The organism is Micromonospora musae (genome assembly GCF_003626635.1).
Lineage (GTDB): Bacteria > Actinomycetota > Actinomycetes > Mycobacteriales > Micromonosporaceae > Micromonospora > Micromonospora musae.
Genome location: NZ_RAZT01000005.1, coordinates 1 through 57671, shown reverse-complemented (window position 1 = coordinate 57671; position 57671 = coordinate 1). Strand labels below are relative to the sequence as shown.

Below are 57671 nucleotides of genomic sequence, written 5' to 3'. Positions count from 1 at the left end.
TGCGCTCCGGGCCGGCGCCCCCGAAGTACGGGTCGGCGACCCGCTCGCCGGGGCGTCCGAGGTGGACGCCGACGGGGGTGGCGTGGAAGGTGTGCCCGACCCCCATCCGCTCGGCCACCGCCCGCATCGCCCGGTCCGCCCCGGTCTCCACCGGGTACGTGGCGACGCCCAGCATCCGCTTCGCCTGGTCGTAGTGGCGGGCCAGCTCGTCGCGCCAGTCGGTGATGTCCCGCCACTGCGGATCGGCGTAGAAGGCGGGCAGTGGCTCGTAGAGGGTGTTCGCGTAGACCAGGGAACCGCCGCCCACGCCGGCGCCGGAGAGCACCAGCAACCCGCCGCCGGCTCGCCGGTCGGCGGCCCGCAGCAGCGTGATCCGCTGGATGCCGTAGCAGCCGAGCCGCGGCGCCCATAGGAAGCGCCGTACCCGCCACGAGGTGCGGGGGAACTCGTCGTCGGCGAAGCGCCGCCCGGCCTCCAGGACGCCGACGGAGTAACCCTTCTCGGTCAGCCGCAGCGCGGTGACGCTGCCGCCGAAGCCGGACCCGATGACGACCACGTCGTACCGCATCCCCGCATCATTACCCGCCGGTAGCTGTCGCGCCAGGGCCACGATTCGCGCGATCATGCTCTCCACCCGCCGCACCGGCGTCCCGGCCGCAACCCCAGACCCCCGTCGGCGCGTTGTTCGAGTACGGGTGGAAGGAGGCCCAGATGAGCCTCGGTGCAGGCGCGGGCCGTCGTAGCCGAACGCTGATCGTGCTGCTGCTCGCCGCAGTCGTGCTGGTGACGGTGGGCGGCGTCGTGGTCAGCCGCCTCGTTGGCGGGTCGGGCCCCGAGCGGGGCGCCGCGCCGGCGAGCCCGTCGGCCACGAACCCGCCGACCGCCAGCCCCAGCCCGCCGCCACCCCCGCCGGGCGCCGACATCACCGGCCCGCTCAACCTCCTGCTGGTCGGGGTGGACACCCGGGTCAGCGTCCCCGGCTGGGAGCCGCACGCCGACTCGGTGCTCGTCCTGCACGTGCCGCGCGGGCTGGGCCGGGCGTACCTCTTCTCACTCCCCCGCGACCTGGTGGTCGACATCCCCGCGTTCCCGAAGGCGGGTTACCGCGGTGGTCGGACCAAGCTGACCCACGCGATGAGCTACGGCAGCCGGGTGCCCGGCCGCCCGAAGCAGCCGAGCGCCGCCCAGGGGTACGAGCTACTGCGCAGCACCGTGAGCGGCTACACCGGACTGCGCATCGACGCCGGTGCGGTGGTCACCTTCGCCGGCTTCGACCGGCTGGTGGACAGCCTCGGCGGGGTGGACCTCCACATCGACCAGCGGGTCGTCTCCCGGCACCGGCAACCCGACGGCCGGCACCGGGAGAGCGCGCCCGGCGGCTACACCGGCCCGCAGATGGTGTACGAGAAGGGCAACCGCCACCTGACCGGATGGCAGGCGCTGGACTACGCCCGGCAGCGCTACATCCCCGGCGGCGACTACAGCCGGCAGCGCCACCAGCAGCAGCTGATCCGGGCGCTCGTCGGCAAGATCCTCGACCAGGGGCTCGCCCGGGACCCGGACCGGGTGCAGCAGGTGGTCGACGCGCTCGGCGACACGTTGATCTACGTCGGCGGGCGTCGGCTGATCGACGTCGCGTACGCCCTGGGCGGCCTACCTGCCGACCGGTTCGTGCTGGTCGGCCTGCCCGGCAGGTCGGTCGGTTCGGGCAGCGGCTACCGGGGCGAGCAGCTCACTCCGGTCGGCCGCCGTTTCCTCACCGAGCTCCGCGCCGGTCGCGCCGACGCCTACCTGACCAAGAACCCCACCCTCCGCGTCAAAACCTGACCGTCCGGCGGCGCAGGGGATCGCCGCCGTCAGAGGGGTTTGGGTTCGGCGGGGCGTTCGGTGCCGTAGAGCCAGGCGTCGAAGAGCTTGTCCAACTGCTTGCCGGAGACCCGTTCGGCCAGCGCCACGAACTCGTCGGTGCCGCCGTTGCCGTTGCGCTGCTCCGCCGACCAGGTCTTCAACAGCTTGAAGAACGCGTCGTCGCCGACGGCCACCCGCAGCGCGTGCACGGTCATCCCGCCCCGCTGGTAGACCGAGTTGCCGAACAGGTTCTCCACCCCCGGCTTGCCCGGAGGCGTACGCCAGACCTGGTCCGACGAACCGTGGAAGCGGGAGGCGAACGACTCCTCGGCCTTCCGGCCGCCGCGGTGCTCGGTCCAGAGCCACTCGGCGTACGTGGCGAGCCCCTCGTTGAGCCAAATGTCCTGCCAACGGGTCAGCGACACGCTGTCGCCGTACCACTGGTGGGCCAACTCGTGCGCGACGACCTCGGTGTTCACCCCCTGCCGGAAGAAGTCGACCGCGTAGACCGGCCGGGACTGGGTCTCCAACGCGTACCGGATCCGCGGGTCGGAGATCACCACCCCGCCGTACGCCTCGAAGGGGTACGGGCCGAAAACCGTCTCCAGGTAGTCGGCCACCCTCACGGTCTCGGCGATCGAGTCGTCCGCGGCACCCTCCGGCACGTCGGTCTGGACCGCGCTGTAGATCGGCCGCCCCTTGTGCTTCCCGGTGGTCACCCGGAGGTCGCCGATCACCACGAAGCTCAGGTAACTGGCCATCGGCGCACGCTCGGCCCACTTCCAGGTGGTCCAACCGGCGCGACTGGCCTTCCCGCCCGGCACTCCGTTGCTGACCGCCGTCAGCCCGTCCGGCACGGTGATCTCGAAGTCGTAGGTGGCCTTGTCGGACGGGTGGTCGTTGACCGGGAACCAACTGCTCGCCGACTCCGGCTGGCCGAGCGCGATCGCGCCGTCCGTCGTGTGGATGAAGCCGCCACCGCCCAGCAGCTCGTTCTCCAGCGGCTCCGGCTTTCCGTCGTACCGGATCTCCGCGACGAAGCCGTTCCCTGTGATCAGCCCCTTGGCCGGGGTCACCGTCAGCTCGTCGCCCTTGCGGGTGTACCTGGCCGGCTCGTCGTCCACGGTCACCGAACGCACGGTCAGCCCGGCCAGGTCGAGGTTGAACGCGGAGAGGTCGCTGGTCGCCGAGGCGTGCACCGTGGTGGTGCCGGTGAGCTTGTCCTTCGCCGGGTCGTACCGGACCTTGACCGTGTACCGGCTGACGTCGTAGCCCCCGTTGCCGTAGCCGGGGAAGTAGGGGTCGCCCGCGCCCGCGGCACCCGGCTTGAACTGCCGCTGCGCCGCCTGGGACGGGGTGCCGGCCGGCTCGGCCGCGTCCGGCGTCGAACCGCACCCGGTCAGCAACGCCCCGACCAGCAGCAGACCGACCTTCGCCCGCAGAGACCGCCGTGGCTGCCTCATCGCCTCGTCCTCCCGATTGCCGGCGGGCATCCCGCCCATCCGCCGGCGAGCCGCCGCCGCAAGACCCGTACCGTCCGCGCTCTCGCCCGGTCCGTTCGCGGCAGCCTACCGAGGATCGATCCCGTCGTCGCCACTCGGCCGGGCGCGGGCCGGCGGCCGGGGCTACGGCAGGGCCGGCGCGTTACCGCCGACCAGCCAGGCGTCCATCAGCGACCGCAGCTGCCGGCCGGAGACCCGCTCGGCGAGGGCGACCAGGTCGGCTGTCGTGCCGTTGCGGTCACGTCGCTCGGTCGTCCACTCTCGCAGGACGCGGAAGAACGCGTCGTCGCCGACGGTGCGACGCAGCGCGTGCACGGCCAGCGCACCGCGCTTGTAGACGGCGGTGCCGAACATCGCCTCCCGGCCCGGGTTCACCGAGGGCTGCGACCAGTCGGTGGCGGCGTACTGGGCCTCGAACGAACGTTGCACGCTCCGGCCGCCGTCGTGCTCCTGCCAGAGCCACTCGGCGTACGTGGCGAAGCCCTCGTTCAGCCAGATGTCGCTCCACCGGCTCAACGAGACACTGTTGCCGAACCACTGGTGGGCCAGCTCGTGCGCCACCACCGTCGGGTTCGGGCGGCCGTCGGCGAAGAAGCCCGGGCCGTACACCGGCCGGGACTGGGTCTCCAGCGCGTACCCGATCCGCTCGTCGGCGATCGCCACCCCGCCGTACGACTCGAACGGGTACGGACCGAAGTAGCCGGCCAGGAAGTCGGCGATCTCGCCGGTGCGGGCCAGCGAGGCGGCGGCCGGACCGTTCGTCGGCTCGCCCGACGGAACGGCAGTGACGATCGGCCGGCCGCCGTGGGTGCCGGTGGTCACCCGGTAGTCGCCGACCACCAACGTGGTCAGGTAACTCGCCATCGGCGACCGTTCGCTCCACCGCCACGTGGTCCAGCCGTCGTCGCTGCGCTTCGGGCCGGGCACCCCGTTGCTCAGCGCGGCGAGCCCCTCCGGAACGGTCACCGCGATGTCGTAGGTGGCCTTGTCCGAGGGGTGGTCGTTGACCGGGAACCAGGTCGCCGCCGAGTCGGGCTGGCCGAGCGCTATCGCGCCGTCGCCGGTGTGCAGGAAACCACCGGAGCCGAGCGCGGTGTCGGTGACCGTGCTGGGCACCCCGGCGTACGCCACCTCGACGGTGAACCGGGTGTCGCGCGGAACCCGCCGGGCGGGCTCCACCACCAGCTCGTTCCCGCTCCGTCGGTGCTTCGCCGTGGCGCCGTCGACGATCACCTGGTCGACCTCCAGGCCGGTGAGGTCCAGGTTGAACCGGGACAGCCCCTGGGTGGCGGTCGCGGTCAGCACCGCCCGCCCGGTGAGCCGGTCGGTCGCCGGCTCGTACCGCACGTCGAGGGCGTAGTGCGCCACGTCGTACCCGCCGTTGCCGTGCCCGGGAACGTACGGGTCGCCGAGGTCCGCGCTGCCCGGCCGGAACCCGCCGTCCTCATCGGACCGGGTGCAGCCGCCCGCCGCGAGCGCCACCGCCAGCGCGGCGGCGAGCAGGATCCGGGGCCAGCTACGTCGCACCGGCCGAGCCTAACGGCGCGGCCGGTGCGACACGAAGCATTCGCGCAGGTCAGCGGTCGAGAACCAGGCCGACCTTCTGGAACTCCTTGAGATCGCGGTAGCCGCACTTGGCCATCGCCCGGCGCAGCCCGCCGAAGAGGTTGAGCTGGCCGTCCGGCTCGTCGGCCGGGCCGAAGAGGACCTGCTCCAGCGAGCCGATCGGCGCGCTGGCCGCCTCGAACGCCCCGCGCGGCAGCGACGGGTGGCTGGCGGCCGAGTGCCACCAGGCGCCACCGGCCGGCGCCTCCTCGCTGCGGGAGAGCGGCTCGCCGAGCATCACCGCGTCCGCGCCGCAGCCGAGCGCCTTGGCGATGTCGCCGGGGGTCTGGATGTCCCCGTCGGCGATCAGGTGCACGTAACGGCCACCGGTCTCGTCCAGGTAGTCCCGGCGGGCCGCCGCCGCGTCGGCGATCGCGGTGGCCATCGGCACCCGGATGCCGAGCACCGACTCGGTGGTCGACCAGTCGTCCCCGCCGATGCCGACGATGACGCCGGCCGCGCCGGTACGCATCAGGTGCAGCGCCGTCTTGTAGTCGGTGCAGCCGCCCACGATCACCGGCAGGTCGAGGTCCGCGATGAACTCCTTCAGGTTCAGCGGCTCGTCGGTGGTCGAGACGTGCTCGGCGGAGACGATCGTGCCCTGGATGACCAGGATGTCCACCCCGGCGTCCAGGATCACCGGGGCGAGCGCCAAGGTGTGCTGCGGGGAGACCCGCACCGCCACCGTGCCGCCCCCGGCGCGCAGCTCCCGTACGCGCTCGGCGATCAGGTCCGGCCGGATCGGCTCGGCGTACACCTCCTGGAGACGCTTGGTCGCCCGCGCGTCCTCGTCCAGCCCGGCCAGCTCCTCGAGCACCTTCGTCGGGTTCTCGTAGCGGGTCCAGAGCCCCTCGACGTTGAGCACGCCGAGCCCGCCGAGTTCGCCGAGGCGGACGGCGGAGGTGGGGCTCATCGTGGCGTCGGAGGGGTGCCCGACGCACGGGATGCCGAACTGGTACGCGTCGAGCTGCCAGGCGGTGGAGACGTCGTCGACGTCCCTGGTCCGACGGCTCGGGACGATGGCGATGTCGTCCAGGTGGTAGCCGCGTTGCGCGGTCTTGCCCAACCCGATCTCGACCACGTCACGCATGGCTCACTCCAGTTGTTGTCGGGGGTGGTGGGGGTCAGCGGGTGTGGTAGTTGGGCGCCTCGGTGGTCATCTGGATGTCGTGCGGGTGGCTCTCCTTGAGCCCGGCCGCGGTGATCCGGATCAGCTGGCCGCGCGCGTGGAGCTGGGGGATGGTCTCCGCGCCGGCGTAGCCCATCGCCAGCCGCAGGCCGCCGACCAGCTGGTGGGCGACCCGGGAGAGCGGCCCGCGGTAGGGCACCTGACCCTCGACGCCCTCCGGGACCAGCTTCTCGTCGCTGGTCACGTCCTGCTGGAAGTAGCGGTCCTTGGAGTACGACTTGGCCTGCCCCCGGGACTGCATCGCGCCGAGCGAGCCCATCCCCCGGTACGCCTTGAACTGCTTGCCGTTGACGAAGATCAGCTCACCGGGGCTCTCCTCGCAGCCGGCCAGCAGGCTGCCGAGCATCACCGTGTCGGCACCGGCCACCAGCGCCTTCGCGATGTCGCCGGAGTACTGGATGCCGCCGTCGCCGATCACCGGCACGCCCGCCGGGCGGGCGGCCCGGGCGGCTTCCATGATCGCGGTGATCTGTGGGACGCCCACGCCCGCGACGATCCGGGTGGTGCAGATCGCACCCGGGCCGACGCCGACCTTGACACCGTCCGCGCCGGCCTCGACCAGGGCCCGGGCGCCGGCGTACGTGGCGATGTTGCCGCCCACGATGTCGATCGTCACGTCCTTCTTGAGCCGGCGGACCATGTCCAGCACGGCCCGCTGGTGGCCGTGCGCCGTGTCCACGATCAGCACGTCCACGCCCGCGTCGACGAGGGCCCGGGCCCGCTTGTAGGAGTCCTCACCGACACCGATGGCGGCGGCCACCCGCAGCCGGCCCGCGTCGTCCTTCGTTGCGTCCGGGTACTGCTCGCTCTTGGTGAAGTCCTTGACGGTGATGAGCCCGCGCAGCCGGCCGGAGCCGTCCACGATCGGCAGCTTCTCCACCTTGTGCTGGCGCAGCAGGGCCAGCGCCTCGTCCTTGCTCACGCCGACCGGCGCGGTGATCAGCGGGGCCTGGGTCATGATCTCGCGAACCGGCGTGCCGGGGTCGGAGACGAACCGCATGTCGCGGTTCGTCACGATGCCGACGAGCTGACCGTCTCCGTCGACGACCGGCACCCCGGAGATCCGGTAGCGGCCGCAGAGCGCGTCGACGTCACGCAGGGTGTCGTCCGGGCTGGCGGTGACCGGATTGGTGATCATTCCGGACTCGGAGCGCTTGACCAGGTCCACCTGGAGCGCCTGGTCCTCCACCGAGAGGTTGCGGTGCAGCACGCCGATGCCGCCCTGCCGGGCCATCGCGATCGCCATGCGCGCCTCGGTCACCGTGTCCATCGCGCTGGAGAGCAGCGGCACGGAGAGCGTGACGTTGCGGGTCAACCGGGTGACGGTGTTCACCCGGCTCGGCACCACGTCCGACTCGCCGGGCTGGAGCAGTACGTCGTCGAAGGTGAGGCCGAGGGGTACCACCCGGGCCGAGCCGGCGGGCAGCTCTGGCAGGTGGCCGCCCAGCTCGCCGTGATCGGCGCCGGCCGGAAGATCGGTGCTGGGCGAAATTTCCACGATTGCTCCCCTGAGCTGGTCGAACGGGCTTCAGCGAGGTGGCGCGGCGAGCACCGGAGGAGCGCCGCACGCGGCGCGTCGCTCCATCGTACCCATCCGGCTGAGCTGGCCCTCGTCGCGCCGGGCCGGTGCGCGCAGGTGCGGGGGCGGGCGTCGTCGCGGCGTTGGGTCTACGGTGAGGAGGTGCACGACGAGCCCATCGACCCGTTCAACGGCGACCCGGCCGATCCGGCAGCCGGCCTGCACGACCCGGGCGACGACGCACCGCTGGACGCACTGACCGACGTCGAGCGGCAGGACGTGCTGGAGGATCTCGCCGACCTCGAGATCTACCAGGCTCTGCTGGCCCCGGTGGGCGTGCGCGGCCTGGTGATCGAGTGCGAGGACTGCCGCGAGCCGCACTACTTCGACTGGGACCTGCTCCGGGGTAACCTGCGCCACCTGCTCAGCTCGGGCCGTCCCCGCGTGCACGAGCCGGCCTACGACCCCGACCCGGACCACTACGTGACCTGGGAGTACGCCCGGGGCTACGCCGACGGCGTGCACGACACGCTGACCGGCGGCAACGACGAGGAGCCCGGGCGCGAGGGGAACGGACGCGAGGAGCCCGACCTCCGCTGAAGGCCGACCGGCGTCAGGAGCCCGGCCCCCGCCGAAGCGCCGACGCCGGTGCTGGTCGTGCTGGGGTCCGACGCGGTTTCCTTGATGTCGGGGTGTCCCGGCCGTGTAATGGCCCGACTTCAAGGAACCCGAGTCGATCACGAGCGCGGCTGGGGTCAACGTGTCGCGACGTCCGATTCGGGTGCGGGGCAGGCCGGGCCTGGTCGGCCTGTCTGGGGTAGTTTGGGCGGTTCGAGATGTAAGCGGTGGCCTCGGGCCGCAATCGTGGCCGGGCCGCCGGCGTGGAACATCCCGACGGCCGAGGTAGTAGACCGCCGGCCCGGTAGATGAACCGCCCCCGCGCGGCCTGTGCTTCGCGTGGCATCGGGCCCGCCGCACGAGCGCGAACCCGGTTGCGCCACCTCCGCGGCAGCGGATCCCCCTCGGGCACGCTTTAGAGCTGAATCATCTGCGACATCGGCCGACCACTGCCGTTTCCACCGATACCAGCCGCCACCGCCACCGCCGCCATGCCACTGCCACTGCCACTGCCACTGCCACTGCCACTGCCACTGCCACCGGCGATTTCAGCAGCCACTGCCGCCATCGGCTATCCCTTGACGAACCCAAAGGCGACCCCAGCGGCCACCTTCGCCCACCGGCGACAACAGCATCACGGCCGCCACCGGCGACACCAGCGGCCCGCTACCACCGGCGATATCAGCGGCCGGGCGCGCCGTCGGCGATCCCGTTGAACAAGCTCACCGATCGTTCCCACCCCGCGATTGCGGCGGCGCGGGGGCCGTGCAGCCTTTCGGGAAGCGGGGCCCCGTTTGGCAGATCAGCAGCCGCGTCCGCCGGCGACTCCTTTGCGACATCAGCTCTAAAGCGTCGCCGCAAGGGTTTGCTTTGGGCCCCAGGGTCACCAACCAGGCGCAGCGCGCACCGCCAGCCCCGCAAGGTTCAGAGCATCGGCCCCAGCGCGGCACGGACCACCAGTCAGGCGCAGCGCGCACCGCCAGCCCGGCGCTGCTCGAACCACCAGCCCAGCGCCGCGCACGCCGCCAATGCGGCGGGGCTCAGGCCACCAGTCCGGCGCGGAAGCCGGCGGCCACGGCGTGGGCCCGGTCCCGGGCGCCCAACTTACGGAAGAGCCGACGCGCGTGCGTCTTGACGGTGTCCTCCGAGACGAACAGCTCCCGCCCGATCTCGGCGTTGCTCTTGCCCTCCGCCATGCCGAGCAGCACCTGGAGCTCGCGCTCGGTCAGCCCGACGGACGCACGCGCGGCGCGGGCGTTCGGCGTTGGTCGCTGCCCGTCCTTGGGCGTGCCCTCGGGCTCACCGCCGTTGCCCTCCGGCCCGTCGTCGCCGCGTTGCACCGGCACCACGGAGGGCCCACCGTTCGGCCCCTCCGCCGGCCCCGCCGACCAGCCAGCGGCCGGATCGCCGCCGGGACGACCGGCGGGCGCGGAGCGGCTCGTCCCGCCGACCGCCGCGGTGTCCCGCGCGGGGTCGTTGACCCGGTGACGGGCCGCCCGGCCGGGCGCGGAGAGCAGCAGCAGCGCCTTGGCGACCGCGCTCGTGAGGTCGTGGTCGGCGCCCTGGATGAGGCCCCGGGCTCCGGCGCTGATGGTCGCGGCGGCGGCCTCGGACTCCTCGGCGCCGAAGAGCAGCACGGCGGCCTGCGGCGCGCGGGCCAGCACCCGGCGGACGAAGCCGGCGCTGTCGGGGCGGGTGAGCGCCGTGTCGGCGAGCACCACGTCGGGTTGCCGTTCGGCGAGCCGCAGCATCACCTCGGGATCGGAGACGGCGGTACGAACGACCGCGGACAGTCCGAGGCGGGCTGCCGCGGAGGTCAGGTGTTGCGCCGCAAGTGGTGTCCGGACGCAGACAAGAACCGTACGCACTGTGGGGTCTCCTCTCCGCCAACGAGCAGACCATGAGCGGGTCGGTCCGGGAGGGGGTTCCCGGCAATCCTTCGAACTTTTCCGACAGAAGGGGCATATGCGGCAAACCGTTAAAGGTTTTGGATCACACACGTGTGAGTTCTGAGGCGTTCGGGTACGGGAGTGCCAGGCCGGGATCGGTGCGCCTGTGCGGACCGCCGCCCGGAGGCCGGCCACGAAGATTCTCGCGGTGCCGCGAGGGAGGAGGGGTGCTGATGTCGAACGTACGTAGACTGCCCGGACCCATCGTCGATCTCTGGGACTGGCAGCGGCTCGGCTCCTGCCGGGGACGCGACAGTGCCCAGTTCTTCCACCCGGACGGCGAACGGGGCTCGTCCCGACTGCGCCGGGAATCCGGGGCGAAGGCGGTCTGCCGCGCCTGCCCGGTACGGGCGGAGTGCGCCGCGCACGCGCTGGCGGTGCGCGAGCCGTACGGCGTCTGGGGCGGTTTCAGCGAATCCGAGCGGCTGCGGCTGCTCGCCACCGGCTGGGAGGACCTGGCCGACCGCCGGCACACCCGGGTCGATGTCGCCCGGCTGGAAGCCCGCCTGGGCCGCCCGCACAAGTCGGCCGAGAGCATCGCCCCCGCGCCCGGCGGCGCCGTGCCCACCCAACGCAAGGTCGCCTGACCTCTCACCCCCGGCCCCACATCGAACGTCGGCGCCGCGTCCCTACCCGGGGCGCGGCGCCGTCGTTCGCGTCGATCAGGCGGCGGGGCGGACGGTGACCCGGACGGTGTGCCAGCCGGTGGCGCCGTCCGGGACGACGTCCTGCCGGCGGTCGGTCTGCGTCCGACCGGTGGCGTCGGTGGCCCGCACCTGGAGCCGGTGCTCCCCCGGCGTGGCCGCCCACCGCCACGACCACTGCACCCAGGTGTCCACGGAGACCGCCGGAGCCAGCTCCGCCTCCTGCCAGGGGCCGTCGTCGACGCGTACCTCGACCCGACGGATGCCGCGGTGCTGCGCCCAGGCCACCCCGGCCACCGTCACCGGCCCGGCGGTCAGCCGATTGCGCGGGCGCGGCGTGTCGATCCGCGACTGGGTCTTGATCGGCCCCTCCGGCGACCAGCCCCGCGGCACCCAGTACGCGTCGAAGTCCGAGAAGCTGGTCAACTCCAGCTCGGTCACCCACTTGCAGGCCGACACGTAGCCGTAGAGGCCCGGCACGACCATCCGGACGGGGAAGCCGTGCTCCACGGGCAGCGGCTCGCCGTTCATCCCCACCGCCAGCAACGCGTCCCGCCCGTCGCGCAGCAGCGCCGTCGGGGTGCCGCAGGTCCAACCGTCGACCGACCGCCCGACGACCTGGTCGGCGCCCTCCTCCGGCTCGACCTCGTCGAGCAGCTCCCGGATCGGCACGCCGAGCCACCGGGCGTTGCCGATCAGGTCGCCGCCGACCTCGTTGGAGACACAGGCGAGGGTGACGTACCGCTCCACCAGCGGCCGGGCGAGCAGGTCGGCGAAGCTCAGCGTGATCGGATTGCGGACCCGACCGTGGATGCGTAGCTGCCAGGTCTCCGGGTCGACCTGGGGCACCACCAGCGCGGTGTCGATCCGGTAGAAACCGAAGTTCGAGCTGACGTACGGGGCGAGCTGGGTCAGGGACAGGTCGGCTCCGGCGGGCACCGCGGGGGCGGGGGACGCCGGGGCGGGGAGCACGACGGCCTCCCGGGCCGCCGACACCCCACGCCGGCCGGCCAGCCACCGCCCGCCGAACCCGGCCACCGCCGCCGCGCCGAGCAGCGCACCGGTGCCGGTCAGGAACCGCCGCCGGGACTCCGGATCGGTCCGCTCCAGCGGCGCGTCCGCGGCCACGGTCCGCTCCCGCGTCGCGGGCGCCGCCGCCACGGGATCGGCGCTCCGCGCCGCCGCGGGTCCGGGCGGCGGAAGCTGGTCGCCGGGCGGGCTCCACGGCCAGGGATTCAGCTCCAGCGGGCCGGCGATGAACGCCCAGAGCACCAGCGCCCCGAAACCGCCGCCGACCAGCGACGGCAGCGCGTCGACGAGCTCCGCGCCGGGCCGGGTCAGGGCGGCGGCCACCCCGAGCGCCCCGAAGGCGGCGACCCCCGCGAGGCCGACCGCGAGGCGGCGTACGGCGAGCACGCCGAGCAGCGCGGCGAAGCCGGCCAGCAGCACGGCCGTGCCGATGAGCAGGGCGAGCTTGTCGTGCCGGCCGAAGACGTCGATGGCGAACTGCTTGAGCGGCTCCGGAACCGTGTCGACGACCACTGCGCCCACCGCGACCAGCGGCGCGGAGCGGGGGCCGGTCAACACGGCGACCACTTCGGCGACGCCGATCGCCACGGCGGCGGAGGTGATCCCGGCGAGCGCGGCGAACCGGCGGGTGGTGGTGCTCATCGGCCCAGTGTTTCCGATCGACCGGGCCGGCCGGTAGTGACGTCAGCGTTCGGTAACCACCGCCACGAACGCGTCGGGGCACACCGTCGGCTGACGGTGTGCCCCGACCGGGCGTACGACGTGGGTCAGAAGCCCGGGCCGTGCTGGTGGCCGTGGCCGTGCGAGTGGCCGTGGCCGCCGGCGGCAGCCGGCTCCGGCTCGGCCGGCTTCTCCACCACGAGGCTCTCCGTGGTGAGCAGCAGGCCGGCGATGGAAGCGGCGTTGGCGACCGCGTTGCGGGTCACCTTCACCGGGTCCAGGATGCCGGACTTGCCCAGGTCGACGTACTCGCCGGTGGCGGCGTTCAGGCCGTTGCCCCACTCGGCCGCGGCGACCTTCTGCACCACCACGTAGCCGTCGTGACCGGCGTTCTCGGCGATCCAGCGCAGCGGCTCGACGAGCGCCTTGCGGACGATCGAGACGCCGACCTTCTCGTCACCGGTGAGGCCGAGGTCGTCGGCGAGCGCCGGCAGGATCTGCGCCAGGGCGGCGCCACCGCCGGGCACCGTACCCTCCTCGACCGCGGCCTTGGTCGCGGCGATGGCGTCCTCGATGCGGTGCTTGCGCTCCTTCATCTCGACCTCGGTCGCGCCGCCGGCCTTGATGACGGCGATGCCGCCGGAGAGCTTCGCCAGTCGCTCGGCGAGCTTCTCCCGGTCCCACTCGGAGTCCGAGGCCTCGATCTCCTTGCGGATCTGGGCCACCCGGTCCGCGACGTCGGCGGACTGGCCGCCGCCGTCGACGATCGTGGTGTTGTCCTTGTCGACCACGACGCGCCGGGCGGAGCCCAGCACCTCCAGGCCGACCTGGTCGAGCTTGTAGCCCAGTTCCGGGGCGACCAACTCGGCACCGGTCAGGATCGCCATGTCCTGCAGCATCGCCTTGCGGCGGTCACCGAAGCCGGGGGCCTTCACCGCGCAGACCTTCAGGGTCTTGCGGATGGAGTTGACCACCAGCGTCGAGAGCGCCTGGCCCTCGACGTCCTCGGCGATGATCAGCAGCGGCTTGCTGTTCTGGAGGACCTTCTCCAGCAGCGGCAGCAGCTCCTCGATCGCCGAGATCTTCTGCGTGGTGATGAGGATGTAGGCGTCCTCGAGGACCGCCTCCTGCGACTCCGCGTCGGTGACGAAGTGCGGCGAGACGAAACCCTTGTCGAACTGCAGACCCTCGGTCACTTCCAGCTCGGTGGCGAGGGTGGAGCCCTCCTCGACGGTGATGACACCGTCGCGGCCGACCTTCTCCATCGCCCCGGCGATCATGTCGCCGATCGTGGCGTCCTGCGCGGAGACCGTCGCGACGTGCGCGATCGCCTCCTTGCCGGCCACCTCCACGGCCCGGTCCAGCAGCGCCTCGGAGACCTTGGCGCTCGCCGCGTCGATGCCGCGCTTCAGGCCGGTCGGGTTGGCCCCGGCCGCCACGTTGCGCAGGCCCTCGCGAACCATCGCCTGGGCCAGCACGGTCGCGGTGGTGGTCCCGTCGCCGGCGACGTCGTTGGTCTTGGTCGCCACCTCCTTGACCAGCTGCGCGCCGAGGTTCTCGTACGGGTTGGTGAGCTCGATCTCCTTGGCGATGGTCACACCATCGTTGGTGATCGTGGGCGCACCAAACTTCTTGTCCAGGACGACGTTGCGCCCGCGCGGGCCGAGGGTGACCTTCACCGCGTCCGCGAGGGCGTTGACACCGTGCTCGAGCAGGTGTCGGGCGTCGTCCGAGAAGCTCAGGATCTTCGCCATCAATGTCCCTTCAAGCGGCGCTGCCCCGGCCCGGCGAACCGGACCGGGGCAACGACACTGATCGGTTGCTTACTTCTCGATGACCGCGAGGACGTCGCGGGCGGAGAGCACCAGGTACTCCTCGCCGGCGTACTTGACCTCGGTGCCGCCGTACTTCGAGTAGAGGACGGTGTCGCCGACCTTGACGTCGATCGGGACGCGGTTGCCCTTGTCGTCGATCCGGCCCGGGCCGACAGCGAGGACAGTGCCCTCCTGCGGCTTCTCCTTGGCGGTGTCGGGGATCACGATGCCCGACGCCGTGGTGGTCTCAGCCTCGTTCGCCTGGACCACGATCCGGTCCTCGAGCGGCTTGATCGCAACCTTGGTCGCGGTAGTCACGGGCATACCCTCCTGGGGTACTGGTTCCTGTGCTGGTCGACTGGGCCGACCAGCGTCAATCTGCCACATGCCACCGGGCGGGGCCGTCGTCGCGGGTGCCGGTCCGCCTGGCGTTCAGCGCTCGGGTCGGATCGACCCGGGAGCTGGCACCCTCAGGTTGAGAGTGCTAATCGCAGGTTATTCCGTGGCTAGCACTCCGTCAAGGAGAGTGCCAACCCACCGGGCGGCGCGTCGAGGTCGACCACCACAATGACCGGGTGGATCTCGATCAGCTGGCCGCCCTGCGTACCGCCGAGGGAGTCGCCGCGCTCGACGCGGCGGCCCGGGTGAGCGCCGGCGACCCGCTGGCCGCCGCATCCGCCCTCCGCGCGGCCGGGGTGCCCGCCGGGCTCGCCGCGGCGGCGCTGACCCAGGTCGAGCTGCGCCGCCGGGCGACGGCCAAGTTCGGGGCGGCGGCCGCCGGGATGTTCCTCACCCGCGCCGGCCTCGAACAGGCGACCCGGGGCGTGGTGGCCGCGCGGCGCGCGGCGCGGCTGCGGGCCGCCGGGGTACGCACGCTGGCCGACCTCGGTTGCGGGCTGGGCGCGGACGCGCTCGCTGCCGCCCGAGCCGGCATCCGGGTGTACGGGGTGGAGGCCGACCCGCTGACCGCCGCGATGGCCGCCGCCAACGCCGAGGCGGCCGGCGTGGCCGACCTCTTCACGGTGGAGTGCGGTGACGCGACGAAGTTCGACGTGGACCGGGTGGAGGCGGTCTTCTGCGACCCGGCTCGGCGGGCCGGCGGCACCGGCCGGCGGATCTTCGATCCGAACGCCTACTCACCGCCCTGGGACTTCGTGACGCGGCTCGCCGAACGGGTGCCCCGGACGGTGGTGAAGGTAGCCCCCGGGATCGATCACGGCCTGATCCCCGCGGGCGCCGAGGCGGAGTGGGTCAGCGTCGACGGCGACCTGGTCGAGGCGGCTCTCTGGTGCGGCGAACTGGCCGAGGTCCCCCGCCGAGCCACCCTGCTGAGTGCGCAGGAAGGACACCCGGGCAACCGGCTGACGGGCGCCGGGGATCGGGAGGCGGAGGTCGGCCCGGTACGCCGGTTCCTGCACGACCCCGATCCGGCGGTCGTACGCGCGCACCTGGTCGCCGAGCTCGCCGACGAGCTGGACGCCACCCTCGCCGATCCCGCCATCGCCTACCTCTACGCCGACGAGCCGACGCCGGGACCGTACGCCCGCTGCCTGGAGATCACCGACGTGCTGCCGTTCTCGCTGAAGCGGCTGCGCGCGCTCCTGCGGGAGCGGGGGGTGGGCCGGGTGGAGATCCTCAAGCGTGGCTCGGCGCTCACCCCGGAGCAGCTGCGGCGGGACCTGCGGCTGGCCGGCGACGCGGCGGCGAGCCTCGTGCTCACCCGGGTCGCCGGCGCGCCGACCGTGCTGGTCTGCCAACCGATGCGGGGCTAGATTTCCGATCGTGGCGGGACAGGGCACACCGGCGACGGCGCTGTTGACGAAGCGGAGAGTCGCGCACAGCACCCACCCGTACGACGTGAGTCCGGACGCGCCGAACTACGGCGCGCTGGTCGCGGCCGCGCTCGGCGTACCCCCGGAGCGGGTGTTCAAGACCCTGGTCACCGTGGTCGACGGGGCGCTCGCCGTGGCGGTGGTGCCGGTCACCGGGGAGCTGGACCTGAAGGCGCTCGCCGCGGCGGTCGGCGGCAAGCGGGCCACGCTCGCCGACCGGGCGGCCGCCGAGCGGGCCACCGGCTACGTCCGGGGCGGCATCAGCCCGCTCGGCCAGCGCAAGCGGCTGCCGACCGTGCTCGACTCGTCCGCGCTGACCTTTCCGACGATCTACGTCTCGGCGGGCCGTCGCGGGCTTCAGCTCCAGCTCACGCCGGCTGACCTGGTGGCGTTGACCGACGCCGACACCGCGCCGCTCGCCGCCAGCTGAGCGTTCCCGGGCCGCGCCGATCGCGTGCCGGCGACCGACCGCGCCACCGGCGGCTTGCGCCTGGGTGACCGCAGGGTGAGGGGCGCGTTGCTGAATTGTTACTGCCCCCAACAAAAACGCCCCATCGGCTCTCTTGTGTGCGGCCTCACAACCGCCATACGTTGCCGGGCACAACAAAACAACACCTTCCCCCACCCTCCGAAAGGACCCTGAACATGCGTAAAGGGCTCCTCACCTTCGCCACCGTGGGCCTGCTGGCGACGGGTAGCTTGGCCGCCTGCGGCGACGACTCCGGCGGGAACGACCAGGCCGGCTCCGGCCAGACCCCGAAGATCGGCGTGATCCTGCCGGACAGCAAGTCCTCCGCCCGCTGGGAGGGCGCCGACCGCAAGTTCCTGGAGGAGGCCTTCAAGGCCGCCGACGTCCAGTACGACATCCAGAACGCCCAGGGCGACAAGACCCAGTTCCAGACCATCGCCGACCAGATGATCACCAGCGGCGTGACCGTGCTGATGATCGTCAACCTCGACTCCGGGACCGGCAAGGCCGTACTCGACAAGGCGAAGTCCCAGGGTGTGGCGACCATCGACTACGACCGGCTCACCCTCGGCGGCTCGGCGGAGTACTACGTCAGCTTCGACAACGTGGCCGTCGGCAAGCTCCAGGGCGAGGGCCTGGTCAAGTGCCTCACCGACAAGAACGTGAAGAGCCCCGCGGTCGCCTACCTCAACGGCTCGCCGACCGACAACAACGCCACCCTCTTCAAGAGCGGGTACGACTCGGTGCTCAAGCCGAAGTTCGACTCGAAGGAGTACACGAAGGCCGCCGACGACGCCGTGCCGGACTGGGACAACGCCCAGGCCGCCACGATCTTCGAGCAGCAGCTCACCAAGACCGGCGGCAAGATCGACGGCGTGCTCGCCGCGAACGACGGGCTGGGCAACGCGGCCATCTCCATCCTGAAGAAGAACAAGCTCAACGGCCGGGTCCCGGTCACCGGCCAGGACGCCACCCCCGAGGGCCTGCAGAACATCCTCGCCGGCGACCAGTGCATGACCGTCTACAAGGCGGTGAAGGAGGAGGCGAAGGCCGCCTCCGACCTGGCCATCGGGCTCGCCAAGGGTGAGCGGAAGGAGACCGGCCAGACGGTGAAGGACCCGGAGGGCGGCCGGGACGTCCCGTCCGTGCTGCTGACCCCGAAGGCGATCTACAAGGAGACCGTCAAGGACGTCATCGCCGACGGCTACGTGACCAAGGACGAGGTCTGCACCGAGGCGTACGCGAAGCTCTGCGCCGACGCCGGCATCAGCTGACCTGACGCCGCACCCGCCGAGGCGCAACCGCCGCCCGGCACGGGAGTCGCCTCCCGTGCCGGGCGGCACTCGCCGGACGGGCCGAGGAAGATCCGCCGTCCATCCGAAGGAGACCCTCCGTGTCCGCAACTCCCCTGCTGGAGCTACGCGGGATCGACAAGAGCTTCGGTCCCGTCCAGGTCCTGCGTGACGTCGCGTTCGCCGCTCACGCCGGCGAGGTGACCGCGCTCGTCGGCGACAACGGCGCCGGTAAGTCGACCCTGGTCAAGTGCATCAGCGGCATCCACCCCACCGACGCCGGCGAGTTCCTCTTCGACGGCAGCCCCGTCGCGATCCACAGCCCCCGGGACGCCGCCGCGCTCGGCATCGAGGTCGTCTACCAGGACCTCGCGCTCTGCGACAACCTCGACATCGTGCAGAACATGTTCCTCGGTCGGGAGAAGCGCAGCGGCATCGTCCTCGACGAGCCGACCATGGAGCAGATGGCCGCGGAGACGCTCGCCGGCCTCTCCGTACGCACGGTGAAGTCGTTGCGGCAACACGTCTCCAGCCTCTCCGGTGGGCAGCGCCAGACGGTGGCCATCGCGAAGGCGGTGCTCTGGAACAGCCGCCTCGTCATCCTCGACGAGCCGACCGCCGCGCTCGGCGTGGCGCAGACCGCGCAGGTGCTCGAACTGGTCCGCCGGCTCGCCGACAACGGTCTGGCCGTCGTACTCATCTCGCACAACATGAACGACGTCTTCGCCGTCTCCGACCGGGTCGCCGCCCTCTACCTCGGCCAGATGGTCGCCCAGGTGAAGACCACCGACATCACCCACGCCCAGGTGGTCGAGCTGATCACCGCCGGCCGCTCCGGCGGCCTCGGTCTCACCGCCGAGCCGGGCCAGGGCGGCAACGGCACCGGCAACGGCGGGCAGCCGGCCGGCTCGACCGCAGGAGGCGACCGATGACCACCACAGCCGTACAGGAGCAGGGCCCGGCGGCCGTCACACCGCCGCCGACCGTCGCGGGTCACGCGCGCAACTACTGGAGCCGGGTACGCGGCGGCGACATAGGCGGGCTCCCCGCGGTCCTCGGACTGGTCGTGCTCTGCACGGTCTTCTCGATCGCCCGTCCGTCGTTCCTCACCGCCGGCAACTTCGCCAACCTGCTCACCCAGGGCGCGGCGACCACGCTGATCGCAATGGGGCTGATCTTCGTCCTGCTGCTCGGCGAGATCGACCTCTCCGCCGGCTTCGCGAGCGGCGTCTGCGCGGCCGTACTGGCCAACGTGGTGACGGTGCTCGGCTACCCCTGGTACGTCGCGGTGCTCGCGGCGGTCGTCACCGGCGTGGTCATCGGTACGCTGCTCGGCCTCCTGGTGGCCAAGATCGGCATTCCGTCCTTCGTGGTCACCCTCGCCGGTTTCCTCGCCTTCCAGGGCATCGCGTTGATGCTCATGGAGGAAGGCAAGAACATCGCCGTCCGCGACGACGTGCTGGTGGCCATCTCCAACCGCAACCTCCCCCCGCTGCTCGGCTGGCTGCTCGCGCTCGTGGCGGTCGCCGGCTACGGCGCGGCGCAGCTGCTGCGGCACCGCAACCGGGCCGCCCGCGGGCTGGTCACCGACCCGATCGCCGTGGTCCTCGCCCGGATCGGCGGCCTGGCGCTGATCCTCGGCGTGGCGGTCTTCATCCTCAACCTGGAGCGCAGCCGGAACGTCCTGATCACCTCGCTCAAGGGCGTCCCGATCGTGGTGCCGGTCATCGCGGTGCTGCTGGTCCTCTGGACCTTCGTGCTCCAGCGCACCCGCTACGGCCGGCACGTCTACGCGGTCGGCGGCAACCGGGAGGCCGCCCGCCGGGCCGGCATCGACGTCGACCGGATCCGCATCTCCGTCTTCGTCATCTGCTCCTCGATGGCGGCGATCGGCGGCATCGTGGCGGCCAGCCGGGCCAACTCGGTGGACCCGAACACCGGCGGCAGCAGCGTGCTGCTCTACGCGGTGGGGGCGGCGGTCATCGGCGGCACCAGTCTCTTCGGTGGCAAGGGGCGGGTGCTCGACGCGGTGCTCGGCGGCGCGGTGATCGCTGTCATCGACAACGGCATGGGCCTGATGGGGTACAGCTCGGGCGTCAAGTACGCGCTCACCGGCGTGGTGCTGCTGCTCGCCGCGACCGTGGACGCCTTCTCCCGCCGCCGCTCCGCCGCGACCGGCACCCGCTGACCCCGCGCCACCGGAGCCGCACATGCCCCCAGGACCGAGCCAGGACGAGATCCGCCGGCAGAACCTCGGTGCCCTGCTGCGTCACGTCCACGTCCACGGGGCGACCTCACGCGCCGAACTGACCACCGCGCTCGGCCTGAACCGCAGCACCATCGGCGCGTTGACCGCCGACCTCGCCGGTGCGGGGCTGGTCAGCGAGGGCGCACCGAAGGAGACCGGCCGGGCCGGGCGACCGTCGCCGGTCGTCCGGCCCGAGTCGACCCGGATCCACGCGTACGCCTACAGCATCGAGGTGGATCGGTTGCGGGCCGCCCGCGTCGGCCTCGGCGGCGTGGTGCTCGACCGCCGGGAGCTGGACCGGCCTCGGGGCCTGCTCGTCGCCGAGGCCGCGCCGCTGCTCGCCGGCGCGGTCAAGGAGATGCAGCAGCGGGTGCCCGCCGACGCGGTCTGCGTCGGTACCGGCGTCGCGGTCTGCGGCATGGTCCGCCGCGACGACGGACTGGTTCGGCTCGCCCCCACCACCGGCTGGGTGGACGAGCCGGTCGCTGCGGCGCTCGGCGCCGAGCTCGGGGTCGACGTGCCGATCACGGTCGGCAACGTCGCCGACGTGGCCGCCTTCGCGGAGCACGCCCGCGGGGTCGCCGCCGGCTGCGACAACGTCGTCTACCTGTACGGCGACGTCGGCGTGGGCGCCGGCATCATCGCCGGCGGCCGGCGGGTCACCGGGCACGGCGGGTACGGCGGCGAGGTCGGGCACATGAAGGTGGTCCGCGACGGCGAGCGCTGCGAGTGCGGCTCCCGGGGCTGCTGGGAGACCCAGATCGGCGAGTACGGCCTGCTGCGCAACGCCGGCCGCTCCGACGCGCAGGGGCGGGAGGCGCTGCTCGCCGTCTTCGACGCGGCCGATCGCGGCGACGCCCGGGCCGGCGCGGCGGTGCGGCAGGCCGGCGACTGGCTCGGCTTCGGCGTGGCGAACCTGGTGAACCTCTTCAACCCGGAGATGGTCATCTTCGGCGGGACCATGCGCGACCTCTACCTCGCGGCGGCCGCCCAGATCCGCAGCCGACTCAACGCCAACGCGTTACCGGCCTGTGTGGAGCACGTACGACTGCGCACCCCGAAGCTCGGCGACGACGCCGCCCTCGTCGGCGCCGCCGAGCTGGCCTTCGAACGACTGCTGGCCGATCCGCTCGACATCGGCTGACGGCGGCCACTCCCGGGCACCGCGGACGTCACCGATTCGCGCGCCGCGCCGAGGATTCGTGAACTGAAACGGCGATCGGTCCGTACCAGTCTCCGACCGGGCCGCCGCCTCAACCGGCGGCCCGGCCCCGGCACGTTCGGCCCGCACCGAGGAGGCACCGCAGACATGGCCGCGCTCAGAACCGCCCGTAGCCGCCCGGGGCACCGCCCGCACCGGGCGGCGCTGCTGCTCGTCGCGATCCTGGCGACGCTCGGGGTGTTGCCCGGGGCGGCCGTCGCCGCGCCGGCGAGTGGCCAGCAGCTCAACGCGGCCGACATGACCCTGCTCAACGGGGTGCGACTGGCCGGGCTCTGGGAGATGCCGGCCGGGCAGATGGCGGCCGAGAAGGGCCAGTCGGCCAAGGTACGGGAGATCGGGGCGGGCATCGCCACCGAGCACCAGGAGCTCGACCAGCTCGTCGTGGACGCCGCCAACAAGCTGCGGGCCAGCATCCCGTCGGAGCCCACGGACGAGCAGAAGGGCTGGCTCAAGGAGATGCAGAACGCCTCCGGGGCCCGGTTCGACCAGATCTTCGTGACCCGGCTCCGGGTCGCGCACGGCAAGATCTTCCCGGTGATCGGCGCGGTCCGGGCGAGCACCCGCGACGCCACCGTCCGCAAGCTCTGCGACGACGCCAACCGGTTCGTGCTGCACCACATGCAGATGCTGGAGAGCACCAACCTGGTCCGCTGGCCGGAGCTGCCGCCGGCGGCGCTGCCCGCACCCGGCGCCGACGGTCTGCTCGCCGCCGCCTCCGCGAACACCGGCCCGAACGCGGGGGTGAGCAGCACGGTGGTCTGGCTGGTCTTCCTCGCCGCCCTCGGCACCGGCGGCGTCGCCACCTACCGTCTCCTCCGCCGCACCTGACCCAGGCCGGACCAGCGCCGCGGGGTCAGGGAGTGCCGTGCCAGGAGCGCCAGAGGGCGGCGTACGAGCCGTCGGCGGCGACCAGCTCGTCGTGCGGGCCCAGCTCGGTGATCCGCCCGTCCTCGACCACGGCCACCCGGTCCGCGTCGTGGGCGGAGAAGAGCCGGTGCGCGATGGCGATCACCGTGCGCCCCTGGAGCACCGCGGCGAGGGAGCGCTCCAGCTCCCGGGCGGCACGCGGGTCGATCAACGAGGTCGCCTCGTCCAGCACCAGCGTGTGCGGGTCGGCGAGCACGAGCCGGGCCAGCGCCAACTGCTGCGCCTGCGCCGGGGAGAGCGGATGCCCGCCCGAGCCGACCGGCGTCTCCAGCCCGTCCGGCAGCGCCTGCGCCCAGTCCAGTGCGGCCACCGCCGACAACGCCGCCCGTACGTCCGCGTCGGTGGCCGAAGGCCGGACCATCGCCAGGTTCTCGCGGAGCGTACCGATGAAGACGTGATGCTCCTGGGTGACCAGCGCGACGTGCGAACGCAGCTCGGCCAGCGGCAGGGTCTCCAGCGGGCGGTCGGCCACGGTGACCGTGCCGCTGTGCGGGGCGTGCACCCCGGCGAGCAGCCGGCCGAGGGTCGACTTGCCGGCGCCGGACGGCCCCACGACGGCCAGCGTCTCCCCCGGCTCGGGCACCAACGTCACGCCGTGCAGTACGTCCCGCCCGGCGCGGTACGCGTACCGCACGTTCCGGGCCACCAGCCGCCGTTCGCCCGCCACTTCGTCGCCGCCGTCGTCGGCCGCGACCACGGCGCCGTCCCGCCCCTCGGGCGCCTCCCGACCGGCGACGCCTGCCGGCGAGGGCTCGGCGACGCCCAGCAGGCGGGCCATCGAGGCGCCGCCGACCTGCAGCTCGTCCAACCAGGACAGCAGCCGGTCCACCGGGTCGACCAGCTGCTGCACGTAGAGCGTGGCGGCGGTGACCTCACCGAGGCTCACCCAGCCCTTGAGGTAGAACCAGCCGCCGACGACGAGGGTCGCCACCACCGGCACCACGTAGCCGATCTCGGCCACCGGGAAGAAGACGGTACGCAGGAAGAGGGTGTAGCGCTCGGCGGCGTACGACCGGGCGATGTCGGCGTTCGTGCGGGCACGGCGGCGGGCCTGCTGGCGCAACGCCTCCGTGGTCCGTGAGCCCTCGACCGTCTCACTGATCCCGTCGGTGATGTCCGAGTAGGCCGCGTTCTCCCGCAGGTATCCGGCGGGCGCCCGGCGCAGGTACCACCGGGTGCCGGCCCACAGCACCGGGACCGCGATCAGACAGGGCAGTGCGAGCAGCGGGCTGACCAGCAGCAACGCGCCGATGATGAAGGCGGCCGTAACGAGCGCGACGAGCGTCTCGGGCACCGCGAGGCGGACCGTCCGGGACAGCGCCGAGACGTCCCGCGAGGTACGGGTCAGCAGGTCACCGGTGCCCGCACGCTCCACCGTGGAGAGCGGCAGCGCGAGCACCCGGTCGACGAACTCCTCCCGCAGCTGGGCCAGCACCCGCTCGCCGAGCCGCGCCGACGCCAGATGGGCGAAGCGGACCAGCACCGCCTGCACCACCACGAACCCGGCGATCAGCAGGGCCACCCGGTCCACCGTCACCTGGGACGTACCGCGGGAGATGCCCTCGACCAGGTCGCCGAGCAACCGCGGGGCGACCAGACCGGCCGCGGCGGCCAGGGCGTGCAGGCCGAGCGCCACGGCGAGGGCCCGCGGATGCCGGCGGATCAACGTACGCGCGTAGCGGCGCACCTGGGTGGCGTCGGCGACGGGCAGCGCGGCGGCCATCAGTTCTCCCCCCGGCTGACCGTGGCCCGGTAGCGCGGCTCGCTGTCGTACAGGTGGGCGTGGCTGCCCTCGGCCACGACCTTGCCGTCCTCGACGAAGATCACGTGCTCGGCGTGCCCGAGCAGCAGCGGGCTGGTGGTGCAGACCAGGGTGGTCCGGCCGGGTCGGGCCGCGCCCAGCCCGGCGGCGATCCGCGCCTCGGTGTGCGCGTCGACGGCGCTGGTCGGTTCGACCAGCAGCAGCGTCTCCGGGGCGGCGACCAGCGCGCGGGCGAGCCGCAGGCGCTGCTGCTGCCCCCCGGAGAACTCCCGGCCGCGCTCGGCGACCCGGCTGTCCAGCCCGTCGGGCAGCGCCTCGACGATGTCGGTGGCGCTCGCCGCCCGCAGCGCCGCGTCGAGCGCGTCGGCGTCGCCGAGGTCACGCGGGTCGAGCTCCGTCCGGAGCGGGCCGGTGAAGAGGCGCGCGTCGTTGTCGGCCACCAGGATCCGCTCCCGCACCGTCGCCAGTGGCAGCTCCCGCAGCGGTACGCCGTGCAGCGTGGCGTCCGAGTCGACGTACCGACCGAGCCGGTCGACGATCGCGGCGGCCTCCTCCGGGGTGGTGGCGGCGATCGCGGTGAACCGGCCCGGCGGCACGCGCACCCCGGACTCGACGTCGACCAGCTCCCCCGGCCCGTCCGGCACTGTCGCGGGTCGGGCCGGGTCGACCAGGTCCGGGGTGAGCCGGAGCAGCCGGACCACCCGCCGGGCCGCCACGTGCCCCCGGGTCAGCTTGTCCACCGCCTCGGTGAGCTGCCGGAGCGGGCTGACCAGGAACGCCGTGTAGCCGTAGAAGGCGACGAGCTGGCCGGGGCTGATCCGACCGTCCAGCGCGAACCGCGCCCCGAGCCAGGTCACCAGCACCAGGAACGCGCCGGGCAGCAACACCTGCGCCGCCTCCAGCAGCGACTCGACCCGGGCCACCCGTACGCCGTGCGAGCGGAGCGCCTGCGACTCGGCCCGGTAGCGGGCCGAGAGCATCGGCTCGCCGCCGACGCCGCGCAGCACCCGCAGGCCGGAGACGATGTCACCGGCCCGAGTGGTCAACTTCCCCTCGGCGTCCCGGTACGCGTGCTGCTGCCGATGCAGCGGCCGGATCAGCAGGCCGACCACCGCCATCAGCACCGGCACGCCGAGCACCACGACCAACCCGAGCGGTACCGACGCGCCGAGCAGGATCACCGCCACGGTCACGATCGCCACCAGGGCTCCGGTGCCCCGGGCCGTGATGTCGACGGCGTGCCCGATCTGGTTGATGTCGGAGGTGCCGATGCTCACCACCTCGCCGGTGGCCACCCGGCGCGGCAGGGCGGCACCGAGCCGGTTCGCGGCCGTCACCGTGAGCTGCACCGTCCGGTACGCGGCGGCGAGCCAGTTGCGTACGGCGCACTGGTGCCGCAGCACTCCGGCGACGGCCTGGAGCACGCCGAGACCGAGCAGCACCAGACCCCAGGTGAGCAACGCGCCGTCGTCCCGACGACTCAGCCCGTCGACGGCCCGACCGACGGCGGCCGGCATCAGGGCCTGGGCGACCATCCAGGTCACGCCGAGCAGGATGCCCGTCGCGAAGATCAGCTTTTGCCGGCCGGCCAACCAGATCAGGTAGCGGGTCGCCGACCGGTCATCGGGTACGCCGGGATCTCCGGCCGGTGAGAAACGCATGGCCCGTCGACGCTAGGCGGCCGGCGGTTGCCCGTGCGAACCAATTACCAGCTGACGGACGTGTTCTTCGGCACCCCAGGGGTCAGCGATCGACCTGCGTGAAGTCCCAGGCGTGCGGCGGTCGGGCGACCAGCATCGGCGGCGGATCCGGGAACGCGGGCGGATCGCTGCGCCACTTCGAGATCACCACCAGCCGATGATCGGTGGAGGAGAAGACCTCACTGCTGAGGTGGCGCGGATCGTGCTCGAACTCCGGCAGGGCCGTGTCGCAGACCCAGGTGATCAGGTCGGCGAGGCCGTACGACTCCGCCCGCACCTCCCACATCCGGACGATCACCGCACGTCCCCGGGGACGCTGACGACGGTCAGCGGCATCGCCGAGTCGGCCGGCAGGTCCAGCCGGCTCGGCTCCACCCCGGCGGCGACCAGGTGCGAGCCGAGCGCGGCGACCATCGCCCCGTTGTCGGTGCAGAGCTTGGGCCGGGGCACCCGGACGCGGACGCCGTACTTCTCGGCCCGCTGCTCGGCCATCGCCCGCAGCCGCGAGTTCGCCGCCACTCCCCCACCGATCACCAGCGTCTCGATCCCGTTGGCGCGGCAGGCCTCCAGCGCCTTCACGGTGAGCACGTCGCAGACCGCCTCCTGGAAGGAGGCCGCCACGTCGGCCACCGGCACCGGCTCACCCGCCCGCTGGCGGGCCTCCACCCAGCGCGCCACCGCCGTCTTCAACCCGGAGAAGGAGAAGTCGTACCGGTGCGCGGCGAGGTCCTTGGCGGCGGTGAGGCCGCGCGGGAAGCCGATGGCCGCCGGGTCGCCGGCCCTAGCCTCCCGGTCGATCGGCGGACCACCCGGGAAGGGCAGCCCGAGCAGCCGGGCCACCTTGTCGAACGCCTCGCCGGCCGCGTCGTCGATGGTGGCGCCGAGCGGAGTGACCCCGCGCGCCAGGTCGTCGACGAGCAGCAGCGACGAGTGCCCACCGGAGACCAGCAGCGCGATCGCCGGCTCCGGCAGCGGCCCGTGCTCCAGGGTGTCCACGGCGACGTGCGCCGCGAGGTGGTTCACCCCGTAGACCGGCTTCTCGGCGGCGAGCGCGTACCCCTTGGCGGCGGCCACGCCGACGAGCAGCGCGCCGGCCAGCCCCGGTCCGGAGGTGACGGCGATCGCGTCGATGTCCGCGATGGTCACGCCCGCCTCGGTCAACGCCCGGTCCATGGTCGGCACGATCGCCTCCAGGTGGGCCCGGCTGGCCACCTCGGGCACCACACCGCCGAAGCGGGCGTGCTCCTCGACGCTGGAGGCCAGCGCGTCCGCGAGCAGGGTGTGCCCGCGGACGATGCCGACCCCGGTCTCGTCGCAGGAGGTCTCGATGCCGAGGATGAGCGGTTCGTCAGCCATGGATCAGTCCTCGCTCCGCTGCATGACCAGCGCGTCCGTGTTGCTCGGTTGGTAGTAGCCGCGCCGCACCCCGATCGGCTCGAAGCCGTACATCGCGTAGAGCCGCTGGGCGGGGGCGTTGTCGACGGCGACCTCCAGCAGGGTGCTGCGCGCACCACGCCGGGTCGCCTCGGCGAGAAGGTCCTCCAGGAGCAGCCGGCCGACGCCCCGACGCTGGGCGTCCCGCCGGACCGCGATGTTCTGCACCCACACCTCGTCCGGTGGGGCCCCGGCCAGCCCGGCGTAGCCGAGCACGACGTCGTCGTCGCCGGTCGCGATGCGGTAGTAGTGCCCGTTGGCCAGCTCGTTCCAGAACATCGCCGCCGACCACTGCTCGGCGCCGAAGAGGTCCGCCTCGATCGGCAGCACCTCGTCGATGTGCCACCAGCGGAAGCTGCCGAGCCGCACGGTGCTCACGGCGCAACCCTTGTTCGCGACTGCGGGGCTCGCAGGCCCGGCTCACTCCTCGCGCTCACGGGAGGACCGGCTTGCGGGCGATCGACGCCACGGCATCCGGGCGGCGCAGGTAGAGCGGGGTGAGCCGCTCGCCGGGCGCGCCGGCGCGAATCCGCTCGGCGGCCAGACGGGCCAGTTCGAGCGGGTCCGGGAAGCGGGGCTCGGCGCGGACCGGCAGCCCCAGGACATCGGCGTACCGGTGCGCGCCGTCGCCCACCGCGACGGTGGCCGCGAGGTCGCGGGCCCGCTCGGCGGCGACCGCGGGGGCGCTCACCTCCGGCCCGGCGATCCGCTGGCCCGCGCCGTCGTAGACCGCCCAGTAGACCTCCCTGCGGCGCGCGTCACTGACCGCCAGCACCGGCTCGCCGGCGGCCACCGGGTGACCGATGCCGTCCAGCGAACAGACACCGTACGTGGGTACGCCGAGCACCTGGCCCATCGTGGCGGCCGTGACCAGGCCCACCCGCAGCCCGGTGAACGGACCTGGGCCGAGCCCGGCGACGATCGCCGCGAGGTCGGCGGGGCGGGCGCCCGCCTCGGCGAGGACGGCGTCCACCTCCGGGGCGAGCAGTTCACCGTGCGCCCGGGCATCGACCGTGCACCGGTGCGCCCGCAACGCGACGCCGTCCGCCGAGACCTCGACCAGCGCCGCGGTGACCGCAGGGGTCGAGCTGTCCACCACGAGTACGAGCACGGTATGCCAGCCTAGCCGGACCTCTCGTCACGCCCGGTGACGCCCCACCCGCCGTCCCACATCCCGTACCGACGTTCGTCGTTGCCGTCCCCCGAACGTCTCCGCCCGCGCCGATTCGTGCCGCGAGTCGCCGCGACCACCACCGTCGGTGCCGTAACTACCCGCGAGCTTGATACCTCACAGGCATAAATATGGGTCTTGTGACGCATCTGTGGGTGGTTCGGTGCGTCGGACCCGATCGGCGGCGGGCCTGGCGGGATCGGTCGAGTCGGGTAGTCGCCGCCGCGGTACCGCCACGGCAGCGGCCTGCCCCACGATTGCCGCCATGTCGACCCGCCTCGTGAGGATCCTCGGCCGTACCGTCCGACAGCAGCGCGAGTCGCGTGCGCTGACCCAGCGGCAGCTGGCGGAGCTGGCCGGGGTTCAGCCAGGCAACGGTCGCCCGCATCGAACGCGGCGACCGCACCCCGACCCTGCCCGTGCTCGAGAACCTGCTCGCCGCGATGGGCGGACAGCTCACGGTCGCGGTCGAGCCGCTCGACGCGCACCTGGACGCCGAGCTGGCCGCCCTGGCCGGCCGCCCACTGGCCGACCGGATCGAGCGCCTCAACCTGGACCAGCTGCTCGACCGGCTGGGTGACCTGCCGAACGCGATCACCGGGGCGACCGCCGCGCTGCTCCAGGGGGCGCCGCTACCGGTCGACGCCCCGGAGCTGGCGATCCGCTGGCGCGACTCCGCCCGGCTGACCCGCTGGTTGGAGAAGGCGTACGGCCAGCGGTGGAACGCCCGGTGGAAAGAGTTCGGCGGGCCGCACCTCGAACCCGAGGAGCCGGGCGAGCATCGCTGGCGCACCCGCTACGGCGAGATCCGCGCGGTCATGTGCGACGAGCTGCCGGAGACCGTCGAGGTCCGGCACGGTGGCCGGAGCTACCGGGTGGTGCCCCTGGTGCAGCTGGACGTGACCGACCCCCGCACGGCGGCGCTCCTGCACCGCTACCGCGAAGGGCAGCTGCGCCCGCGAACCGGCCACCACCCGGCGTGACCGGTCAGCCGGCGGACCGCTCCCAGTCGACGGTGGGACGGCCGGCGTCGGCGAGGGCCTTGTTGGCCGCGCTGAACGGCCGGCTGCCGAGGAAGCCACGCGGATTCATCGGGCTGGGATGACCCGCCTCCAGCACGACGTGCTGCGGGCTGGTGACCAGCGCCGCCTTCTTGCGGGCGTAGCCGCCCCAGAGCAGGAAGGCCACCCGCTCGGGGAGCGCGTCGAGCGCCCGGATGGTGGCGTCGGTGAACTCCTCCCACCCCTGGTTGGCGTGTGAGCCGGGAGTGGCCTGCCGGACGGTGAGCACGCTGTTGAGCAGCAGCACGCCCTGGGCCGCCCAGCCGGCGAGGTTGCCGCTGCGCGGCTTCGGCGCTCCGACGTCCTCACCGAGCTCCTTGAAGACGTTGCGCAGCGACGGCGGGACGGAGACGCCCTCGCGGACGCTGAAGCTGAGTCCGTGGGCCTGCCCGGCCCGGTGGTAGGGGTCCTGCCCGAGGATCAGCACCCGGCAGGCGCCCGGTGGGCAGAGCCGGAAGGCGGAGAAGAGGTCCTCCAGGGGCGGAAAGACCGGCCCGGCCGCGTACTCGCGGGCGACGAACTCACCCAGCGCCGCCGTGCGGGCCGGATCGAGGTGCGGGGTGAGCAGGGCGCGCCACTCCTCCGGCAGGAGCGCCGGCAGGTCCAGGGCGGGAACGTCGGCCATCGGCAACCTTTCGCAGTCGGTCGGCCCTCTTCCTACCAGCCGCCCCCGACACCGCCGCGCGGCGGGAGACCGCCGCTCGGGTGGCCGGCGCGGGAAGGAGCCGCTCAGGCCAGGGCGTCGAGGCGCTGCGGCCAGTCGCCGCCCACCGGCTCGAGCTCGACGATCCGGGTGTCGTCCTCGCGGCGGTCGATGCGTACCCGAAGGTGCGCGTCGGTGAGCTGCTCGACCAGCCCCTCGCCCCACTCGACCACCGTCACCGACTCGTCCACCGAGGCGTCCAGGTCCAGGTCGTCGATCTCGGCGCGCGGATCCGCGGCGTCTCCCAGCCGGTACGCGTCGGCGTGCACCAGCGCCACCCGCCCGCCGCCGGCCGGATCGGGCCGGTGCACCCGGGCGATCACGAAGGTCGGCGAGGTGATCGCACCCTGCACGCCGAGGCCGGCGCCGATGCCCTGGGTCAACGCGGTCTTGCCGGCGCCCAGCGGACCGGTCAGCAGCACCAGGTCACCGGCGCGCAGCACGTCGGCCAGCCGGCGGCCGAACTCCTGCGTGTCGGAGACGGTGGGCAGCTTCACGACGACCTTGTTCAACACTCCTCCAGGAACCTCGCCACCGCGGCGTTGACCTCGTCCGCATGCTCCAGCATCACCACGTGGCCACTGTCGGGGATCTTGACGAACTCGGCGTGCGGCAGCCGGCGGACGATCTCCTCCGAGTGGGTCACCGGTGTGATCATGTCCTTGTCACCGACGACCACCAGCACCGGCGTGCCGGCCAGCGCGGCCAACGCCGGGTACCGGGAGTGCGTGGCCAGCGTACGCAGGTACCGGGTGACCGTGTCCGCCGAGGTGCGCGAGTTCATCGTCTCCACGTACGACACGAGGGCCGGGCTGGGACTACTGCCCCCGAAGCCGTACTTGCGGGTGAGCAGCCACGCCACGTTCGACGTCGACTTGCGGGCCTTGTCGATGACCGTGCCGCCGTAGCGGGTGGCGTTGCTCATCATGTGCAGCACCGGCCCGCCGACCCGGCCGATCAGCGCCGGCGCCACCAGCTTGGTCTCGGCGAGCAGCCCGCCGGAGGTGGCCATCAGCACCGTGCCCACGACCCGGTCGCCGAACATCTCCGGAAACAACTCGGCGAGGGCCATGATGGTCATCCCGCCCATCGAGTGACCGATCAGCACCAGCGGCCCCTCCGGGGCGGTCCGGTCGATCACGCGGCGGAGGGTGTGGCCGAGCAGGGTGAGGTCGTACTCGCCGGTCTCCAACCTGCCGGAGCGGCCGTGGCCGGGCTGGTCGTACGCGACCACCCGGTGCTCGCCGCGCTCGGTGAGCATCTTGCGCTGGAAGTGGAACGTCCCCATGTCCAGGCAGAAGCCGTGCACCAGCACCACCGTCGGCCGGCGCGGCGCCGCGCGTTTCGGCTCGACGACCTCGACGTGGATGTCGGTGCCGTCCGGCAGCTCCAGCTGGAACGCCTCGTCGTACGGTTGCTGGCCGAACTGCTCGTCGGCGTACGGATCGGCCGGACGGGACTTGAGCCGGCGGACCAGGACGCGTTCGGTGGCGACGCCGGCGGCCAGACCGGCGGCGGCGACCCCCACCGCGGCACCGACCACCCCCGCGACCCGGCCGGCCGCGCTCCGCGGCCGGGGGATGCGGTACGGCGTCACGGCGCGACCCCGGCTCGCAGGCCTGGCGCACTCCTCACACCCACAGTCGCTACCTTCGCTCGCGATCGCGGGGCCCGCGAGCCCGACTCGCCGCTCACGGTCGTTCGCCGTCGTAGACCCGGGGCACCCGGCTGCTGCCGAACCGGGTGACGATCTCGTAGTTGATGGTGCCCACGGCCTCGGCCCAGTCGTCGGCGGTCGGCTCGCCGTCGGCGCCGCTGCCGAAGAGGGTCACCACGTCGCCGGCCTCGACCGGGTCGTCCCCGCAGTCGAGCACGAACTGGTCCATGCAGACCCGGCCGGAGATGGTCCGTCGCACGCCGCCGAGGTGCACCGGACCGCAGTTGGAGGCGTGCCGGGGCACCCCGTCGGCGTAACCGAGCGGCACCACGGCCAGGTTCGACTCCCGTTCGGTGGTGTACGTGTGCCCGTACGAGACGCCACTGCCGGACGGCACCCGCTTGCTCAGCACCACCTTGGCGCGGGCCGTCATCGCCGGGCGCAGACCGAAGGTCTCCCCCGCCACCGGGGAGAGACCGTAGACGGCCAGCCCCGGTCGGACCAGGTCGAAGTGGGTGTCGGGGCGGGTCAGGGCGGCCGCCGAGTTGGCCAGGTGCCGGTAGCGGGGACGCAGCCCCGCCTCCTCGGCCATGCTCAGCCCCTCGTGGAAGACGGCCAGTTGCCGGTCGGTCGTCGGATGGCCGGGCATGTCGGCGTAGACGAAGTGGCTCCACACCCCGACGACCTCGATCAACCCGTCGGACTGCGCCTTGGCGGCTGCCTCGAGCAGAGCCGGCCAGTCCGCGACGGTCGCCCCGCCCCGGGAGAGCCCGGTGTCGATCTTCAGGTGCAGCTGCGCGGGACGTTCCGCGCGCCGGCTCGCCTGGATCATCTCGTCGAGCTGCGGAAGGCTCGCGGCGGCGAGGTCCACCCCGGCGGCGATCCCCTCGTCCAGCGGCAGCCCAGGGGCCAGCAGCCAGGCCAGCACGGGCGCGGTGATCCCGGCCCGGCGCAGCGTGAGCGCCTCGTCGAGCGTGCAGACGCCGAGCCAGGAGGCCCCGCCGTCCAGCGACGCGCGGGCGGCCGGAACCATGCCGTGCCCGTACCCGTCGCCCTTCACCACCGCCATCACCTCTGCGGTGGTGCCGGACCGGATCCGGCTCACGTTCTCACGGATCGCGTCAAGATCGACGCGTACCTCGGCCTGCCACATGTGCCCAGCGTACTTTCCGGTGTGATCAACGCGCGGCTGGACGCACGCGTGCGTGACCAGCGCCGTGCCCGACCGCCCGCAACGCCGCCCCGGCGGGGGGGCCGACCCGGGCCGCGCCCACGACACCGCGGGACGATCAGCCCAGCCGGGCGATCACCGGGCGGAGCGCGGCGGCCACGTCAGGTGCGATCACCGGGCCGCTCCGGGCCGCCTCGCGGCCGGCCAGCCCGTGCAGGTACGCCGCCGCGGCCGCCGCCCGCTCCGCGGGCAGGCCACCGGCGAGCAGCGAGCCGAGCAGCCCGGCCAGCACGTCACCGGTGCCGCCGGTGGCCAGCACGGGGGTGCCGGTCGGGTTGACGTACGCCCGGCCGTCGGGCGTGCCGATCACCGTCCGGTCGCCCTTGAGCAGGACCACGGCGTTCATCCAGGCGGCGAGCCGCAGCGTGGCCCCCACCCGGTCGGCGCCCGGCTCCTCCCCGCAGAGCCGGGTGAACTCCCGGTCGTGCGGAGTGACCACGGTCGGGGCGTCCCGTTTGCGCAGGTTCTCGGCGAGGGAGCCGTCCACGAGCAGGGTGAGCGCGTCGGCGTCGAGCACTGCGGGAACCGGCGCGGCGAGCACCGCGCGCAGCTCGGCGGCGGCGTCCTCGCCGGTGCCGAGCCCCGAGCCGCAGACCCACGCCTGCACCCGTCCGGCGTCGGCGACCCGCCCGGTCGCGATCACGGAAGGGTGCTCGCGCAGCACCTCGTCCCGGGCGCCGCCGGCGTAGCGCACCATGCCGGTCGGCCCGGCCAACGCCCCACCCACGGAGAGCACCGCCGCGCCGGGGTACGTGGCCGAGCCGGTCGCCACCCCGACCACTCCCCGGGTGTACTTCTCCGACGCCGGGCCGAGCTTCGGCCACCACCGCACGATGTCCGACCGCTCGGTGACCCGCAGCGCCGGTGTGCCGCGCAGCCACGGCCCGAGCCCGATGTCGACCAGCTCGACCTCACCGGCGAGCGGGGCGGCCGGGCCCACCACCAGGGCGGCCTTCAACGCCCCGAAGGTCACCGTCACGTCGGCCCGGACCGCGTTCGGCCGGCCGGCGGCGGTGAGCGGCACGTGGCCGGTGTCGACCGTGACCCCGCTCGGCACGTCCACCGCCACCACGGTGGCCCGCAGGCCGTCGCGCCCGCAGCAGCCGGCCAGGCTGGCGGCCAACTGCTCCGCCGTCTCCCGCAGCCCGCCGGTGCCGCCGATGCCGACGATCCCGTCGAGCACCAGGTCGAGCACGGCCGGCGGGCGGTCGACGACCCGGCCGCCCGCCGCGCGCAGCGCGGCGAGCCCTTCGGCGTGGGCCCGGCCGGGAGTGAGCAGCACGGCCGACACCGCGACGCCGCGCCGGGCCAGGTGGGCGCCGGCGAAGAGCGCGTCGCCACCGTTGTCGCCCGAGCCGGCCAGCACCAGCACCTGGGAGCCGTAGACACCACCCCGGTCGGCGAGGATCAGCGCGCAGCGGCGGGCCAACCCGGCGGCCGCCCGCTGCATGAGGGTCCCGGGCGGGAGGGTGCCGAGCAGGCCGGCCTCCGCCGCGCGTACGTCCGCCACCCGCCACACCGGTCTCACGGCACCGTCCCCCGTCCCACGTCCCGGGCCGATCGGCCCGACCGACCTTCAGCGTTCCGCGACCACCATCGCCGAGGCGATCCCGCCGTCGTGCGACAGCGAGAGGTGCCAGCGGTTGATCCCGTGCTCGACCGCCGCCGCGGCCACCGTGCCGGAGACGGAGAGCCAGGGCCGTCCGCCCGGATCCGGCACGATCTCGCAGTCGTGCCAGTTCAGGCCGGCCGGCGCGCCGAGCGCCTTGGCCACCGCCTCCTTCGCGGCGAACCGCGCCGCGAGCGACTCCGGCAGGCGCGGGCTGCCGGCGCGGGTGTACCGCTCGGCCTCGGTGAAGAGCCGCTCGGCGAGCAGCGGCGTCCGCTCCAGCGCCCGGGCGAACCGGTCGACCAGCACGACGTCGATGCCGACAGCGACGATCACCACTTCACCCTACCGGCGGAGAACCGCGCAGATTAGCCGCCGGGTCCGCGCCGGACAACGCCTGTGGACGACCTGGGCGTACGACCGCCGCACGCCGTCCACAGGGCACCCGGAACGCACCTCCGGCCGCCTAACGTCACGCCGTCGACGCCGATCGATGCGGGGGGTACGGGGATGACCGAGGAGCCGTTCACGGTCCGGCCGGAGGTGCTGCGGGAGGCGGCCCGGGCGCTGGACGACGACGCCTACCGGCTGGCGCACGGGCTGGCGGGCACGCCGGGGCTGACCGTGGCCGCTCCCGGCTGGTCGACGGCCGCGGCGCTGGACGCGCTGGAGGTCGCGGTGCACGGCTGGTTCGGCCGGCTCGGCGGTCGGGTGGCCGAGGCGGGTGGAGCGGTCCGGGCGTCCGTCGACGGATATCAGGCGGTCGACGACCGCGCCGCCCGCCGGCTCGCCGTCCTGCCCCGATGACCACGATCGGTTACGCCCAGCTCTGGGCGGCCGATCCGGGCGCCTGGCGCACCGCCGGCGCGGAGTGGGCCGGGCTGACGGCCCTCGTCGACAGGCGTTCGGCGGCGCTGGCGGCCAGGGGTGCGGCGCTGGCGCAGGGGTGGTCGGGCACGGCGGCCACCGCGGCCGGCGCGCGGGTCACCGACCTCCGCGCCGACCTGACCTCGGTGACGCCGGCACTGATCGAGGCCGACCAGGTGCTCGCCGAGCTGGCGGCACGGATCGCGACCGCGAAGGGGCAGCTCGCCGCCGCCGTGGCCGCCGCGGACGCGTCCGGGCTGGCGATCGACCGCGAGGGGCGGGTGAGCACGGATCCGGCCCGGATCCGGCCGAGCGAGCGGGACGGCCCGGCCGCGGCCCGCGTGACGGCGGCCCTGCGGGAGGCGCTCGAGTCGGCCGGTGCCGCCGACCGGGCGGCGGCGGCGAAGCTGGCCGCGCTCGCGGGGGCCGCCACGGCGGGCTGGCAGGAGCCGCCGCCGCCCGTCCGGCCCGGGCCGGACGCCGACCCGGCGCTCGTCCGGGCCTGGTGGGCGGGGCTGACGCCGGCCCAGCGGCGCTGGCTGGTGGCGCGCGAGCCGGCGCTGGTGGGCCGGTTGGACGGGGTGCCGGTGACCGCCCGCGACCAGGCCAACCGCCTCCTGCTCGGCGCTCACCGGGCGGAGTTGCTGGCGCAGCGGGAGCGGTTGCTGGGCCGGGTGCCCACCGGCCCGGTCGAGGCGGCCCGGCTGCGCTGGCTCGCCGGCCGGCTGACCGGCCTGGACGCGCTCACCGACCGGCTGATCGGGGCGGCGGGGCCGCGCGCGTACCTGCTCGGGCTCGACCCGGCCGGGGAGGGGCGGGTGGTCGTCGCGCTCGGCGACCCGGACCACTCCGACCGGGTGCTGACGTACGTGCCGGGGATGACCGCCGGCCTCGACGACGCGCCCGGCGAGCTCGGCCGGGCGGCACAGGTGCTCTCCCGCTGCGCCGAGCTGGCGCCCGACGAACGGAGCGCGGCCGTGCTCTGGCTCGACTACGACGCTCCGGACTTCCTGCACGAGGCGGTCACGGCCGGCCAGGCGCGGGACGCGGGGCCGACCCTGCACAACTTCCAGGAGGGGTTGCGGGCCACCCACGAGGGCCCGCCGGCCCGGCAGACCGTGCTCGGGCACAGCTACGGGTCGCTGGTGGTGGGCACGGCCGCCCGGGAGCACGGCCTGGCCGCCGACGCCCTCGTCTTCGTGGGCTCGCCGGGAGTCGGTGTGGGGCACGCCACCGAGCTGCGCCTGCCCTCCGGCGAGGTCTGGGCGAGCAGCGCGCCGGACGACGTGATCCGGCTGGCCCGTTCCCCGGACGACCTGGCCCGGCGGGCCATGTTCCACGCCTCGCCGTTGGCTGCGGCGCTCGGCTGGCCGGGGCAGGGCGGGCACGAGCTGTGGTTCGGGCGGGATCCGGCCACGCCGGGCTTCGGCGGGCGGGTCTTCGCCAGCGGAGCGCGCGGCCACACCGGCTACTGGGACGCGGAGAACCCGGCGCTGGACGGCATGGCCCGCATCGTGCTCGGCCGCTGACTGCCGGGCCACGGTCTCGGACGGCCGGGGCGACCACCGCCGGCAGCTCCGGGCCAGCCACCACGACCTGCCTGCGGCCGGCGTAGTTCGGCGTCGAAGCTGGTCACCGGCGCGCACGAGGTGCGCAGGCGGCTTCCCGAGACACCGAGGTCCCGGCCCACCGGGTGCGGCGGACCGGGACCGGACGGGTCGTCGTGGCTACTCGACGGTGACCGACTTCGCGAGGTTGCGCGGCTGGTCGACGTCGTGCCCCCGGGCGGCGGCGATCTCGGCGGCGAGCACCTGCAGCGGCACGGTGGTGACCAGCGGCGAGAGCAGGGTGGGCGTCCGCGGCACGTAGATCAGATGGTCGGCGTAGCGGACGACCGCCTCGTCGCCCTCCTCCGCGATCACGATGGTCCGGGCGCCCCGGGCGCGGACCTCCTGGATGTTGGAGACGACCTTGTCGTGCAGCATGCCCCGGCCCACCGGCGAGGGCACCACGCAGATCACCGGCGTGCCCTTGTCGATCAGCGAGATCGGGCCGTGCTTCAGCTCGCCGGCGGCGAAGCCCTCGGCGTGCATGTACGCGAGCTCCTTGAGCTTGAGCGCGCCCTCCAGCGCCACCGGGTAGCCGACGTGGCGGCCGATGAAGAGGATGGTCGGCTCGGACTTCAGCTCGCGGGCCAGCTCGCGGACCGGCTCGATCCGGTCGAGCAGTTCCCGCAGCTTGCCCGGCATCTCCTGCAGCTGGGCGACCACCGCGCCCACCTCGTCGGCGAACTTGATCCCGCGTACCTGGGCCAGGTGCAGGCCGATCAGGTAGCAGGCGACGACCTGCGTGAGGAACGCCTTGGTGGAGGCCACGGCGATCTCCGGGCCGCCGTGGGTGTAGAGCACGGCGTCGGACTCGCGCGGGATGGTGGAGCCGTTGGTGTTGCAGATGGCGAGCACGCGGGCCTTCTGCTCCTTGGCGTGGCGCAGCGCCATCAGGGTGTCCATCGTCTCGCCGGACTGCGAGATGACCACGATCAGGGTGGACCGGTCGAGCACCGGGTCCCGGTAGCGGAACTCGCTGGCCAGCTCCACCTCGCAGGGGATCCGGGTCCAGTGCTCGATGGCGTACTTCGCGACCAGGCCGGCGTGGTACGAAGTGCCGCAGGCCACGATGAAGATCTTGTCGACGTCCCGCAGGTCCTGGTCGCTGAGGCGGACCTCGTCGAGCGCGATCTCGCCCGACTCGGTGAGCCGGCCGAGCAGGGTGTCGGCGATCGCCTGCGGCTGCTCCTCGATCTCCTTGAGCATGAACCAGTCGTAGCCACCCTTCTCGGCGGCCGACGAGTCCCAGTCGATGTGGAAGTCCTTGCCGCTGGCGGGCTGGCCGTCGAAGTCGGTGATCTCGATCGTGTCGCCGGTGATCAGGACGATCTGGTCCTGCCCCAGCTCCACCGCGTCCCGGGTGTGCTCGATGAACGCGGCGACGTCGGAGGCGAGGTAGTTCTCCCCCTGACCCCGGCCCACCACGAGCGGGGAGTTGCGCCGCGCGCCGACCACGGCACCGGGTACGCCCGCGTCGACGGCGAGCAGGGTGAACGCGCCCTCCAAGCGCTGGCAGACGACCCGCATGGCGGCGGCGAGCAGCTGCGGAGCGTCCGGCTGGCCGGCGGCGCGCAGTTCGGTGAGCGCGGCGGAGAGCAGGTGGGCTACGCACTCGGTGTCGGTGTCGCTGGTGAACTGGACGCCGTCGGCCTCCAGCTCGGCGCGGAGCTTCGCGAAGTTCTCGATGATGCCGTTGTGGATCACGGCCACCCGGCCGTCCGGGGCGACGTGCGGGTGGGCGTTGCGGTCGGTGGGACCGCCGTGGGTGGCCCAGCGGGTGTGCCCGATGCCGGTGGTGCCGTCACCGATGCCGATCGGGCTGGCCGCACAGGAGGTGGGATCTTCGGCGGCGCGCTCGGAGAGCACCTTCTCCAGGTTGGCCAGCTTGCCGGCCTTCTTCTCGGTCAGCAGCTGCCCGTCGCACACCACGGCGACGCCCGCCGAGTCGTAGCCGCGGTACTCCAGCCGCCGCAGCCCGTCGAGCACGATGCCGAGCGCCGGCCGCGCGCCGGCGTAACCCACGATTCCACACATGGTCCGCAGCCTAACCCAGTTTCGCTCATCGCGTGTGCGCGAAAGCCCGGTAAACGATCACTGAACTTGAGCGAACGACCGAGTCGACGCGACGACCGGACCGAATCCCTGGCCGGACGTGCGACGACGCGGCGGTTCACCGCCCCCCGCCTACCCGTACATCCACTGCCGCAACCGGCGGACGGGCGACCAGCTGACCGGCGACAACCCGCCGCGCCGAGTTCACGTCCCGTCCGTGTCCGTACCGGACCAGATGTCCGAACCGTGCGGCCGGCGGACCACTGATCTCCGCCGCCGGACCGTTGATCGACACGACTTCCTTGACGTCGCGGTGTCCGGGTCGGCGGATGCCCCGACCTCAAGGAAGTCGAGTTGATCTCGCCCGCCGCCGCACGCCGAGGGCCGGGGCCGGGGCCGGGGGCCGGGGCCGGGGGCCGAGGCCGGGGGCCGGGGCCGGGGCCGGGGGCCGGGGGCCGGGGGCCGAGGCCGGGGGCCGAGGCCGGGGCCGGGGGCCGGGGGCCGGGGGCCGAGGCCGGGGCCGGGGGCCGGGGGCCGGGGCCGGGGCCGGGGCCGGGGGCCGAGGCCGGGGGCCGGGGGCCGAGGCCGGGGGCCGGGGGCCGAGGCCGGGGGCCGGGGGCCGAGGCCGGGGCCGAGGACCGGGGACCGATTGCCGGGAGCCGAGGGCCGGGAGGCCGGGAGGCCGGGGGCTCCAGCGCGGTCGACACCCCGCCGCCGGCGAGCCGGGCCGGGGAGGGCCGCACCGGGCGGTCGGGCGGTCCGTAGGCTGGCGGGCCCCGACCGACGCGCTCGCCCACGCGAACTGGAGTACCCATGTCCGACGGGCCGCCGCCCTCCGATCCGTCGCCACCCGCTCCGCCACCCGAGCCCCAACCCTGGGCGCCACTCGATCCGGCATCGACCGAGGAGAACACGGCGCGGCCGGATCTCTGGCTCGCCACCCCACTCCATTCGCCCGCTCCGACGGCCGACGCGACGTCGGTGCCGATCGTCGATCTCGGCGGCGGCGTCGCGTACCCGGTCACCGGTGACGCACGGCCCCGCGCGCGGCGGGGCCGGCGGCTCGTCGGCGCGCTCCTCGCCGGGGCGCTCCTGCTCGTCGGCGGCGTCGCACTCGGTGCGCGCCTCTCCGACCCGCCCGCGGACCACGCCCAGGCCGACCCGTTCGCCGACGACCTGTCGGCGGAGAGCGGGGACGGCGACACGGCCACGGACGGCGAAGACGGCGACACAGCCACGGACGGCGGGGACGGCGACACGGCCACGGACGGCGAAGACGGCGACACGGCCACGGACGCCACCTCGGCGCCGACCCCCTCGGCCAGCCCCGCCACCACCCCGTCCGGCGGTCCCGGCCTGATCTCGGTGGTCTACGAGGTGACCGGCCGCGGGCGGGCCGACATCCTGTACTACGACGCGAACGGCGTCCCCGTCTGGTTGGACGCGAGGTCGTTGCCCTGGCGCAGGAGCATCCGTACCGATCATCGCGACCAGGTGGTGTTGCAGGCCAGCCGGATCGCCGGCACCGGGGACACGCTCACCTGCTCGGTCCGGGTCGACGGTGGCGCCCCGATCACCGAGAAGGTGGGTGTCGCGGGCTCGCGGGCAAGCTGCTCCGGTGGAGCGGTCGGTTGAGCCGGAGCCGGGAAGTCGTAGGCTGGCGGGCGTGACGACGACCGCCGATGTCGATCCGCTGGTGGCCCGGATGCGGCCGTTCGGCACGACCATCTTCGCCGAGATGTCCGCGCTCGCCGTACGCACCGGCGCGGTCAACCTGGGCCAGGGCTTCCCGGACACCGACGGCCCGCCGGAGATGCTCGCCGCCGCCGCCGAGGCGCTGCGATCCGGGCAGAACCAGTACCCGCCGGGCCCGGGCATCCCCGCCCTGCGCGCGGCGGTGGCGGCCCATCAGCGCCGGTTCTGGGGGCTGGAGTACGACCCGGACGGCGAGGTCGTGGTGACGGCGGGCGCCACCGAGGCGGTCGCTGCCGCGATCCTCGCCCTCTGCGAGCCGGGCGACGAGGTGGTCTGCTTCGAGCCGTACTACGACTCGTACGCCGCCTCCATCGCCCTGGCCGGCGCGGTCCGCCGCCCGGTGACGTTGCGCCCGGTCGACAATGGCCGGTACGCCTTCGACCCGGAGGCGCTGCGCGCGGCGTTCGGGCCGCGGACCCGGCTGGTGCTGCTGAACTCGCCGCACAACCCGACCGGGAAGGTCTTCACTCCGGCCGAGCTGGCGCTCGTCGCCGAGCTGTGCCAGGAGCACGACGCGTACGCGGTGACCGACGAGGTCTACGAGCACCTGGTCTTCACCGACGCCTCCGCCCCGCACCTGCCCCTCGCCACGCTGCCGGGTATGCGGGAACGCACCCTGCGGATCTCCTCCGCCGGCAAGACGTTCTCCTGCACCGGGTGGAAGATCGGCTGGGCGAGCGGACCGGCGCGGCTGGTCTCCGCGCTGCTCCGGGTGAAGCAGTTCCTCACCTTCGTCAACGCAGCGCCGCTGCAGCCTGCAGCGGCGGTGGCGCTGGGCCTGCCGGACGAGTACTTCAGCGGGTTCCGGGCCGGGCTGCAGGCGCGGCGAGACCAGCTGGTCGAGGGCCTGAACGACGCCGGCTTCGACGTGCTCGCCCCGGAGGGCACGTACTTCGTCACCGCCGACGTCACGTCGCTCGGCGGCCGGGACGGGGTGGAGTTCTGCCGTTCGCTGCCGCAGCGGTGCGGGGTGGTCGCGGTGCCGACCCAGGTCTTCTACGACGACGCCGAGGCCGGGCGGCGGCTGGTCCGCTTCGCCTTCTGCAAACGGCCCGAGGTGCTGACCGAGGCGGTCACCCGCCTGCGCCGACTCGCCGCGGGCTGACCTCCGGACGGCCGGGCCGGGTCACCCGGCGATCCGGGTCGGGCCCGCCCCCTCCTCGGAGGGCTTCACCGGACGGGCCGCCGCCATCGTGGAGAGCACCGAACCGCCGTCGGCGAGCAGCACCGACTCCGCGTCGTCGATGAAGGCGAGATCGGCCTCGACGTGTCGACACGCGGCGGCGAGCAGCAACCCGACCACCGGGTCGCCGGCCGTACGCCGCAGACCGTCGAGGTTGCGCAGCTCCCGCAGCAGGTGCCCGCGCTGGCTGCCGAGGACCGTCCGTACGGTCTGCGCGGCGCCGGAGCGGGCGGCGGCGGTCACCTTCAGGAAGAAGTCGTCCCGGAACCCGCCGCTGCGCGGACTCGGCTCGCCGAGCCAGCGGTCCAGCTCGACGCGCCCGGCGTCGGTTATCTCGTAGACCACCCGGTCCGGCTTGGTGGGCTGCTCCTCACGGTGCGCGACCACCAACGCGTCCCGCGACAAGCGGTCGAGGATCTGGTAGAGGTGCCCGATGTTCAACGGGCCCCACTGTGGACCGACGGAGTTCTCGAACTCGCCCTTCAGCTCATAGCCGTAGCTGGGCCCGCCGGCCAGCAACGCCAGGACAGCGTGCTGGATCGCCATCATCCCCTCCAATTCCGGTCTTGCATTGTGACAATGTAACGCGCAGAGTGATGGGCAGCACAACGGGGAGGCGCGAACATGCTCAGGTTCATCTGGGGTCAGCTTCGCGGCCGTGCGGGACGGTCGGTGGCGCTCATGGTCGGCGTGCTCGTGGCGACGACCGGGTTCGTGGTGCTCACGGGCGCCACCACCACCTCCCGTCTCGACGTCACCGGCACCGTCGAGCGCAACACCCGCGTCGCCTACGACATCCTCGTCCGGCCTCAGGGGACACGCACCCCCCTGGAGGCCGAGCGCGGACTGGTCCGTCCGAACTACCTCTCCGGCCACTTCGGCGGCATCACGACGCAGCAGTACGAGCAGGTCAAGGCCGTCCCCGGCATCGACGTGGCAGCGCCGATCGCGATGCTCGGCTACTCGACCACCCTGGTGCCGACCCCACTGGACCTCACCGACGCCGTCGACCGGTCACTGGATCGGCAGGTGATCCGGGTCGATCCGACCTTCGTGGCCGAGCGCGGGCTCTCCACCGCGCCCGGCAAGCCCCGCTACGTGTACGTGACCAAGCACCCGCTGATCTATCCCCGGCTCGACCCGCCGTTCGACAGCGACGCGGTCCCGTACTCCGACGGCCGCTCGTACTCCGCGGAGGCGAGCTGCGGACTCGTTCCCCGTGAGGTGCTGCCGAACGGGCGCAGCCTTGCCGTCTGCGACCCGCGATTCGCCCTGCTGGGAAGCCCCAGCACCTATTCCGAGCGTGCGGAGTGGACCGTCGACGCGGTACGTCTGCTGCCGGACGGCCGCTTCGAGAGCATGCCGGGCGTGCTGGTGACCGGAGGGTCCGGCCCGTCACCGGCCGTCTCCGACCGGCTGCGCATGGCGTACGACCTGACCGTGCCGTTCCTGCTCGCCGCAGTGGACCCGGCAGCCGAGGAGCGGTTGGTCGGCCTCGGTGGTGCCGTGATCGAGGGACGAGTTGTCGGCCCGCACGACACGGTCGACGTCAAGCGCCTCGGCACCGCGGTCACCCTCGCCACCCCGGTGCTCGTCACCAGTCGACCCTTCTTCGACGCGGCACTGGCGGCCCGGCTCACCCGGCTGCCCGGGGTCAGTCCGGCCGGCGTGTCGGTCATCGACCTGGAGCACACGCTGGGCCGCGCCAGCGGGATCGCGGCCGGATCGGACCGGTACGACGTCGCCGCCGGCTATCGGGCGCAGCTCGCCGAAGGGCTCTCCGAGACCGGCTGCTGTTACGGGCAGCTGCAGGCCATCGTGCAGTCCGGTGACGTGCAGTACGAGCGTCGGCCCGACGGCACACTACGCGCGCGCCCGCAGCCACCCGCCGAACCCACGGCCTACGGCGACGAGACCACCGCCAGTCCACTCCCCCGGCCCTGGCTCTCCGAGGACCAGCCCACCCGAGCGGTACGCCGGTTACCGCTGCCCGACGGCGGCAACGCGCCCCAGCGTTACTGGCGCGCGGTCGGTGTCTTCGACCCGGGCAAGTTGGCCGGGTTCAGCGACGTCGGCAGGGTGCCCCTGGAGACCTACCAGGCGCCGGTGGCACAAGGGGCCGACGACGAGAGCCGGGCCGCGTTGGGCGGGCAGCCCCTGGAGCCGAGTGGCAACCCGGCCGGCTACCTCGCCGCCCCTCCGCTGCTGCTCACCAACCTCGGCAGCGTGCCGACGCTCCTGAAGGGCGGCCCTGTCCCGCAGGTCGAGGCACCGATCAGCGCCATCCGCGTCCGGGTCGCCGACGTGTCGGGCTACAACGAACGCTCCGCCGAACGCGTCCGGCTGATCGCCGAGCAGATCGCCAGGACGACCGGCCTGGACGTCGACATCACCCTCGGCTCCTCACCCGCGCCGCAGATCGTGGAACTGCCCTCCGGATCGTTCGGACGGCCCCTGCTGCGGTTGACCGAGCACTGGTCGGCGCTCGGCGTGGCGTCGGTCATCGCGCAGGCGGTGGACCGCAAGAGCGTGGTGCTCTTCTTCCTGGTGTTGGTGGTCTGCGCGCTGTTCCTCGGCAACGCGGTCAGCGCCGCCGTCCGGGACCGCAGGCCGGAGTTGGCGGTGCTCGCCTGTCTCGGCTGGCCGGTCCGCCGGATCGGCGCACTGATCCTCGGCGAGGTCGCCGTGCTCGGGCTCACGGCGGGCCTGCTCTCGCTGGCCCTCGCGGTGCCGATCGGTACCGCGCTCGGCATCGACGTGGACTGGTGGCGGGCCGCGCTGGCCGTGCCCGTGGCGCTGCTCCTCGCCCTGGCCGCGGGAGTGGTGCCGGCGCTGCGGGCGGCGCGCGCCCACCCGGCCGGCGCGCTCCGCCCGGTGGTGGCGGGCGCTCGCTGGGTACGCCGCCCGCGCACCCTCGCCGGCCTCGCCCTGGCCAATCTGCTCCGGACCCCCGGACGGACGCTTCTGGGAGCCGGTGCCCTGGCGATCGGGGTGGCCGCGCTGACGCTGGTCGCCGCCGCCGCGTACGCCTTCCGCGGGGCGATCGTCGGCAGCCTGCTCGGCGACGTGGTCTCGCTGAGCGTGCGCGGTGCGGACGCGGCGGCGGCTGCGGCCACGGTGTTGCTCGGCGCCGCGGCGGTGGCGGACGTGCTCTACCTCAACATCCGCGACCGGGCCGCCGAACTGGCCACGTTGCGTGCGGTCGGGTGGACCGACGCTGCGCTCGCCCGGCTGATCGGCTACGAGGGGCTGGCGTTGGGCGTCGCGGGCGCGGTGACCGGGGCGGCGGTGGGGCTGGGCGGGGCGGCCTGGATGGTCGGCGACCTCCCCGCCGCGCTGGTCCTGGTCGCGGCGCTGGTCGCGATGGCCGGAGTACTGGTGACGACCGTCGCCGCCCTGGTGCCCACCACCCTGTTGCGCCGCCTGCGTACGGCGCGCCTACTGGCAGAGGAGTAGACGATGAGCGAGCAGACCGGCAGCACCGTCTCGGTGGAGCGCCTGGCCCGGCGGTTCGGCAGCGGGGCGGAGCAGATCACGGCGGTCGACGACGTCTCGTTGACGATCGCGGCGGGTTCGGTGGTGGCGCTGACCGGGCCCAGCGGGTCGGGCAAGTCGACGCTGCTGCACCTGATCGGCGCGATCGAGCAGCCCGACGAGGGGACCATCACCGTCGACGGAGTGGAGATCAGCGGCCTGCGCCGGGCAGGTCTGGCGCGTTACCGGCAGCGGGTGGGCTTCGTCTTCCAGCGCTACCACCTGCTCCCCGCGCTCACCGTGCTGGACAACGTGCTCGCGCCCGTGCTGCCTCGTCGCGGTCGTACCGACCACCTGGCCCAGGCCCGGGAACTGCTCGACGCCGTCGGCCTCGCCGAGCGGGAACGGGCCCTGCCGGCACAGCTCTCCGGCGGCCAGCAGCAGCGGGTCGCCGTCGCCCGCGCGCTGATGGGCGGTCCCGGCCTGCTCCTCGCCGACGAGCCCACCGGCAACCTCGACTCGACCACCGGCGCGCAGATCCTCGACCTCCTGCTCGGCCTGCGCGACCGGCACGGCATGACGATCGTGCTCGCCACCCACGAGCGGGCCATCGCCGCCCGCTGCGACCGGCTGATCCGGCTCGGCGACGGTCGGGTGGTCGAGGACCTCGACCTCACCGAGGGAGAGGAGCCGGCGGAGACCTTCGACCGGGCCGCCCGGCTGCGGCTCTGAGGCGGCGGGCGGCTCGGCTGCGGCTCTGAGGCGGCGGGCGGCTCGGCTGCGGCTCTGAGGCGGCGGGCGGCCCGTCAGGGCGGCTCTCCAACCCGGAAGCGGGACCTGCGACCTGACGGAGAGGCGGGACGCGATGCTCGGATTCATCTGGCGCCAGCTACGCGGGCGAGCCGGACGGTCGATAGCCCTGCTGACCGGAGTGCTGGTGGCGACCACCGGCTTCATCGTGCTCACCGGCGCCACCACGGCGTCCCGGCTCCAGGTGATCGGCACGGTCGAACGGGACAGCGCGGCCGCGTACGACGTCCTGGTCCGGCCGAAGGGGAGCCGCACCGCGCAGGAGGCGGCGCGGGGACGGGTGCAGCCCAACTACCTCTCCGGGCTCTTCGGCGGCATCAGCCCGGCGCAGTACCGGCAGGTCGCCGCCGTCGACGGGGTGGAGGTCGCGGCGCCGATCGCGATGCTCGGTCACTCGATCCGGTGGGTGCCGGTGGAGGTCGACCTCACCGCCGCTGTGGACCGTGACGCCGACCGCCAGGTGATCCGCATCGACCCGACCTTCAGCGCCGAGCGCGGGCTGTCCCGCGCGGCGGCCCGCCCGCTCTACGTCTACGTCACCCGCAACGCGGTGGCCCAACCGGTCGGGCCGATAGATTCCCTCACCGGTCCCGTCCCGCACACCAACGGCAGGTCCTATCCGCTCGCCCACTGCGACGGCGCGGTCTCCGGAGGCGCCCTGGAGATCCTTCCCGACGGCCGTACGGAGCCGATCTGCGGAATACCCCAACCCGTCGGCGCGCCCGGCAGCTCGCGATCGGAGCTGGAGAACACCGGATTCTGGACGTTCCAGCTCCGCCCCGACGGGCGGTTCGCGGACGTGGAGATGGCGTACGACGGAGAAGTGCCGACGGGAACGTTCCGCCCGCGCGTGCGGGACCGCCTGACGGTACCCGTCTCGGCGCACGTGCCGTTCCTGCTCGCGGCCGTCGATCCGCCGGCCGAGGAGCGGCTCGTGGGGCTCAGCAGCGCCGTGGTGCAGGGCCGGGCACTGCGCCCGGACGACCTGCCGAGGGACCTGCCCGGGATACAGAACCGGCAGTTCCCGGTGCTGGCGACGAGCCGGCCGTACGTCGACGGCAACATCTCGGTGGCCTTCACCCGGCTCCGTCCCGATCGGGTGGCCGGCCTCTCCGAGACGGCGGTGAGCAGAGCGTTGGAGGCCGCCGAGGCGATCCCGGCCGGATCCGTCCGGCTGGACGTCGCGGCCGCCCAGGAGGCGCAGTTGGCGAAGGCGCTCCGGGACAGTGGCAGTTGCTGCTTCGGCGAGCTGCGGTCGGTGCTGCAGGCGGGCCCGCCCGGCTACGAGGAGCTACCCGACGGCACGCTGCGGGCCCGCGCAGTCGACCCCGATCCCGGCGTGTACGGGGAGGCCCGCGAACGCGACATGCCCGTGCCCTGGCTCGGGGCGGACACGTCGTTCCGCACGCTGCACAGGCTGGAGACGCGTGGGCTCGGCGGGCGGAAGATGCCGGGATGGGAGCCCGTCGGCGTCTTCGACCCCGAGCGGCTGACCCGGTTCGGCGACCTGTCCCGGGTGCCGTTGGAGACGTACGAGCCGCCGACGGCCGAGGGAGCGGACGAGCCCAGTCGGACGGCCCTCGGCGATCAGCCGTTGTTCCCCGGCGGAAACCCGGCCGGCTACCTGAGCACGCCCCCGTTCCTGCTGACCAACCTGGAGTCCCTGCCGAAGCTGTTGGAGGGGGCGCCCCGGGCGCAGCGCGACGCGCCGATCAGCGCCGTCCGGGTACGCGTCGAGGACGTCGACGGTTACAGCGAGCACTCCGCGGAACGGGTCCGTCTGGTGGCCGAGCAGATCGCCGAGGCCACCGGGCTGGACGTGGACATCACCCTCGGCTCCTCCCCCGCCCCGCAGACCGTCGAGCTGCCCGCCGGCTCCTTCGGCCGTCCCGAGCTGCGGCTGACCGAGAACTGGTCCGCCCTCGGGGTCGGGTCCGTCATCGTGCAGGCCGTCGACCGCAAGAGCGTGCTGCTCTTCCTGCTCGTACTGGTCGTGTGCGCGCTCTTCCTGGGCAACGCGGTGACCGCTGCGGTCCGGGACCGCAGGTCCGAGCTGGCGCTGCTCGCCTGCCTCGGCTGGTCGGCCCGGCGGATCAGCCTGCTCGTCCTCGGCGAGGTGGCCACCCTCGGCCTCGTCGCCGGGCTGCTCTCCGTCGCCCTGGCGACACCGATCTCGGCCGCGCTCGGAATCGACGTCGGCTGGTGGCGGGCGCTGCTCGCCGTACCGGTGGCGCTGCTGCTGGCGCTGGTCGCCGGCCTGACCCCGGCGCTGCGCGCCAGTCGCGCGCATCCGGCCGCCGCGCTACGTCCCGCGGTGGCCGCCGTCGGCCGTGGTACCCGGCCCCGCACCCTGTTCCAGTTGGCCCTCACCAACCTCGCCCGTACGCCGGGGCGCACCCTGCTCGGTGCGGGTGCCCTGGCCATCGGCGTCGCGGCGCTGACCCTGGTCGGCACCGTCTCGTACGCCTTCCGCGGCGCGGTCGTCGGCAGCCTGCTGGGGGACGCGATCTCGCTCGACGTCCGCGGAGCGGACCTGATCGCCGCGGCGGCGACCATGCTGCTCGGCGCGGCCGCCGTGGCCGACGTGATCTACCTCGGGGTCCGCGACCGCGCTGCGGAGCTGGCCACGCTCCGCGCGATCGGCTGGACCGATGGGGCGCTCGCCCGGCTCATCGCCTACGAGGCGCTCGCGCTCGGAGCGCTGGGCGCCGGCAGCGGGGCCCTGCTGGGTCTGCTGGGCGCGGTGGGCCTCATCGGCGCGCTCCCCGCCGGTCTGCTGCTGGTGGCCGGTGTCACGGCGGTCGCCGGCATCGTCGTGAGCGGCCTGGCGGCGCTCCTGCCGGCGGCCCTGCTACGTCGACTGCCGGCCGCGCGGCTGCTCGCCGAGGAGTGACGAGCAGCCGGTGTGGCCCCTGCCGGACCGGTCAGGAGGCCGGACTGGCGGTGCGGACCTGCTCGGCGATGCGCTCGGCGACCGACCGGGCCGTCGCCTCGGTGGCGGCCTCGACCATCACCCGGACCAGCGGCTCGGTGCCGGAGGGGCGCAGGAGCACCCGGCCGGTGCCGCCCAGCTCGTTCTCGGCCCGCTCGACCTCGGCACGTACCGCCGGAGCGGCGGCGCCGACGGTGCGGTCGCCGACCGGCACGTTGATCAGCACCTGCGGCAGCTTGGTCACCACGGCGGCGAGCTCGGCCAGGGAACGCCCGGTGGCCGCCATCCGGGACATCAGGTGCAGGCCGGTCAGCACGCCGTCGCCGGTGGTCGCGTAGGCGGGCATGACGATGTGCCCGCTCTGCTCGCCGCCGAGGGCGAGCCCGGACGCGCGCAGCTCCTCCAGGACGTACCGGTCGCCGACCTTCGTCTCGACCAGCCGGATGCCCTCGGCGGACATCGCCAGCCGGAGCCCGAGGTTGCTCATCACGGTCGCGACGAGCGTGTCGTCGGTGAGCGCCCCGGCCTCCCGCATGGCGAGCGCGAGGATCGCCATGAGCTGGTCGCCGTCGACCTCGTCGCCGTCGGCGGTCACCGCCACACAGCGATCGGCGTCGCCGTCGTGCGCGATGCCCAGGTGCGCGCCGTGCTCGACGACCGCGGCGCGCAACGCCTCGATGTGGTTGGAGCCGCACTCGTCGTTGATGTTGAGCCCGTCGGGCTCGGCGTGGATGGCGATCACCTCGGCGCCGGCCTCCCGGTACGCGACCGGGGCGACGTCGGCCGCCGCGCCGTTGGCGCAGTCGACTACGACCTTGATCCCGTCGAGCCGGTGCGGCACGGTCCCGACCAGGTGCTGCACGTAGTGGTCGGCCCCGTCGAGCAGGTCGTGCACCCGCCCGACGCCGGCACCGACCGGGCGGTCCCAGGCCGAGGTGGCGTTCGCCTCGATCGCCGCCTCGATCTTCATCTCCAGCTCGTCGGGGAGCTTGTGCCCGCCGGCGGCGAAGAGCTTGATCCCGTTGTCCGGCATCGGGTTGTGCGACGCGGAGAGCATCACGCCCAGGTCGGCCTTGGCCTCCGCGGTCAGGTACGCCACCGCCGGGGTGGGCAGCACCCCGACGCGGATCACCGTGGCACCGGCGCTGGTGAGGCCCGCGACGACGGCGGCCTCCAGCATCTCGCCGCTGGCCCGGGTGTCCCGCCCGACCACCGCGACCGGGGGATGACTCCGGTCGGTCTCGGCGAGTGTGTGCGCGGCGGCGACCGCCACGGCGAGCGCCAGCTCGGGTGTGAGATCCACGTTCGCGCGTCCGCGGACGCCGTCCGTACCGAACAACCGACCCATACCCGCCAAACCTCCGATGACGCGGTCGACAGAGAAGAAGCGAAACGGCCGGCCCCACCTCCCGTCGAAAGGAGGCGGACCGGCCGTCCGTCAGGCGTACAACGCGCTGGTGATGATCAGCGCTTCGAGTACTGAGGAGCCTTGCGGGCCTTCTTGAGGCCGTACTTCTTGCTCTCCTTGACCCGGGCGTCCCGGGTCAGGAAGCCGGCCTTCTTCAGGGCCGGGCGGTCGTCGGGCTCGTTGACGATCAGAGCCCGGGCGATGGCCAGGCGGAGCGCGCCGGCCTGACCGGTGATGCCGCCACCGCGCAGGTTGGCGATGACGTCGAACGCCTCCGGCTTCTCGGCGGTCACCAGCGGATCCTTGATCAGCTGCTGGTGGACCTTGCTCGGGAAGTAGGCCTCGAGGTCCCGGCCGTTGCAGGTGATCTTACCGGTGCCCGGCACGATGCGAACCCGGACGATGGCCTCCTTGCGGCGGCCCACGGTCTGGATCGGGCGGTCACCACGAGGCGCGCGGGCAACGGGCGCCGGCGCCTCGGCGGCCTCGGGGGCGACCTCGGTGGCGGTGATGTCGGTCATGCTGATTCCTTCGCCCGCGCTCACTGCGCGATCTGCTTGATCTCGAACGGCACCGGCTGCTGGGCGCCGTGCGGGTGCTCGGCACCGGCGTAGACCTTCAGCTTCTTGATGAGCTTACGGCCGAGCTTGTTGTGCGGCAGCATCCCCTTGACAGCCAGCTCGATGGCCCGCTCGGGACGCTTGGTCAGCAGCTCGTCGTAGCCGACCTGCTTCAGACCACCCGGGTAACCGGAGTGGCGGTAGGCGATCTTCTGCTGACGCTTGTTGCCGGTCAGCGCCACCTTGCCCGCGTTCACGATGACGACGAAGTCGCCCGTGTCGACGTGCGGCGCGAAGGTCGGCTTGTGCTTGCCACGCAGCAACGTGGCGGCGTGGGTGGCCAGGCGGCCCAGCACGACATCAGAAGCGTCGATGACGTGCCACTGACGCTCGATCTCACCCGGCTTCGGGCTGTACGTACGCACAGGTCTACCTTGTCTCGTCGTCGGTCTGGGGTCGCGCGCCGGGTCACCAGGCGCGCACGAACGACCAAGCGTACCTGAAGCGGCACGCCTCTGGATGTCGTACAACAGCAGGCAACGATACCCGGAGCCCGGTCGGCTGGTCAAAGCGGGGTCCTGCCCGACGTGTCACCGGCGGAAGTCACGGCCCCCGGTCACGCTCGGCGGCCGGAGCAGCCGGGCCGGCGGGGAGCCTACCGGCCCCGGCCGGGCGCCGCCGAGCGGGGCTCAGAGCTGCTGCAGGATGCGCAGCGCCCGGCCGACCAGGTGCATCGTGTCGGCGTCGGCGACGTCCACGCACTCGGTGAACCACTTCTTCAGCGGCGAGGAGAGGCGGTCGGGCATCACCACGTACCCACCCATGGGCACGGCGAGCGGCGAGTCGCGCAGCAGCGCCTGCTCGACCACCTCGACCACGATCACGATGGGCACCTCGGTGGAGTTGTAGACGTCCGAGCTGATCACCAGCCCGAGCCGTTCCCGGGCACCCTCGATGCGCCAGACCTCTCCCCTACGCAGCACGCCGACGCCCGCGGAAGAGCAGGTCGTCGACCATGCCCACCTCGCGCGCGTCGGCGAGGGCGGCCGACTCGAGATCCATTCCGGCGCGGCCGACAGCGGCGGCGTGCGCGGCGAAGACCTCCCGGAGCGCCTTCTCCCGGGCGGCCTGGTCCATCCACGCGGAGAGCGACATGCCCTCGCGCCTGGCGAACCGGCGCGCCTCCTCGATCGTCTCGTCGGAGAACGACAGCGTCACCTTGGCGGTCATGCCGGGAAGATTACCCAGCGGTATGACCGCCAGTCATCCCCGCCGCCGTGAATCGGCAAACCGGCGATCGGTTCGTGTTCCGGGATGAATCGGTCCAACCCGGCCTCCGAGAACCTGGACGGGTCCCGTCGACGGTGATCGCGCCCCGATCAGGGTGCCCGGCGCCGGCCGCGGACGGGATCAGGGGCGGTGACCACCGAAGACGGCGAAGCGCCACTCCTTGAAGAAGCAGTCCACGTCGACGAGGCCGGCGTCGGTGAGCCAGCCGCACTGGTCGGCCACCGTCGCCGGCCGGTCGTGCCGCATCCGCTCCCGGGCGGCCGCGATCTCGTCGGCTGTCGCGCCGAGCTCGATGATCCGCGCCGTCCACACGTCGTCGTAGCGCCGGTCCAGCGCGGGCGTCGGGCCGGCGACCTGCTCGGCGTTGACGAAGACCCCACCCGGCACGAGCGCGTCCGCGGCCCGTCGATAGAGCGTCCGCTTTCCGGCGTCGTCGAGGTGGTGGACGGCCAACGCGCTGACCACCGCGTCGTACCGGCCTGCGGGAAGTGGGTCAGCCAGGTCGGCGAGCACCGTGCGGTGCGGCACTCCGCGGGCCCGTAGCCGCTCCGCCCCGACCGCCAGCATCGCCGCAGCGGCGTCGACGAGGGTCAGCCGGACCCCGGGGACCGCCGCGGCGAGCAGCAGAGACAGCAGGCCGGTGCCCGCACCCAGGTCCAACACCTCGGGGGTACGCCCGGCGGCCAGCGCGGCCCGCAGGGGCGGCGCGGCCACCTCGACCGCGGTGCCGTAGAAGGCGTCGAAGCAGGGCACCAGCCGGCGACGCCCCTCGTCGTAGCTTCCCGCGACGGCGTCGAACGCGTCGGCGACGCTCATCCCTGCCTCCCAATCATTGGGAAATATCTCCCACATGATAGGCGGAACCGAGTCGGCGGGCCTCCCTGCGGTGCGCGGTCCCGGTGCAAGGTCGAGACGGTGCGGGCGCAGGCCGAAGCCGCCGACGGCGCGCTTGACCGGCGGTCGCCCGGCTCCGCGCCGCCCCGCGTCGCCCGGACGGCGTCGGGCGCGGCTACCACCTGCGCGTCGACCGCACGACCGATGCCCGGTCCGACGCGAGGCGTCGGACCGGGTGGGTCGTTCGGCGGAGGCGGATCGCGCCTCAGCCGACCGGCGTCGGGAAGCCCCGGCCGTGCTCGGCCTGCAGCCGCAGCATCGCGTGCTCGGTGACGGTGACCAGCACGTGCTTCACCGAGTCGCGTCGCCGGGCGTCGGTCATGATCAGCGGCACCTCGGGCGAGATCGCCAGCGCCTCGCGAATCTCCTCCAGCTCGTACCGGGGAGCGCCGTCGAAGCAGTTGAGCGCGACCACGTACGGCAGGTTGCGGTTCTCGAAGTAGTCCAGCGGCGCGAAGGCGTCGGTGATCCGCCGGGTGTCGACCAGCACGGCGGCACCCACCGCACCCCGGATGATCTCGTCCCACATGAACCAGAAACGGGTCTGTCCCGGCGTACCGAAGAGGTACAGGATCAGGTCCTGGGCCATGGTGATGCGGCCGAAGTCCATGGCGACCGTGGTGGTCTCCTTGCCCGGCACCTTGGACGGATCGTCGATGCCGACACCGGCCGCGGTCATCACCGCCTCGGTCCGCAGCGGGGTGATCTCCGAGATCGCGCCGACCAGTGTGGTCTTGCCGACCCCGAACCCGCCCGCGATGACGATCTTGGCGGAGACGATCCCGCGGCTCTGCTGCCCCCCGGCGGGGTCATAGCCTGCGAAGTCCACTTAGCACCCTTCCCAGCAGTTCCATCCGCTCCTCGAATCCCTCGACGGGAGCAGCAGTGTTTAGCGTCAGCAGGCCCTCGGTCACCATGTCGGCGACGAGCACCCGGGCGACGCCGAGCGGCATCCGGGTGTAGGCGGCGATTTCCGCCATCGACTGCGCCCGGCCATCGCAGACGGTGGCGATGCGGTGCTTGTCGTGGCCGGCAAAACGGGACTCGGCGACCTGGGTGGGCGTGGCCATCAGAACGGCCTCCAGGGCGATCTCCTGCCGAGGCTCCGTACGGCCGCGGGTGACCGCGTACGGCCGCACCAGCGCACCGCGCGGGTCACGTCGGGGCTCCATCCGCGATCACCTCCTCTCCGTACCGGTGCCCGGCGGCTCCGGTCCCGTTCCTGTCCCGTCGGCTCTGCGCGGTCGTCGCGCCCCGGGCTTCTGCACGCACCGCGCTGCGGCTACGAACGCACCGCGTCGCGCGGTAGCGGCACCAGCGCCGCTCCGACCCGCTCGACCAGCAGAGCCATCTCGTAGCCGACCTGGCCCACGTCACAGCTGCGCGCGGCGAGCACCGCCATCGACGAACCGTCACTGATCGACATCAGGAACAGGTAACCGCTGTCCATCTCGATGACGGTCTGCAGGACGCCTCCGGCACTGAACATCCGGGCGGCACCCTCGGTCAGGCTCACCACGCCGGAGGTGATCGCGGCGAGCTGGTCCGCCCGGTCGCCGGGGAGGTCCCGGGAGGAGGCGAGCAGCAACCCGTCCGCGGACACCGCCACCACGTGGGCGATGCCAGCCACGCTGTCGGCGAAGTTGGTGAGCAGCCAACCCATGTCCTGAATGGCCGCTGGCCTGTTCATCGGGTCTCCTTGTTGGAAGTGTGGTTCTGGTCCGTCCCGGCCGCCCGACCGCGTTGCACACCGCGGTGGTAGGCCGACAACAGACCACGTACGTCATCCGGGGAGCGCCGGCTGGGCTCCCGGCCGCCGCGCGGCTCGATGCCGCCCGGCACGAGCTGCGCCTGCGGAACGCGCTTGGGCAGCCCGGAGCGGGTGGTCCCGCCGTCGGTCGGCTCGGCCGCCTGGCTGGCGCGTGACCAGCCCTCGTCGGCCGCCGTCCGCCAGGCGTCCGCGTCGACCGCGGGCGCCGGGGCCGCCTGAGCGGGTGCGGGCGGCGCGGGTGGCGTGGGCGCGGGCTTGGCCGCCGGCGGAACGTACGACGGCGGTGGCGGCTGGGCCGGGCCCGCCGTGCCACCGACACCGGGGGTACGGGTCGGCAGCGGAGTGGTCGGCGAGGTGACCGCCGCCGGCCTGGCCTCGGCCGACGCCCGGGCACCGGACGCCGCAGCCGGCGGCTCGTCGAACTTCGGGCGGGTGAAGATCGCGGTCGCGTCGTTGCCGTGCGACCGGAACCAGACCGCCTCCATCTCCCGGAAGATCGGCGCCTCGGCCACCGGTTCGGGGCGGGCGGCGATCGGCGTCGGCGCGGCGGCCGGCGGCATCGCGGGCGGGGCCGGCGGCATGGCGGGCGGCGCCGGTGGCATGGCGGGGGCGCTCGGTCCGGCGTACGAGCCGAGCGAACCCGTCCCCGACTGCGCGGGCGGCAGATCGGCGGCCTCGGCGCCCGGCGCGCGCCGGGGCAGCGGCGTGAGCGTCGGGTGGGCGGCGGTCGGGTTGTCGACGCCGAACCCGTCCGCCGCGTACGGCTGGGCCGGTGGCGTGGTCAGCCCGCCGGCGTTCACGGTCGGCGCGGTCTCCCGGGCGTCCACCGGAGCCTGCCACGGCGCCGGGGCGGGTGGGCTGGTGCGCCACTCGTCGGGCAGCGTGGCCGCCGAGGTGAGCCCGGTACGCGGCTCGGCGAGCGCGACCGGCGTGTGCGGCGCCCGCTCGACGGCCATCGGCTGACGCGGGCGCGGCGGGGTGAGCGCCTGCTCGCGACCCCGGGTGAGGCTGGGCAGCACCACCGTGGAGTTCGGCAGCGTCACCTGGGCGACGGTGCCGCCCTCGACGTTGCGGCGCAGCTCGACGCGGATGCCGTAGCGGGACGCCAGGCGGCTCACCACCGCCAGACCCATCAGCCGGAACGCCGCCACGTCGACCGTCGGTGGGGCGGCCAGTCGGCGGTTCAGCGAGTCGAGCTGCTCGTCGGTGAGGCCGAGCCCCCGGTCCTCGATCTGGATCAGCACGTAGTCGCGGATCCGGCGGCCGTCGGCGACCACGATGGTGGTCGGCGGCGAGAACCGGGTCGCGTTGTCGAGCAGCTCGGCGACGAGCCGGACGACGTCGTTGACGGCGTGCGCGGCGACCGAGATGTCGGTGTCGACCGTGCCGAACTCGATCCGGTTGTAGAGCTCGACCTCGGACTGGGCGGCGCGCAGCACGTCCACCACCAGGGCGTCGTCGCGGCGCGGTACGGCCGAGTCGGCGCCGGCCAGGACCAGCAGGTTCTCGTCGTTACGGCGCATTCGGGTGGCCAGGTGGTCCAGCTCGAAGAGCTGCGCCAGCCGCTTCGGGTCCTCCTCGCCACGCTCGATCGCGTCCAGCTCGCCGATCATCCGGTCGACCAGGGTCTGACTGCGGCGAGCCAGGTTGAGGAACATCGCCGAGACGCTGGTACGCAGCGCGGCCTGCTCGGCGGCGACCCGGACCGCCTCCCGGTGCACCACGTTGAAGGCGGAGGCCACCTGGCCGACCTCGTCGCGGTTGGAGAGGTTGATGGGGTCGCGGACCTGCTGCACGATCTCGTCGACCCCACCCTCGCCGACGCTGCCCATGTTCTGCAGGCGCTGCACGGCGTCGGGCAGGTCGTGGTTGGCCACGGCGAGCGCGCCCTCACGCAGCCGGCGCAGCGATCCGTTGAGCGATCGGGCCAGCACCACGGCGAGCGTGACCGCGATGACCAGGGTCAGCAGCACCAGCACCGACTCGAGCACGGCCTGCTGGATGACGTCCGAACGGACCTGGTCGGTCTGGGCGAGGAGCGAGTTCTCCAACTGCATCTCGGCCCAGCGCATCAGGTCGTTCACCGCGCCGATGGCGGCGGTGGCGTCACGCGCGGTGACCAGCGGGCGCTGGCCGACCGAGCGGGTGATGTCGGACGCGACCCGGTCGGCGAGGCCTACCGCGTCACCGGAGACGGCGCTGTTGACCAGGGCGCGCTGCGCCGGGTCGGCGGCCAGCGAGAAGGCGAGCAGCGCCTCCTGCTGGCTGGTCAGGGTGGCCACGAACGAGGAGAACTGCTCCTCGTCGAGCTGGCCGGCGCTGAGCGCGGAGAAGGCGACCGCCTCCTCCTCGGCGACCGAGGACTTGGCGCGG

51 protein-coding genes (1 of these 51 running past the window's edge) are annotated in these 57671 nt (G+C 73.4%); 18 read left to right on the top strand and 33 right to left on the bottom strand.

Translation table 11 applies throughout. The features are described 5' to 3' along the window. Positions 1 to 568 carry the start of an FAD-dependent oxidoreductase gene (locus D7044_RS11095; RefSeq protein WP_120688803.1) on the bottom strand. The gene continues 1127 nt to the left of window position 1, outside the view, so only the first 568 of its 1695 coding nucleotides appear in the window; it begins with the start codon at positions 566 to 568; its stop codon lies beyond the left edge, outside the window. A gap of 143 nt (positions 569 to 711) precedes the next feature. Here D7044_RS11095 and D7044_RS11090 point away from each other — a divergent pair, with 143 nt between their 5' ends. Then, positions 712 to 1827, top strand: coding sequence for an LCP family protein (locus D7044_RS11090; RefSeq protein WP_120688802.1), 1116 nt, complete (start codon positions 712 to 714; stop codon positions 1825 to 1827). A 29-nt stretch (positions 1828 to 1856) separates the two neighbouring features. Here the strand turns inward: D7044_RS11090 and D7044_RS11085 are convergent, their stop codons facing one another. The 4 genes from D7044_RS11085 to guaB form a co-directional block, all read right to left on the bottom strand. After that, on the bottom strand, positions 1857 to 3311 hold the full coding sequence (locus D7044_RS11085) for a M1 family metallopeptidase (protein ID WP_120679818.1): 1455 nt from the start codon (positions 3309 to 3311) through the stop codon (positions 1857 to 1859). A 162-nt stretch (positions 3312 to 3473) separates the two neighbouring features. Continuing rightward, positions 3474 to 4838 (bottom strand): M1 family metallopeptidase, encoded by a 1365-nt coding sequence (locus D7044_RS11080; protein WP_120688921.1) that lies wholly within the window; start codon positions 4836 to 4838, stop codon positions 3474 to 3476. An 88-nt stretch (positions 4839 to 4926) separates the two neighbouring features. Beyond that, the gene (locus tag D7044_RS11075) at positions 4927 to 6045 is read right to left on the bottom strand and encodes a GuaB3 family IMP dehydrogenase-related protein (RefSeq protein WP_120679032.1); all 1119 of its coding nucleotides are present in this window, start codon (positions 6043 to 6045) and stop codon (positions 4927 to 4929) included. Between the two features lie 34 nt (positions 6046 to 6079). Further along, positions 6080 to 7642 carry an IMP dehydrogenase gene (guaB, locus tag D7044_RS11070; RefSeq protein ID WP_120679030.1) on the bottom strand — a complete coding sequence of 521 codons (1563 nt, stop codon included), beginning with the start codon at positions 7640 to 7642 and terminating at the stop codon, positions 6080 to 6082. Positions 7643 to 7825: 183 nt separating this feature from the next. Between guaB and D7044_RS11065 the strand changes: the two genes are divergently transcribed. Then, positions 7826 to 8263 (top strand): DUF5319 domain-containing protein, encoded by a 438-nt coding sequence (locus D7044_RS11065; RefSeq protein ID WP_120679814.1) that lies wholly within the window; start codon positions 7826 to 7828, stop codon positions 8261 to 8263. Positions 8264 to 9321: 1058 nt separating this feature from the next. On the opposite strand, the gene D7044_RS11060 is transcribed toward D7044_RS11065, so the two are convergent. Then, the gene (locus tag D7044_RS11060; protein WP_120688801.1) at positions 9322 to 10149 is read right to left on the bottom strand and encodes a response regulator transcription factor; all 828 of its coding nucleotides are present in this window, start codon (positions 10147 to 10149) and stop codon (positions 9322 to 9324) included. A gap of 254 nt (positions 10150 to 10403) precedes the next feature. On the opposite strand from D7044_RS11060, the gene D7044_RS11055 reads away from it, so the two are divergent. Continuing rightward, a complete protein-coding gene (locus tag D7044_RS11055) occupies positions 10404 to 10817 on the top strand; it encodes a WhiB family transcriptional regulator (protein WP_120679812.1) in 414 nt (137 codons plus the stop codon). Positions 10818 to 10892: 75 nt separating this feature from the next. On the opposite strand, the gene D7044_RS11050 is transcribed toward D7044_RS11055, so the two are convergent. From D7044_RS11050 to groES, 3 genes are all read right to left on the bottom strand, one after another. Continuing rightward, positions 10893 to 12545 (bottom strand): molybdopterin-dependent oxidoreductase, encoded by a 1653-nt coding sequence (locus D7044_RS11050; RefSeq protein WP_120688800.1) that lies wholly within the window; start codon positions 12543 to 12545, stop codon positions 10893 to 10895. A 125-nt stretch (positions 12546 to 12670) separates the two neighbouring features. After that, a complete protein-coding gene (gene groL / locus D7044_RS11045; protein ID WP_120688799.1) occupies positions 12671 to 14317 on the bottom strand; it encodes a chaperonin GroEL in 1647 nt (548 codons plus the stop codon). Between the two features lie 69 nt (positions 14318 to 14386). Continuing rightward, a complete protein-coding gene (gene groES, locus D7044_RS11040) occupies positions 14387 to 14701 on the bottom strand; it encodes a co-chaperone GroES (RefSeq protein ID WP_018222648.1) in 315 nt (104 codons plus the stop codon). 251 nt (positions 14702 to 14952) lie between these two features. Here groES and D7044_RS11035 point away from each other — a divergent pair, with 251 nt between their 5' ends. The 7 genes from D7044_RS11035 to D7044_RS11005 all read left to right on the top strand — a co-directional run bounded on the left by D7044_RS11035 (position 14953) and on the right by D7044_RS11005 (position 22268). Continuing rightward, complete coding sequence (locus D7044_RS11035) at positions 14953 to 16149, top strand: THUMP-like domain-containing protein (RefSeq protein WP_120688798.1); 1197 nt, start codon at positions 14953 to 14955, stop codon at positions 16147 to 16149. Positions 16150 to 16159: 10 nt separating this feature from the next. Further along, positions 16160 to 16639 carry a Cys-tRNA(Pro) deacylase gene (gene ybaK, locus D7044_RS11030; protein WP_120688797.1) on the top strand — a complete coding sequence of 160 codons (480 nt, stop codon included), beginning with the start codon at positions 16160 to 16162 and terminating at the stop codon, positions 16637 to 16639. Positions 16640 to 16854: 215 nt separating this feature from the next. Next, a complete protein-coding gene (locus D7044_RS11025; protein ID WP_120679016.1) occupies positions 16855 to 17952 on the top strand; it encodes a sugar ABC transporter substrate-binding protein in 1098 nt (365 codons plus the stop codon). A 119-nt stretch (positions 17953 to 18071) separates the two neighbouring features. Further along, positions 18072 to 18902: an ATP-binding cassette domain-containing protein gene (locus D7044_RS11020; RefSeq protein WP_120679014.1), complete on the top strand. Its 831-nt coding sequence runs from the start codon at positions 18072 to 18074 to the stop codon at positions 18900 to 18902. After that, positions 18899 to 20158, top strand: coding sequence for a sugar ABC transporter permease (locus D7044_RS11015; RefSeq protein ID WP_120679012.1), 1260 nt, complete (start codon positions 18899 to 18901; stop codon positions 20156 to 20158). Before D7044_RS11020 ends, D7044_RS11015 begins: the two co-directional genes overlap by 4 nt. Positions 20159 to 20180: 22 nt before the next feature. Then, positions 20181 to 21362: an ROK family protein gene (locus tag D7044_RS11010; protein ID WP_120679010.1), complete on the top strand. Its 1182-nt coding sequence runs from the start codon at positions 20181 to 20183 to the stop codon at positions 21360 to 21362. 165 nt (positions 21363 to 21527) lie between these two features. Next, positions 21528 to 22268, top strand: coding sequence for a DUF4142 domain-containing protein (locus D7044_RS11005; protein ID WP_120679008.1), 741 nt, complete (start codon positions 21528 to 21530; stop codon positions 22266 to 22268). A 25-nt stretch (positions 22269 to 22293) separates the two neighbouring features. On the opposite strand, the gene D7044_RS11000 is transcribed toward D7044_RS11005, so the two are convergent. From D7044_RS11000 to tsaB, 6 genes are all read right to left on the bottom strand, one after another. Beyond that, positions 22294 to 24090, bottom strand: a complete 1797-nt coding sequence (locus D7044_RS11000) for an ABC transporter ATP-binding protein (protein ID WP_120688796.1) — start codon at positions 24088 to 24090, stop codon at positions 22294 to 22296. Then, on the bottom strand, positions 24090 to 25790 hold the full coding sequence (locus tag D7044_RS10995) for an ABC transporter transmembrane domain-containing protein (protein WP_120679004.1): 1701 nt from the start codon (positions 25788 to 25790) through the stop codon (positions 24090 to 24092). The genes D7044_RS11000 and D7044_RS10995 overlap by 1 nt, the downstream gene beginning before the upstream one ends. An 82-nt stretch (positions 25791 to 25872) precedes the next feature. Beyond that, the gene (locus tag D7044_RS10990) at positions 25873 to 26127 is read right to left on the bottom strand and encodes a hypothetical protein (protein ID WP_120679002.1); all 255 of its coding nucleotides are present in this window, start codon (positions 26125 to 26127) and stop codon (positions 25873 to 25875) included. After that, on the bottom strand, positions 26124 to 27185 hold the full coding sequence (gene tsaD / locus D7044_RS10985; protein ID WP_120679000.1) for a tRNA (adenosine(37)-N6)-threonylcarbamoyltransferase complex transferase subunit TsaD: 1062 nt from the start codon (positions 27183 to 27185) through the stop codon (positions 26124 to 26126). The genes D7044_RS10990 and tsaD overlap by 4 nt, the downstream gene beginning before the upstream one ends. A 3-nt stretch (positions 27186 to 27188) precedes the next feature. After that, positions 27189 to 27641 (bottom strand): ribosomal protein S18-alanine N-acetyltransferase, encoded by a 453-nt coding sequence (rimI, locus tag D7044_RS10980; protein WP_199716574.1) that lies wholly within the window; start codon positions 27639 to 27641, stop codon positions 27189 to 27191. 55 nt (positions 27642 to 27696) lie between these two features. Beyond that, positions 27697 to 28374, bottom strand: coding sequence for a tRNA (adenosine(37)-N6)-threonylcarbamoyltransferase complex dimerization subunit type 1 TsaB (gene tsaB, locus D7044_RS10975; protein ID WP_120678998.1), 678 nt, complete (start codon positions 28372 to 28374; stop codon positions 27697 to 27699). A gap of 479 nt (positions 28375 to 28853) precedes the next feature. Here tsaB and D7044_RS10970 point away from each other — a divergent pair, with 479 nt between their 5' ends. Further along, on the top strand, positions 28854 to 29417 hold the full coding sequence (locus D7044_RS10970; RefSeq protein ID WP_233564948.1) for an XRE family transcriptional regulator: 564 nt from the start codon (positions 28854 to 28856) through the stop codon (positions 29415 to 29417). Positions 29418 to 29421: 4 nt separating this feature from the next. On the opposite strand, the gene ung is transcribed toward D7044_RS10970, so the two are convergent. The 6 genes from ung to D7044_RS10940 form a co-directional block, all read right to left on the bottom strand. Then, positions 29422 to 30120 (bottom strand): uracil-DNA glycosylase, encoded by a 699-nt coding sequence (ung, locus tag D7044_RS10965; RefSeq protein WP_120688795.1) that lies wholly within the window; start codon positions 30118 to 30120, stop codon positions 29422 to 29424. A gap of 104 nt (positions 30121 to 30224) precedes the next feature. Then, the gene (tsaE, locus tag D7044_RS10960; RefSeq protein ID WP_120678994.1) at positions 30225 to 30713 is read right to left on the bottom strand and encodes a tRNA (adenosine(37)-N6)-threonylcarbamoyltransferase complex ATPase subunit type 1 TsaE; all 489 of its coding nucleotides are present in this window, start codon (positions 30711 to 30713) and stop codon (positions 30225 to 30227) included. Next, positions 30707 to 31795, bottom strand: coding sequence for an alpha/beta fold hydrolase (locus tag D7044_RS10955; protein ID WP_120688794.1), 1089 nt, complete (start codon positions 31793 to 31795; stop codon positions 30707 to 30709). The genes tsaE and D7044_RS10955 overlap by 7 nt, the downstream gene beginning before the upstream one ends. Before the next feature lie 94 nt (positions 31796 to 31889). Beyond that, positions 31890 to 33008 carry an alanine racemase gene (alr, locus tag D7044_RS10950; RefSeq protein WP_120678990.1) on the bottom strand — a complete coding sequence of 373 codons (1119 nt, stop codon included), beginning with the start codon at positions 33006 to 33008 and terminating at the stop codon, positions 31890 to 31892. Between the two features lie 136 nt (positions 33009 to 33144). Beyond that, a complete protein-coding gene (locus D7044_RS10945) occupies positions 33145 to 34614 on the bottom strand; it encodes an NAD(P)H-hydrate dehydratase (protein ID WP_120688793.1) in 1470 nt (489 codons plus the stop codon). Between the two features lie 48 nt (positions 34615 to 34662). Then, entirely contained in the window at positions 34663 to 35031 is a 369-nt protein-coding gene (locus D7044_RS10940) for a holo-ACP synthase (RefSeq protein WP_120679808.1), read from the bottom strand. A 174-nt stretch (positions 35032 to 35205) separates the two neighbouring features. Between D7044_RS10940 and D7044_RS10935 the strand changes: the two genes are divergently transcribed. Together D7044_RS10935 and D7044_RS10930 are read left to right on the top strand one after the other, a co-directional pair. Then, positions 35206 to 35502, top strand: a complete 297-nt coding sequence (locus D7044_RS10935) for a hypothetical protein (protein WP_120688792.1) — start codon at positions 35206 to 35208, stop codon at positions 35500 to 35502. Further along, a complete protein-coding gene (locus D7044_RS10930; protein WP_120688791.1) occupies positions 35499 to 37091 on the top strand; it encodes an alpha/beta hydrolase in 1593 nt (530 codons plus the stop codon). Before D7044_RS10935 ends, D7044_RS10930 begins: the two co-directional genes overlap by 4 nt. Positions 37092 to 37289: 198 nt before the next feature. Here the strand turns inward: D7044_RS10930 and glmS are convergent, their stop codons facing one another. Further along, positions 37290 to 39203 carry a glutamine--fructose-6-phosphate transaminase (isomerizing) gene (gene glmS / locus D7044_RS10925; RefSeq protein WP_120688790.1) on the bottom strand — a complete coding sequence of 638 codons (1914 nt, stop codon included), beginning with the start codon at positions 39201 to 39203 and terminating at the stop codon, positions 37290 to 37292. Between the two features lie 831 nt (positions 39204 to 40034). On the opposite strand from glmS, the gene D7044_RS10920 reads away from it, so the two are divergent. Then, the gene (locus D7044_RS10920; protein ID WP_147434638.1) at positions 40035 to 40856 is read left to right on the top strand and encodes an MmpS family transport accessory protein; all 822 of its coding nucleotides are present in this window, start codon (positions 40035 to 40037) and stop codon (positions 40854 to 40856) included. Positions 40857 to 40887: 31 nt separating this feature from the next. Then, complete coding sequence (locus D7044_RS10915) at positions 40888 to 42081, top strand: pyridoxal phosphate-dependent aminotransferase (protein ID WP_120684393.1); 1194 nt, start codon at positions 40888 to 40890, stop codon at positions 42079 to 42081. A gap of 21 nt (positions 42082 to 42102) precedes the next feature. Here the strand turns inward: D7044_RS10915 and D7044_RS10910 are convergent, their stop codons facing one another. After that, the gene (locus D7044_RS10910; RefSeq protein WP_158609414.1) at positions 42103 to 42705 is read right to left on the bottom strand and encodes a PadR family transcriptional regulator; all 603 of its coding nucleotides are present in this window, start codon (positions 42703 to 42705) and stop codon (positions 42103 to 42105) included. Positions 42706 to 42783: 78 nt separating this feature from the next. Here D7044_RS10910 and D7044_RS10905 point away from each other — a divergent pair, with 78 nt between their 5' ends. The 3 genes from D7044_RS10905 (at position 42784) to D7044_RS10895 (ending at position 49336) form a co-directional block, all read left to right on the top strand. Beyond that, complete coding sequence (locus D7044_RS10905; protein ID WP_120688788.1) at positions 42784 to 45615, top strand: ABC transporter permease; 2832 nt, start codon at positions 42784 to 42786, stop codon at positions 45613 to 45615. Positions 45616 to 45618: 3 nt separating this feature from the next. Next, a complete protein-coding gene (locus tag D7044_RS10900; RefSeq protein WP_120688787.1) occupies positions 45619 to 46365 on the top strand; it encodes an ABC transporter ATP-binding protein in 747 nt (248 codons plus the stop codon). 133 nt (positions 46366 to 46498) lie between these two features. Beyond that, positions 46499 to 49336 carry an FtsX-like permease family protein gene (locus D7044_RS10895; RefSeq protein ID WP_147434637.1) on the top strand — a complete coding sequence of 946 codons (2838 nt, stop codon included), beginning with the start codon at positions 46499 to 46501 and terminating at the stop codon, positions 49334 to 49336. A 31-nt stretch (positions 49337 to 49367) separates the two neighbouring features. On the opposite strand, the gene glmM is transcribed toward D7044_RS10895, so the two are convergent. From glmM to D7044_RS10845, 10 genes are all read right to left on the bottom strand, one after another. Then, entirely contained in the window at positions 49368 to 50723 is a 1356-nt protein-coding gene (gene glmM / locus D7044_RS10890; protein WP_120684383.1) for a phosphoglucosamine mutase, read from the bottom strand. Between the two features lie 116 nt (positions 50724 to 50839). Next, the gene (rpsI, locus tag D7044_RS10885) at positions 50840 to 51304 is read right to left on the bottom strand and encodes a 30S ribosomal protein S9 (protein WP_120688785.1); all 465 of its coding nucleotides are present in this window, start codon (positions 51302 to 51304) and stop codon (positions 50840 to 50842) included. Positions 51305 to 51324: 20 nt separating this feature from the next. Then, positions 51325 to 51768, bottom strand: coding sequence for a 50S ribosomal protein L13 (rplM, locus tag D7044_RS10880; protein WP_018720634.1), 444 nt, complete (start codon positions 51766 to 51768; stop codon positions 51325 to 51327). 264 nt (positions 51769 to 52032) lie between these two features. Next, the gene (locus tag D7044_RS10875) at positions 52033 to 52326 is read right to left on the bottom strand and encodes a hypothetical protein (RefSeq protein ID WP_120684381.1); all 294 of its coding nucleotides are present in this window, start codon (positions 52324 to 52326) and stop codon (positions 52033 to 52035) included. Beyond that, a complete protein-coding gene (locus D7044_RS10870; RefSeq protein WP_120684379.1) occupies positions 52316 to 52573 on the bottom strand; it encodes a DUF6364 family protein in 258 nt (85 codons plus the stop codon). Before D7044_RS10870 ends, D7044_RS10875 begins: the two co-directional genes overlap by 11 nt. A 180-nt stretch (positions 52574 to 52753) precedes the next feature. Continuing rightward, a complete protein-coding gene (locus D7044_RS10865) occupies positions 52754 to 53449 on the bottom strand; it encodes a class I SAM-dependent methyltransferase (RefSeq protein ID WP_120688784.1) in 696 nt (231 codons plus the stop codon). Between the two features lie 283 nt (positions 53450 to 53732). Then, entirely contained in the window at positions 53733 to 54356 is a 624-nt protein-coding gene (locus tag D7044_RS10860) for a GTP-binding protein (protein ID WP_120684375.1), read from the bottom strand. Next, positions 54337 to 54699 (bottom strand): DUF742 domain-containing protein, encoded by a 363-nt coding sequence (locus D7044_RS10855; protein WP_120684475.1) that lies wholly within the window; start codon positions 54697 to 54699, stop codon positions 54337 to 54339. The genes D7044_RS10860 and D7044_RS10855 overlap by 20 nt, the downstream gene beginning before the upstream one ends. A gap of 110 nt (positions 54700 to 54809) precedes the next feature. After that, positions 54810 to 55217: a roadblock/LC7 domain-containing protein gene (locus D7044_RS10850; protein ID WP_120684473.1), complete on the bottom strand. Its 408-nt coding sequence runs from the start codon at positions 55215 to 55217 to the stop codon at positions 54810 to 54812. Next, positions 55214 to 57671 (bottom strand): sensor histidine kinase (locus D7044_RS10845; RefSeq protein ID WP_120688783.1); only part of this gene is annotated, 2458 nt, incomplete at its 5' end. The genes D7044_RS10845 and D7044_RS10850, both read right to left, overlap by 4 nt.

Excerpts from the sequence above, each read along its gene's own strand:
- glmS (WP_120688790.1), bottom strand. The coding sequence starts at position 39,203 with ATGTGTGGAATCGTGGGTTACGCCGGCGCGCGGCCGGCGCTCGGCATC.
- ung (WP_120688795.1), bottom strand. The coding sequence starts at position 30,120 with ATGGCCGACGTTCCCGCCCTGGACCTGCCGGCGCTCCTGCCGGAGGAG.
- D7044_RS10935 (WP_120688792.1), top strand. The coding sequence starts at position 35,206 with ATGACCGAGGAGCCGTTCACGGTCCGGCCGGAGGTGCTGCGGGAGGCG.
- D7044_RS10895 (WP_147434637.1), top strand. The coding sequence starts at position 46,499 with ATGCTCGGATTCATCTGGCGCCAGCTACGCGGGCGAGCCGGACGGTCG.
- D7044_RS11075 (WP_120679032.1), bottom strand. The coding sequence starts at position 6,045 with ATGCGTGACGTGGTCGAGATCGGGTTGGGCAAGACCGCGCAACGCGGC.
- D7044_RS11055 (WP_120679812.1), top strand. The coding sequence starts at position 10,404 with ATGTCGAACGTACGTAGACTGCCCGGACCCATCGTCGATCTCTGGGAC.
- D7044_RS11015 (WP_120679012.1), top strand. The coding sequence starts at position 18,899 with ATGACCACCACAGCCGTACAGGAGCAGGGCCCGGCGGCCGTCACACCG.
- alr (WP_120678990.1), bottom strand. The coding sequence starts at position 33,008 with ATGTGGCAGGCCGAGGTACGCGTCGATCTTGACGCGATCCGTGAGAAC.
- D7044_RS11050 (WP_120688800.1), bottom strand. The coding sequence starts at position 12,545 with ATGAGCACCACCACCCGCCGGTTCGCCGCGCTCGCCGGGATCACCTCC.
- D7044_RS11010 (WP_120679010.1), top strand. The coding sequence starts at position 20,181 with ATGCCCCCAGGACCGAGCCAGGACGAGATCCGCCGGCAGAACCTCGGT.
- groES (WP_018222648.1), bottom strand. The coding sequence starts at position 14,701 with ATGCCCGTGACTACCGCGACCAAGGTTGCGATCAAGCCGCTCGAGGAC.
- D7044_RS10920 (WP_147434638.1), top strand. The coding sequence starts at position 40,035 with ATGTCCGACGGGCCGCCGCCCTCCGATCCGTCGCCACCCGCTCCGCCA.
- D7044_RS10900 (WP_120688787.1), top strand. The coding sequence starts at position 45,619 with ATGAGCGAGCAGACCGGCAGCACCGTCTCGGTGGAGCGCCTGGCCCGG.
- D7044_RS11000 (WP_120688796.1), bottom strand. The coding sequence starts at position 24,090 with ATGGCCGCCGCGCTGCCCGTCGCCGACGCCACCCAGGTGCGCCGCTAC.
- D7044_RS10995 (WP_120679004.1), bottom strand. The coding sequence starts at position 25,790 with ATGCGTTTCTCACCGGCCGGAGATCCCGGCGTACCCGATGACCGGTCG.
- D7044_RS10905 (WP_120688788.1), top strand. The coding sequence starts at position 42,784 with ATGCTCAGGTTCATCTGGGGTCAGCTTCGCGGCCGTGCGGGACGGTCG.
- groL (WP_120688799.1), bottom strand. The coding sequence starts at position 14,317 with ATGGCGAAGATCCTGAGCTTCTCGGACGACGCCCGACACCTGCTCGAG.
- tsaD (WP_120679000.1), bottom strand. The coding sequence starts at position 27,185 with ATGGCTGACGAACCGCTCATCCTCGGCATCGAGACCTCCTGCGACGAG.
- D7044_RS11025 (WP_120679016.1), top strand. The coding sequence starts at position 16,855 with ATGCGTAAAGGGCTCCTCACCTTCGCCACCGTGGGCCTGCTGGCGACG.
- D7044_RS11005 (WP_120679008.1), top strand. The coding sequence starts at position 21,528 with ATGGCCGCGCTCAGAACCGCCCGTAGCCGCCCGGGGCACCGCCCGCAC.
- D7044_RS10930 (WP_120688791.1), top strand. The coding sequence starts at position 35,499 with ATGACCACGATCGGTTACGCCCAGCTCTGGGCGGCCGATCCGGGCGCC.
- D7044_RS10865 (WP_120688784.1), bottom strand. The coding sequence starts at position 53,449 with ATGAGCGTCGCCGACGCGTTCGACGCCGTCGCGGGAAGCTACGACGAG.
- D7044_RS10855 (WP_120684475.1), bottom strand. The coding sequence starts at position 54,699 with ATGGAGCCCCGACGTGACCCGCGCGGTGCGCTGGTGCGGCCGTACGCG.
- glmM (WP_120684383.1), bottom strand. The coding sequence starts at position 50,723 with ATGGGTCGGTTGTTCGGTACGGACGGCGTCCGCGGACGCGCGAACGTG.
- D7044_RS10850 (WP_120684473.1), bottom strand. The coding sequence starts at position 55,217 with ATGAACAGGCCAGCGGCCATTCAGGACATGGGTTGGCTGCTCACCAAC.
- D7044_RS11085 (WP_120679818.1), bottom strand. The coding sequence starts at position 3,311 with ATGAGGCAGCCACGGCGGTCTCTGCGGGCGAAGGTCGGTCTGCTGCTG.
- D7044_RS11090 (WP_120688802.1), top strand. The coding sequence starts at position 712 with ATGAGCCTCGGTGCAGGCGCGGGCCGTCGTAGCCGAACGCTGATCGTG.
- D7044_RS10910 (WP_158609414.1), bottom strand. The coding sequence starts at position 42,705 with ATGGCGATCCAGCACGCTGTCCTGGCGTTGCTGGCCGGCGGGCCCAGC.
- rpsI (WP_120688785.1), bottom strand. The coding sequence starts at position 51,304 with ATGACCGACATCACCGCCACCGAGGTCGCCCCCGAGGCCGCCGAGGCG.
- D7044_RS10870 (WP_120684379.1), bottom strand. The coding sequence starts at position 52,573 with ATGACCGCCAAGGTGACGCTGTCGTTCTCCGACGAGACGATCGAGGAG.